Origin of the sequence: Paenibacillus sp. 1001270B_150601_E10 (genome assembly GCF_015558675.1) — a bacterium.
Lineage (GTDB): Bacteria > Bacillota > Bacilli > Paenibacillales > Paenibacillaceae > Paenibacillus_B.
Genome location: NZ_JADMOL010000012.1, coordinates 70,051 through 114,221, shown reverse-complemented (window position 1 = coordinate 114,221; position 44,171 = coordinate 70,051). Strand labels below are relative to the sequence as shown.

At 46.6% G+C, this 44,171-nt stretch carries 39 protein-coding genes and 2 pseudogenes; 32 read left to right on the top strand and 9 right to left on the bottom strand.

Annotated features, from left to right (window positions below; translation table 11 throughout):
- Window positions 1–830 precede the first annotated feature (830 nt).
- The 3 genes and pseudogenes from I2H74_RS20715 to I2H74_RS20710 all read left to right on the top strand — a co-directional run bounded on the left by I2H74_RS20715 (window position 831) and on the right by I2H74_RS20710 (window position 3,799).
- Window positions 831–2,141 (top strand): hypothetical protein, encoded by a 1,311-nt coding sequence (locus I2H74_RS20715; RefSeq protein WP_195576143.1) that lies wholly within the window; start codon window positions 831–833, stop codon window positions 2,139–2,141.
- A gap of 145 nt (window positions 2,142–2,286) precedes the next feature.
- Window positions 2,287–2,451, top strand: a pseudogene (locus tag I2H74_RS24840) (IS30 family transposase); the annotation flags it as partial.
- Window positions 2,452–3,322: 871 nt separating this feature from the next.
- Window positions 3,323–3,799, top strand: coding sequence for a hypothetical protein (locus tag I2H74_RS20710; protein ID WP_195576142.1), 477 nt, complete (start codon window positions 3,323–3,325; stop codon window positions 3,797–3,799).
- A gap of 180 nt (window positions 3,800–3,979) precedes the next feature.
- On the opposite strand, the gene I2H74_RS20705 is transcribed toward I2H74_RS20710, so the two are convergent.
- From I2H74_RS20705 to I2H74_RS20695, 3 genes and pseudogenes are all read right to left on the bottom strand, one after another.
- The gene (locus I2H74_RS20705; RefSeq protein ID WP_195576155.1) at window positions 3,980–4,414 is read right to left on the bottom strand and encodes a GNAT family N-acetyltransferase; all 435 of its coding nucleotides are present in this window, start codon (window positions 4,412–4,414) and stop codon (window positions 3,980–3,982) included.
- A 154-nt stretch (window positions 4,415–4,568) separates the two neighbouring features.
- A pseudogene (locus tag I2H74_RS20700) lies at window positions 4,569–6,230 on the bottom strand (FAD-dependent oxidoreductase); the annotation flags it as partial.
- Window positions 6,231–6,234: 4 nt separating this feature from the next.
- Window positions 6,235–6,519, bottom strand: a complete 285-nt coding sequence (locus I2H74_RS20695; protein WP_195576140.1) for an ArsR/SmtB family transcription factor — start codon at window positions 6,517–6,519, stop codon at window positions 6,235–6,237.
- Between the two features lie 105 nt (window positions 6,520–6,624).
- Between I2H74_RS20695 and trxA the strand changes: the two genes are divergently transcribed.
- The 8 genes from trxA to I2H74_RS20655 all read left to right on the top strand — a co-directional run bounded on the left by trxA (window position 6,625) and on the right by I2H74_RS20655 (window position 13,342).
- The gene (gene trxA, locus I2H74_RS20690; RefSeq protein ID WP_195576139.1) at window positions 6,625–6,945 is read left to right on the top strand and encodes a thioredoxin; all 321 of its coding nucleotides are present in this window, start codon (window positions 6,625–6,627) and stop codon (window positions 6,943–6,945) included.
- A 227-nt stretch (window positions 6,946–7,172) separates the two neighbouring features.
- Window positions 7,173–7,493 carry a rhodanese-like domain-containing protein gene (locus tag I2H74_RS20685; protein ID WP_195576138.1) on the top strand — a complete coding sequence of 107 codons (321 nt, stop codon included), beginning with the start codon at window positions 7,173–7,175 and terminating at the stop codon, window positions 7,491–7,493.
- A gap of 74 nt (window positions 7,494–7,567) precedes the next feature.
- A complete protein-coding gene (locus I2H74_RS20680) occupies window positions 7,568–7,954 on the top strand; it encodes a rhodanese-like domain-containing protein (protein WP_195576137.1) in 387 nt (128 codons plus the stop codon).
- Between the two features lie 284 nt (window positions 7,955–8,238).
- Window positions 8,239–8,760, top strand: coding sequence for a DUF6773 family protein (locus I2H74_RS20675; protein ID WP_195576136.1), 522 nt, complete (start codon window positions 8,239–8,241; stop codon window positions 8,758–8,760).
- A 21-nt stretch (window positions 8,761–8,781) separates the two neighbouring features.
- Window positions 8,782–8,976: a helix-turn-helix transcriptional regulator gene (locus I2H74_RS20670; RefSeq protein ID WP_195576135.1), complete on the top strand. Its 195-nt coding sequence runs from the start codon at window positions 8,782–8,784 to the stop codon at window positions 8,974–8,976.
- A 100-nt stretch (window positions 8,977–9,076) separates the two neighbouring features.
- Window positions 9,077–10,504: an erythromycin esterase family protein gene (locus I2H74_RS20665; protein ID WP_195576134.1), complete on the top strand. Its 1,428-nt coding sequence runs from the start codon at window positions 9,077–9,079 to the stop codon at window positions 10,502–10,504.
- A 217-nt stretch (window positions 10,505–10,721) separates the two neighbouring features.
- Window positions 10,722–12,434, top strand: coding sequence for an ABC transporter ATP-binding protein (locus I2H74_RS20660; protein ID WP_195576133.1), 1,713 nt, complete (start codon window positions 10,722–10,724; stop codon window positions 12,432–12,434).
- Between the two features lie 170 nt (window positions 12,435–12,604).
- Window positions 12,605–13,342 carry a Bax inhibitor-1/YccA family membrane protein gene (locus tag I2H74_RS20655; RefSeq protein ID WP_195576132.1) on the top strand — a complete coding sequence of 246 codons (738 nt, stop codon included), beginning with the start codon at window positions 12,605–12,607 and terminating at the stop codon, window positions 13,340–13,342.
- A gap of 156 nt (window positions 13,343–13,498) precedes the next feature.
- On the opposite strand, the gene I2H74_RS20650 is transcribed toward I2H74_RS20655, so the two are convergent.
- Both I2H74_RS20650 and I2H74_RS20645 read right to left on the bottom strand, forming a co-directional pair.
- Window positions 13,499–14,083 carry a hypothetical protein gene (locus I2H74_RS20650; protein WP_195576131.1) on the bottom strand — a complete coding sequence of 195 codons (585 nt, stop codon included), beginning with the start codon at window positions 14,081–14,083 and terminating at the stop codon, window positions 13,499–13,501.
- A gap of 119 nt (window positions 14,084–14,202) precedes the next feature.
- On the bottom strand, window positions 14,203–14,733 hold the full coding sequence (locus tag I2H74_RS20645) for an NUDIX domain-containing protein (RefSeq protein WP_195576130.1): 531 nt from the start codon (window positions 14,731–14,733) through the stop codon (window positions 14,203–14,205).
- Between the two features lie 302 nt (window positions 14,734–15,035).
- Between I2H74_RS20645 and I2H74_RS20640 the strand changes: the two genes are divergently transcribed.
- Window positions 15,036–15,485 carry a carboxypeptidase-like regulatory domain-containing protein gene (locus I2H74_RS20640; protein ID WP_195576129.1) on the top strand — a complete coding sequence of 150 codons (450 nt, stop codon included), beginning with the start codon at window positions 15,036–15,038 and terminating at the stop codon, window positions 15,483–15,485.
- 255 nt (window positions 15,486–15,740) lie between these two features.
- Here the strand turns inward: I2H74_RS20640 and I2H74_RS20635 are convergent, their stop codons facing one another.
- Window positions 15,741–16,712, bottom strand: a complete 972-nt coding sequence (locus tag I2H74_RS20635; RefSeq protein ID WP_195576128.1) for a hypothetical protein — start codon at window positions 16,710–16,712, stop codon at window positions 15,741–15,743.
- A 622-nt stretch (window positions 16,713–17,334) separates the two neighbouring features.
- Here I2H74_RS20635 and I2H74_RS20630 point away from each other — a divergent pair.
- The 10 genes from I2H74_RS20630 to I2H74_RS20580 all read left to right on the top strand — a co-directional run bounded on the left by I2H74_RS20630 (window position 17,335) and on the right by I2H74_RS20580 (window position 29,443).
- On the top strand, window positions 17,335–18,507 hold the full coding sequence (locus tag I2H74_RS20630) for an alanyl-tRNA editing protein (RefSeq protein ID WP_195576127.1): 1,173 nt from the start codon (window positions 17,335–17,337) through the stop codon (window positions 18,505–18,507).
- 189 nt (window positions 18,508–18,696) lie between these two features.
- On the top strand, window positions 18,697–19,509 hold the full coding sequence (proC, locus tag I2H74_RS20625; RefSeq protein WP_195576126.1) for a pyrroline-5-carboxylate reductase: 813 nt from the start codon (window positions 18,697–18,699) through the stop codon (window positions 19,507–19,509).
- A gap of 486 nt (window positions 19,510–19,995) precedes the next feature.
- Complete coding sequence (locus I2H74_RS20615) at window positions 19,996–23,250, top strand: polysaccharide lyase family 8 super-sandwich domain-containing protein (protein WP_195576124.1); 3,255 nt, start codon at window positions 19,996–19,998, stop codon at window positions 23,248–23,250.
- A 274-nt stretch (window positions 23,251–23,524) separates the two neighbouring features.
- A complete protein-coding gene (locus I2H74_RS20610; RefSeq protein ID WP_195576154.1) occupies window positions 23,525–23,869 on the top strand; it encodes a YojF family protein in 345 nt (114 codons plus the stop codon).
- Between the two features lie 33 nt (window positions 23,870–23,902).
- Complete coding sequence (bshB2, locus tag I2H74_RS20605; protein WP_195576123.1) at window positions 23,903–24,556, top strand: bacillithiol biosynthesis deacetylase BshB2; 654 nt, start codon at window positions 23,903–23,905, stop codon at window positions 24,554–24,556.
- A gap of 272 nt (window positions 24,557–24,828) precedes the next feature.
- Window positions 24,829–25,785 carry an ABC transporter permease gene (locus I2H74_RS20600; protein WP_195576122.1) on the top strand — a complete coding sequence of 319 codons (957 nt, stop codon included), beginning with the start codon at window positions 24,829–24,831 and terminating at the stop codon, window positions 25,783–25,785.
- A complete protein-coding gene (locus I2H74_RS20595; protein WP_195576121.1) occupies window positions 25,775–26,725 on the top strand; it encodes an iron chelate uptake ABC transporter family permease subunit in 951 nt (316 codons plus the stop codon). The genes I2H74_RS20600 and I2H74_RS20595 overlap by 11 nt, the downstream gene beginning before the upstream one ends.
- On the top strand, window positions 26,719–27,477 hold the full coding sequence (locus I2H74_RS20590; RefSeq protein ID WP_195576120.1) for an ABC transporter ATP-binding protein: 759 nt from the start codon (window positions 26,719–26,721) through the stop codon (window positions 27,475–27,477). The genes I2H74_RS20595 and I2H74_RS20590 overlap by 7 nt, the downstream gene beginning before the upstream one ends.
- Window positions 27,478–27,585: 108 nt before the next feature.
- Entirely contained in the window at window positions 27,586–28,551 is a 966-nt protein-coding gene (locus tag I2H74_RS20585) for a siderophore ABC transporter substrate-binding protein (RefSeq protein ID WP_195576119.1), read from the top strand.
- Window positions 28,552–28,822: 271 nt separating this feature from the next.
- Window positions 28,823–29,443: a hypothetical protein gene (locus I2H74_RS20580; protein ID WP_195576118.1), complete on the top strand. Its 621-nt coding sequence runs from the start codon at window positions 28,823–28,825 to the stop codon at window positions 29,441–29,443.
- Window positions 29,444–29,672: 229 nt separating this feature from the next.
- Here the strand turns inward: I2H74_RS20580 and I2H74_RS20575 are convergent, their stop codons facing one another.
- Window positions 29,673–30,023: a DUF1360 domain-containing protein gene (locus I2H74_RS20575; RefSeq protein ID WP_195576117.1), complete on the bottom strand. Its 351-nt coding sequence runs from the start codon at window positions 30,021–30,023 to the stop codon at window positions 29,673–29,675.
- A gap of 145 nt (window positions 30,024–30,168) precedes the next feature.
- Here I2H74_RS20575 and I2H74_RS20570 point away from each other — a divergent pair, with 145 nt between their 5' ends.
- The 5 genes from I2H74_RS20570 (at window position 30,169) to I2H74_RS20550 (ending at window position 35,371) form a co-directional block, all read left to right on the top strand.
- Entirely contained in the window at window positions 30,169–30,333 is a 165-nt protein-coding gene (locus I2H74_RS20570) for a hypothetical protein (protein WP_195576116.1), read from the top strand.
- 344 nt (window positions 30,334–30,677) lie between these two features.
- Window positions 30,678–31,352, top strand: a complete 675-nt coding sequence (locus I2H74_RS20565) for an SOS response-associated peptidase (RefSeq protein WP_195576115.1) — start codon at window positions 30,678–30,680, stop codon at window positions 31,350–31,352.
- A 184-nt stretch (window positions 31,353–31,536) separates the two neighbouring features.
- A complete protein-coding gene (locus tag I2H74_RS20560; protein WP_229106897.1) occupies window positions 31,537–32,493 on the top strand; it encodes a PD-(D/E)XK nuclease family protein in 957 nt (318 codons plus the stop codon).
- 225 nt (window positions 32,494–32,718) lie between these two features.
- Window positions 32,719–33,156, top strand: a complete 438-nt coding sequence (locus I2H74_RS20555) for an ArsR/SmtB family transcription factor (RefSeq protein WP_195576114.1) — start codon at window positions 32,719–32,721, stop codon at window positions 33,154–33,156.
- Window positions 33,134–35,371, top strand: a complete 2,238-nt coding sequence (locus tag I2H74_RS20550) for a heavy metal translocating P-type ATPase (protein WP_195576113.1) — start codon at window positions 33,134–33,136, stop codon at window positions 35,369–35,371. The genes I2H74_RS20555 and I2H74_RS20550 overlap by 23 nt, the downstream gene beginning before the upstream one ends.
- 142 nt (window positions 35,372–35,513) lie before the next feature.
- On the opposite strand, the gene I2H74_RS20545 is transcribed toward I2H74_RS20550, so the two are convergent.
- Entirely contained in the window at window positions 35,514–36,290 is a 777-nt protein-coding gene (locus I2H74_RS20545; protein WP_195576112.1) for a class I SAM-dependent methyltransferase, read from the bottom strand.
- A 286-nt stretch (window positions 36,291–36,576) separates the two neighbouring features.
- Between I2H74_RS20545 and I2H74_RS20540 the strand changes: the two genes are divergently transcribed.
- From I2H74_RS20540 to I2H74_RS20525, 4 genes are all read left to right on the top strand, one after another.
- Window positions 36,577–37,293: a DsbA family protein gene (locus I2H74_RS20540; protein WP_324254120.1), complete on the top strand. Its 717-nt coding sequence runs from the start codon at window positions 36,577–36,579 to the stop codon at window positions 37,291–37,293.
- Between the two features lie 20 nt (window positions 37,294–37,313).
- Window positions 37,314–37,763 carry a disulfide oxidoreductase gene (locus I2H74_RS20535; protein WP_195576151.1) on the top strand — a complete coding sequence of 150 codons (450 nt, stop codon included), beginning with the start codon at window positions 37,314–37,316 and terminating at the stop codon, window positions 37,761–37,763.
- 263 nt (window positions 37,764–38,026) lie between these two features.
- Window positions 38,027–39,769 (top strand): glycoside hydrolase family 35 protein, encoded by a 1,743-nt coding sequence (locus I2H74_RS20530; protein ID WP_195576111.1) that lies wholly within the window; start codon window positions 38,027–38,029, stop codon window positions 39,767–39,769.
- Window positions 39,770–39,840: 71 nt separating this feature from the next.
- Window positions 39,841–40,698, top strand: coding sequence for a DMT family transporter (locus I2H74_RS20525; protein ID WP_195576110.1), 858 nt, complete (start codon window positions 39,841–39,843; stop codon window positions 40,696–40,698).
- Between the two features lie 131 nt (window positions 40,699–40,829).
- Here the strand turns inward: I2H74_RS20525 and I2H74_RS20520 are convergent, their stop codons facing one another.
- Window positions 40,830–41,780 carry an alpha/beta hydrolase gene (locus I2H74_RS20520; RefSeq protein ID WP_195576109.1) on the bottom strand — a complete coding sequence of 317 codons (951 nt, stop codon included), beginning with the start codon at window positions 41,778–41,780 and terminating at the stop codon, window positions 40,830–40,832.
- A gap of 238 nt (window positions 41,781–42,018) precedes the next feature.
- Here I2H74_RS20520 and asnB point away from each other — a divergent pair, with 238 nt between their 5' ends.
- On the top strand, window positions 42,019–43,869 hold the full coding sequence (asnB, locus tag I2H74_RS20515; RefSeq protein WP_195576150.1) for an asparagine synthase (glutamine-hydrolyzing): 1,851 nt from the start codon (window positions 42,019–42,021) through the stop codon (window positions 43,867–43,869).
- Window positions 43,870–44,171 lie beyond the last annotated feature (302 nt).

Sequence of the window (44,171 nt, the reverse complement as noted above, 5' to 3'; positions counted from 1 at the left end):
TCTGCTCACGAAGCTTTCATGGATGAACTGTCGCACTTAGCTTGACAATCCGTCATATATTAAAAAAATCAGGGTCTTTTGGTTTTGAATCAAACAAATTAACTTATATTAAACATCTGCAAGAACATGCGCAGAAAGTGTGTAAGACCATTTAAGATGCTACGATAATCGCCGTACTACTGAGGACATTTCATTCTACGGCAAGGTCAAGAGTCTTGTCAATAAGCACATCCAGTAGGTTGATATCTTTTAAGTACGATGATGTCATATAGAGTTGCGTTTCGCTATACGCGAAAGGAGACACAGTCTCCTTCAGAGTGTCGAGAAAGTCCAGAGGACTTTTCGGCACTCTTATTTTTATGTGGAGGACTCTGGTCTCCGAGAAGAAAAATCGATTTAAAACGATCTGAGAGCCACTTTTTCTGGCAAGAATCGAGTAAGTTTTTCTCGATTACAAAAAGAAGGGGTTTCACAACAGCCTGAAGGAGTCACAGTCTCCTTAACTTTCTTAAAAGATCGCACCTCTTATGAATGGACTTATTCAGCGGCCTCAATTTGGAGAAGTTCCTTTCATACTTGAAAATCTTTACGTATCAAGTGAATTTTGATTAATGTAAATGATTAATAATGAAAACAGGAGTTTATATAGATATTTTTTGTATGAATTGCCTAGGATTGCGATATAAGAAAAATGTGTTATGAAAGGATTGAATAATATTGAATAAAATGGCATTTTTGTATTGTTAATAAATGGTATTACCTCGGAAATGAGGGTAAATCATTATTGTTATTTGTCAAATTAATTTAATGTTATTTTAGGAGGAGTAATTATGAGCACTTTACGTAGAATCATTTATTTTACTTTAGTATTTTCAATGTTTTTCTCATTTACTCTAGATTCAAATGTGGAGGCTAATGGTTCAAATACTGATTACCAAGATCCAATGGCTGCTGCTTACAAAATTAGAAATTATGAATATGAAGGGAAAATTTACAAGGCGATACCTATGGACTCTAAACAATCTGTAGAAACTGTACAACAATCTATTGAGAGTACAGTAAAAGATATTGAGTCTATTAAATTAAACGATGCTCGATTAGAAGATCGTCAAGCGATAAAGGAATACTTAGAATCAGAATATGGCGATATCTTTGGGGGCACTTATTCTGAAAAAGATGGGACTAACGTATATTTATTGACTAAGAAAGTTGATAACCTTGAGAAGAGAATTAAAGAAAAAAGCAAATACCCTGATAAAACAAAATTTAAGTATGTAAAGTATAGTAAAAAAGAGTTGAAGAACAGTAAAAAAGTAATATATGATTCAGCTAATGCATTAGGCTTATCAGGTGTAGGTATGAATAGTAAGACAAATAAAGTTAATATATATCTTTCTGAAGAGTCGTTCTCGTTACATAAAGATGATATTTTAAAGAAAATTAATGAGGATATGGTGAATTGGATAGTTGGTGACATGTCTACTGAAGAATTGGCATATGATTTATATCCTGGTGAAAGAATAAATATGGGACCGAATGAAATACTTTTCTCATGGTGTAGTCTGGGATTTAACGCATTCAACTCGAGTGGAGCATATGTTGGTGTAACTGCGGGGCATTGTGGAAATAGTGTATACTTCGATTTGAGCGACGGATCTTCTAGTATAGGGTCGATGAATAATGCTGTTAATTCACCTACTTCTAGGATTGATGCTGGATATATCAATTATGTAAGTAGTGTTGATCCAAGCGTAAACTTAAATTTAAACTCCCTAACAATTGGGACCTTTGATTATAATGGAAGTAGGCATGAAGTCGGTGACGCAGTAACTCTACATGCTCAATCATTTGGTGGTAATGGCACTCATGCTCTTACAGTTCTGGATGAATCATTTGATGACCCTAATGGAAACTTAGACATGGTATTGACTGAAAATGCAGCTGCAGTGGCAGGAGATAGTGGAGGGTTGTTCTATTCACATATCTCGAATGGTAAGAAAACCTATGCTTGCATTGAAGGTATTTTAAAAGGTAGAGTTAACAATAACTCAACAGGTACTAAATATCTTGTTTTTTCAAAATTTAAAAATGTATATGATGGTTTGAAGTTAGGAGGTGTATTGGTCGACAGTTCATACTAATATCTTATTTTATTCTTAGCATTATTATTAAATATTTGTTCTTTGTAGCTATTAAAGTATGACGGATTGTAATATGAAGTGCGACACCTAAAATACAAAAAGGCCCATGTTAGTTTCGTGTAAAATGGAAGTCACCACAACTAACCATGGTCTTCTTCGAGAATTCTTCCCAAAGGGTCATGATTTTGCTTTGGTCACCGATAAAGATTTGGCCAAGGCTATCTTTCTCATTAATAATCGTCCTCGTAAATGTCTAGGCTGGATGTCTGCTCACGAAGCTTTCATGGATGAACTGTCGTACTTAGCTTGACAATCCGTCGTATATATTTTATGAAAGAGAGATGTTTTGGTTAGAGAAAGTGACCAGAGCATCTCTTTTTAAAAAATGTTGTAGAACACATGGCTCCGATGCTATTCGGAATTGGATTACGGCGAAACGGGAATTCTATACAATTCCACCTAAATCGAATAGTCGAAATTCAGGGAAAGTGGATTGGTATTTATACAAAGAACCCCACTTAGTTAAGTGCTTTTTCAATAAAATCAAACATTTTCGCCTCGTGGCTACTATTTTTAAATTGACTCAGTAATGAGTTTTCAGATACATGTCTTAGTAGTCTACTGTAATTTATAGAGGTGTAAAGTTGGCTTCTTTTTGTGAAGATAAAGGTCTACTCGCTTCCCTTGTCATAATTAACTCCTTTGAGCAAAGCTAGAGTAAGGAGTCGATTCGTGTAATGAATGTAATCCTACTTTGAACTTTTTTAGAAGTGCATTCTTGTATACACATAATATCCCTAAAAGGGAGGCTATATGTGCTATCAAACAGAAGGTGGGCAAGATGTCTTAGCGGAGATTCCAAGAAGGTTGAGTTTGCAAGACGTTTGAAAAGTGAGCAGGATATAAAAAGACGCATGAATATACTGTCAAATGTTTGCGTGTCCTCCTAGAAATTGTATTTCCTTTCTAGACGTGAGCTGCCTTCCCCAGCTTTACATGCGGATCAAAGCGGGATACGATAAGCACATCCATATGTCATACTTCTCGGAGTATTACTTTATTAGAGCCACGTCGAATGCGATGGAGAAGGTGGTTCAGGGGCTAAACCATTTCTCCTGTATGGCAGGAGCCTTCCTCATGTGATGCCGCTAAGTTCATAAGTCAGGAGGTGGATGAGGGCGATGTTTCCTATTTTCTTTTTTGTCGGCGTGATCTCGGTGCTGGTTTCTCTCCTGCTGTCTTTTTTCATTGGTGTATATGGGCTATACGATCATTTCATCGGTAGTCCTTATGACGGGGCCATCATTTACTATCCTTATATTTCGATACCTGTATTAGTCGTGTTCGTATTAGGTATGGCTAAGCGGATCAGGGCGTTGCCTATGCGAGCCTTAGTCATCTGCTCGATAACAACGGGATTCGGATACTTGTTGTTTTCCCTTGTAGTGAATATCCTGTACAGAGATCTTGTTAGCTTCATTCCGCTTGATATGAGCAAGTTTCCGCTTCGACATGGACTATTATTATTGCTCGGGCCTTATGGTGTACGGGCAGGGGAGATCCTACTCGTCAGTCTAATGCTCATGCTGTTCATCTTTTTTCTTGGAAGGATACGCCGCAAGAGACATGTCTCAGGAACTGCTTCGGAAAAAAGATAGAGTCTGTGGACGATTCGTATATATGGCTACGGTTAATGATACTGTCTCCGATTGACTTAGACGTCTCGGAGACTTTTTTCTCTTGTGGGGCCATTCCTGCGAATGTGCCTAAACGATCGTGTAGATGAACAAGAAGCAAGAGCCATCCGAAGAGATGCTTTCCGTGCCTCTTCCTATCCACTAGGTTAACGCAAGCAATAGAACGTTCTTGTCGTAGTTGTCCAAGCACCATTGATGCTTTTTGGCAATGGCAGGATGAATGGAGTTAGGGTTGTTGCTGGCTAGCTTAAACCCGAACTTTTCATAAAAAGGCAGCAGCTCTTCAAAAGGAAGACAGTACACTTGCCGCAGCTGTCGATCTCTCGCTTTTTGAACCAAATCATTGACAAGCTGATGTGCAAGAGCAAGGCCTCTGAATTCCTCAGTGATGTAGATGCCGCCGATTTCGGCCTCATCCTCGCTCACAAAAACCAATCGGCCAACCCCTGCATGTTGATCGTTATAGGTGACAATGGCGATATGCTCATGGTCATATTGACTGGGTACGAATCTTGCTTTCTCGTACTGCTCGTTTACCCATGGCATGTCCTGTTTCGTGGCGATCTGAATGCCCATGACGTTTCGCTCCTTATTCCAAGCGGTCCATTTCAACATATCCGCTGATTCAAAATAATAAAAAGAGGAGTCTAGCTCCATTGGAACCAATCCTCCTCCTATGATCATAGCATGGCTTTATTCGAATAAAAAAGTTACATTACTTTGCTGCAACAGGCGCAGCTGTATTGGCGAGCGGTTGTGACATCTGATAGGTTTTGTAGCCGCCAGTCAGGTTCTTCACCTTGAAGCCATGCTGCTTCAGAATACGGGATGCCGTGTACCCGCGAAGCCCCACTTGGCAATACACCCATACTTCTTGTTCTGGCGAGAGCTCCTGCATACGATCGCGAAGCTCATCAACCGGAAGGTTGACAGAACCCTCGATATGGCCTCTGCTGTGCTCAAGCGGCGTACGAACATCCACAAGCTGAATGTCTTGCAAGGACACGCCATCCAAATCAGCAGGAACGAATACCTCTGTTAATCCCGTTAACATGTTCTCCGCTGCATAACCTGCCATATTCACCGGGTCTTTGGCGGAGGAGTATGGGGGTGCATAGGACAGCTCCAGCTCCGTAAGATCCGTAACTGTACCACGAAGACGGATAACGGTGGCGATGTCATCGATTCGCTTATCGACGCCATCTACACCGACAGCCTGTGCGCCAAGCACGGTGCCTTCGTTATTGAATAACAGCTTCAATGACATCGGATTCGCGCCCGGATAGTAGGTTGCGTGGGAACTTGGATGTATATTGACCACATGATAAGGAAGGCCAAGGCGCTTCAGCGTCTTCTCGTTGTTGCCTGTTGCAGCACCCGTCAGGCCGAATACTTTAATGATCGATGTGCCCTGCGAGCCTTTGTACGTCGTTCCAAGACCAGATACGTTATCCGCAGCGATACGGCCTTGCTTATTGGCAGGACCAGCGAGCGGAATCGCCGTCTTCTGGCCATTAACATAATCAACGACCTCAACGGCATCTCCAACCGCATACACATCCTCCAGGTTTGTTTTCATATGCTCGTCAACTAAGATGTGGCCCCGTGGACCGAAGCTCAAGCCGCTCTCCTTTAGGAAGGAGACATCCGGAGTGACGCCAATCGCCATCAGCACCATATCGGCCTCGAGCGCATGGCCACTTGCCAATTGCACCTTCACTTGATTGCCGTTCTGCTCAAAGCCCTGCACCATATCGGACAAAATGACGTTCGCGCCGTGGTGTTGCAGTTCTTTGGTCAATACAGAGGACATCTCCGCATCGAATGGAGCCAGAATCTGCGATCCAGCTTCCACCAAGGTCACTTCAAGTCCAAGCTCCTTTAGATTCTCCGCCATTTCCACGCCAATGAATCCACCGCCGATGACAACTGCGGAGCGAGTTCCTTCCTCGGATACTTTGGCTTTGACCTTATCTGTGTCATTGACGTTACGAAGCGTATGAATACTAGGGCTGTCGATGCCTGGCAGCGATGGGCGAATCGGCTTCGCCCCTGGGGATAGAATAAGCGCATCGTAGCTTTCCTCGTACGTGCCTTTATCTTTGCTGTGTACGGTAACGACCTTCTGTGTCGGGTCAATCGACACCACTTCGCTGTGCACGCGCACGTCAATATTGAAGCGGCTCTTCATGGCTTCAGGGGTCTGCACGAGCAGCTTGCCGCGCTCTTGTATGGAGCCGCCAATGTAGTATGGCAGGCCGCAGTTCGCGAAGGAGATGTATTCATCCCGCTCGAACATGACAATCTCCGCCTGCTCATCCAAACGGCGAAGTCTAGCTGCCGCTGAAGCTCCTCCTGCTACGCCGCCTACGATCAATACCTTTTTACCCATGAACTTACGCCTCCTCTAAAAATAAGTTAATGATCTTCTTGATTCGTTCATCCTTAACGGAATAAAAAATCTCAAGGCCCTGCCGATCCGTCTCCACGATGCCCATCGTCCGCAGCTTCTGTAAATGCTGAGACACCGTAGACTGCGGCAGTTCGAGGCAATCCTGCATGTAGCTGACATTGCACTTGCCCTTCTGTACTAATCCCCTTACGATGCATAATCGCACGGGATGAGCGAGTGCCTTCAGAATCTCGGCTGTCTCGTTGTAGGCTTTAAAATTATTGTCCATCCGTGAGTCCGCCTCTCTTTACAACAACGTTATATCGTAATATTATGATATTATAATAAAAAATGCAAGCCTTGTTCCAAGGCGATAACAAAAGGAGGAGTAGGGATGTCACCTATTCAAGTTACCGATTCAACCTTTGATAAAGAAGTATTACAATCTAATCTGCCTGTACTGGTGGACTTCTGGGCGCCATGGTGCGGACCTTGTCGAATGCTTGCGCCAGAGCTGGAGAAAATAGCAGGAGAACTGGGTGGCAGTGTCGTAGTAGCGAAGATGAATGTCGATCAGTATAAAGCTGCCGCAGCGAAGTACCAAGTAAGAGGGATCCCAACCTTGCTGCTGTTCAAGCAAGGAGAAGTAGTAGCTTCATCCGTGGGAGCTAAGCCAGCATCTGAGCTGAAGCGCTGGGTGGAGTCGCATTTGTAATCGATTGGCTGCAATTGATGCCGCTGCATTCGCAATAGGAATGCAATGAGCAAGGGAGTTGGAGCTTAGAGGTGATCACTAGATGTGATGTAGAGATTATATCTATAATCAAAAAATCTTAATATTATGATATATCAATATATCTGAATGAACGAAACAATGGTAGACGTAACGTAGAACGTAGAGGATCGATGATCCATGAAGAATCACCAAAGGAGAAGATGATCATGAATACACAAGCATGGCCTGAATGGTCGCCAGAAGAAATCGCTCAGAAGCTAAAGCAGGGAGAGGCGCTTACGATTGTAGATGTGCGCGAACCAAACGAATGGTTCCTCGGACACATCCCGCAGGCGAAGCATGTTCCACTGCAGCAGATTCCGGATCGTATATCGGAATTCGATCCAAACGTACAAACCATTCTGGTTTGCCAAAGCGGCGGTAGAAGCCAAATGGCATGCGAGTATCTACACCGCTCGGGCTATAACGTGATTAACATGCCCGGTGGGATGTCGGAATGGCCGGGAGAGAAAGCATACGGGGAATAAATCGACATAAATAAGTGAACTTAGCTGTTTCTTTAACTATCAAGATATGGAGTCGGAAAGGAGCAACCTACAGCATGGATGCCACAAATGGATTTATTGTTCTGTTCTTGCTAGTGATCGCGTGGTTCTTCTATAAAAAATTTGCAAAAGTAAAAGGCTTAACCGAGCTTAACCATACAGTCTTCGCTGAGAAGCTGAAGGAAACGAAGCCTCATATGCTCATTGACGTTCGCGAGCCTCAGGAGTTTAAGAGCGGGCATATTGCAGGTGCCAAAAATATTCCGCTATCCCAGTTGGACCAGAGGCTATCTGAGATTCCAAAGGACAAAGCGTTATTTTTGTACTGCCAAAGTGGAATGAGAAGCAAGCAAGCTGCAGCAAAGCTAATGCGGAGCGGCTACGGAAGCCTTCATCATTTGCAGGGCGGATTCATGGCTTGGAACGGAAAGCGCATGAGCTAATAAGCGTGTAAGCCACTAAATCGCATATGCAGCCGTTGAATAGAAGTCCTTCTTTATCTTCATCGAGATAAGGAAGGGCTTCTTTTATTTTAATAGGGATAAGCTGCCCTTTCATGGTGAAATACGCAGCAGAAGCGACTTCCAGGGAATATGCGCAGGGCAATTTCTATGCGTCATAAAGTATAATATATAAAACTAAATGACATATATATATTGCAAAATGCGCGATATATCGTTATAATCAAAATCACTTAGAAGAAATAACCATGAGGGTGGCATGTGATATGAAATGGTTTAAACGAAACGCTGTTCAAGACGAACGCATCATGAATCTGAAAAATCAAATTGCGAAGGAAGCCTGGGTTCTGGTAATGATCATCTGCTGTATATCGGTCATTGTGAAGACGTTCTTTTTCACAGAGGGGCAGCCGGTATATACAGAACTCATTATCCTTATTGTGAATGGGGTATATTATGCGATTCGAAGTGTCAGCACAGGAGTATACGCTGACGAGGTTGAGGTGCACGATCAGACGCATCGCTTCTCCATGACGAAGAAGCAAATCTTGATCGGTCTTGCATCAGGCTTATTTCTTGCCTTGTTCTTTGGATTCCGCAGCGCATATCTTTATGGTGATGGAAGCGGGACACTTGAAGTAGAGTATTTCTTTATCGTTTTTTTCGCAAGTCTAATGATGTACATTCCTTTCTTTGTTGTGTTGACAGCCGTTAGTCACCTCGCGATGAATAGATTGAGCAAACGTCGTTCAGACAGCGATCTTGAAGATAGCGACCTCATTGAATAGGGATGAGAAAGGTACAGCACAATGAAAAATTTGAAGATGAAAATGGCGCGTGTGGAGAAGGATCTTTCTCAGGATGAGCTAGCGCGAATCGTTGGAGTATCCCGACAGACGATAGGTCTGATTGAGCTTGGTAAGTACAATCCCTCTCTCAGTCTATGTGTCGCGATATGTAAGGCATTAGGACGAACACTGGACGATCTGTTCTGGGAAGAGTAGTTCTTTTAAAAGTATGCAGGATGATGTGAGATCGCTGAGGAGTAATGGAGAGAGAAACAGCAGGACAGAAGAGATCAATACTTAAGGGGATGAATGATCGATGGCGAAGATGAACAGACGTAAGCTTACAGGGATCGTTGCAGCGGCTGTACTAGGTGTACAATTGTTTGCAAGTACAGCTCCGGTGTATGCGGCTGAGCTGAATCAGATGGGCGAGGCCGTGTCGCAGGTAGCGCGAACAACCAAGGAGGCGCTGGCCGATTGGGAGGCATGGACAAGGGATCATGCGTATCGTTTGGATACGATTATGCCTGTCGAAGGCAAGATCGAGAAAGAAAGCTTCAAGGATCTTGAGGTGCTTAAGCCGCTGCTGCATGATAAGCGCATCGTATTTCTCGGGGAGAGCTCTCATGGTGTTGCCGAGTTTAACCAGGCCAAGACGAGACTGATTCAATATCTTCATGAGGAAATGGGCTATAATGTGCTTGCCTTTGAAAGCGGGCTAAGCAATGCTTCGGTTGCTTACGGACAGGCAGCCAGCCAGAGTGCCGAACAGACGATGAAGGACTCGATCTTCGGCGTATGGTGGAGCAAGGAGATTCTCCCCTTGTTCGACTACTTGAAGGAGACCCAGGCCAGCGAGAAGCCGCTTATGTTGACCGGCTTTGATATGCAGCTCCAATTTCCACTTATGGATGGCAAATGGCTTAAGGATGAGAAGCTCGCCGAGCGCTTGAAACAAGCAGAAGAGAAGCTTGCTGACTATTCTGGAGGAACCGAGCTTGAGGCGTATCAAAATGAGAAAAACCGCCTGATTGGCGTCTACAAGGAAGCGCTGCGCGCACTCAAGGCGAAGGGAAGCGAGGAGCACATCCAAGCCTTGTATCCTTCTAATCCTAAGCTTGTGAAGCAGTTGGAGCGTAGTCTTCAGGATCGCATTCGTGTAGCAGACGAGTATGTCGAGCTCTCTATTAAGGCTAATCGCAGCTATGCAGAAGAAGATTACACGGCCTACGCCGAGACGTTCCTAGAGTCAATGGAATGGCGGGACCAAGCGATGCTTGATAACTTGATCTGGCTTGCGACTGAAGTGTACCCGAATGAGAAATTTATCGTATGGGCGCATAATGACCATATTCGCAAAGCACACAGTGAAGTAATGGGCTCTCCTTATCCAGTTAAGCTGATGGGAGAACGCCTTCCGGAAGAGTGGAAAAAGTACAGCTATGTGCTGGGATTGTATCCGGTAAGCGGCAAAACGTCCGATAACTCCGGGGCCGTGCACGATGTTCTTCCATTAGAAGAGGGATCGATAGAGTCCATTGTGTCCAAAGCAAGCAACTCGCCGTATACTTTTATTGACCTTAAATACCGTAGTAATGAGCGCGGCAATTCGTGGATGTTTGAGCCGCAGTATGCATACAGCTGGGGCATGATTCCTGAGAGTCTTGTTGCCCGTGATCAATATGATGGCCTGCTGTTGATTAAAGATGTGCACTCGCCGCAATATATTCGTGGAAACAAATAAGCAGTTAAGCCAGCAACAATCAAAGCAGATCGTTCACCTTATCAACAGGGAGCGGTCTGCTTTTTTGTTCGGGTTTTTATATAGGACATATGTAAATTTTGAATATCAATGATTCTGTCATATCATCCTGTGATATAATAACATTTCTGTATAGGAAGATTCATACAAATGGTAGATTCCTAAGTTCAAACAGAAGAAAGAGTGGTCAGCCTTGCAAGTGTTAAAGAGGTTTTTCTCGTATTACAAGCCTTACAAAGGTCTCTTTATTCTCGACTTTACCTGTGCCGTCATTGCAGGACTGCTAGAGCTTGCGTTCCCGGTCGCGATCAGCCGATTCATCGATGAATTGCTTCCGACGGGCAATTGGAAGTGGATCGTCCTTGCTTGTATCGGACTGTTAGCCATTTATGCGCTGAATACAGTTCTGAATTATATTGTTACGTATTGGGGACATATGCTTGGCATTAATATTGAAACGGATATGCGCAGAAAGCTGTTCTCGCATCTCCAGAAGCTGTCCTTCCGATTCTTCGACAATCAGAAGACGGGCCATCTGATCGGCAGAATCACGAACGATCTGAACAATATTGGCGAGATGGCGCACCATGGCCCAGAGGATATTTTTATCGCGGTCATGACGCTTGTAGGCTCCTTTGCGTTAATGGCGTCAATTAATCTGGAGCTTGCGCTGATTACCTTTATCATTGTTCCGCTGATGGCTGCTGTAGTCATCTTCTTTGGCGGTCGAATGACGAAGGCCTATAGACGCTTGTTCGGCGAAGTGGGCAATTTTAATGCTCGCATTGAGGACAACATCGGCGGTATTCGTGTTGTTCAATCGTTTGCGAACGAGAAGCATGAAGAGAAGCTGTTTGCGGTTGATAATCAAAATTACCGGAAGACAATGCTGTTAGCGTACAAGACGATGGCGAAGAGCATCTCGATCAGCTATATGATGATGCGCCTGATTACGATCTTCGTAATGGTTTGCGGCGCTTGGTTCTATATTGATGGAAGATTGGAGCTTGGGGAGTTCATGGCGTTCATTCTGCTGTCGAACATCTTCTTCCGTCCGATTGAAAAGATCAATGCGGTCATTGAAAGCTATCCAAAAGGTATTGCTGGCTTTAATCGATACATTGAAGTGATGGATACTGATCCAGAGATTCAGGATGTACCGGATGCCATCGAGGTTGATCATGTAAAAGGCAACATTCACTTTGATCACATCTCGTTTGGTTATGAGGAAGGACGCTCGATTTTAAGGGATATAAACCTGAATATTCGTGCCGGAGAAACGATCGCCTTTGTCGGCCCATCCGGGGCAGGGAAGACGACCATCTGCAGCTTGCTGCCTCGCTTCTACGATGTGAATGAAGGACGCATCACCGTTGATGGCATCGATATACGGGATATGAAGCTGGAGTCGCTTCGCAAGCATATCGGGATTGTACAGCAGGATGTGTTCCTTTTCTCTGGTACGATTCGGGAGAATATTGCATATGGCGATCTTGATGCGACTGATGAGCAGATCTGGGAAGCGGCAAGAAGAGCCTCACTCGCTGAGCATATTGAGAAGCTGCCAGAAGGCATGGACACGGTCATTGGCGAGCGCGGCGTGAAGCTGTCTGGAGGACAGAAGCAGCGGATGTCGATCGCCCGCATGTTCTTGAAGAATCCGCCGATCTTGATTCTAGATGAGGCGACTTCTGCACTGGATACGGAGACAGAGGCGGCGATCCAGGAATCCCTTGCCGAATTGTCTGTCGGCCGTACAACACTTGTCATTGCCCATCGTTTGTCTACGATTCGGAATGCAGACCGCATTATCGTTATGAACGAGCAAGGGATCGCGGAGCAGGGCAAGCATGACGAGCTTGTGGCGAAAGGCGGCGTATACAGCCGTTTGAATGCTATGCAGCCGGTGTAAAGACCTGCTTATTGTATCCTTGGGATCGAAAAGTGAGCTTTCAGACGATCAATCCCTATCGATTCCTGAAATTCCAGCACGTGAATATCAAAAAGGTCACCTTAATAAATATGAACATATGTTAATATAATGGTATTCTACCAAATGCTGAATGAAGGAGAGGATTACGTTTGATCGGAAGAAGTGGTAACCCTACACTAAGCGATAAAGTTTTTGAGCAGAATCAATCTCATTCTGAAGAACGGATGACCATTGGCGGAACGGTCAACAAATCATTTATGACCCTTGCGCTGCTTCTGGCAGGCGCTTCTGTCTCATGGTCCATGTACTTTCAGGGCTATGACGTCTTGATGTATGCGATTGGCGGAGCTGTTGCAGCGTTTGTCTTAGCGCTTATCGTCAGCTTTAAGCCAACAACGGCGCCTTATCTGGTACCGGTGTATGCTGTGCTGGAGGGGGTATTCTTAGGCTCGCTGTCCGCAACCTACGAGACCTTCCAAGGCGGCATTACACTGCAGGCAGCTTTGATTACCATCAGCATATTCTTAGGCCTGCTGCTCGCTTACAAGTCAGGTATGATCAAGGCGACAGAGAACTTCAAGCTCGGTGTCTTTGCCGCGACGGCGGGAATTGCCCTCGTGTATCTCATAAGCTTTGTCTTAAGCTTCTTTGGCATCACCGTTCCTTATCTGCATGAGAGTAGTCTCATTGGAATTGGGATCTCTGTCTTTATCGTCATTATCGCGGCTCTCAATCTGGTGCTCGACTTTGACTTTATTGAGAACGGCGCACAGCACGGGGCTCCTAAATATATGGAGTGGTACGGTGCATTTGGGTTGACTGTAACCTTGGTATGGCTGTATATCGAGGTGCTGCGTCTGCTTGCCAAGCTGGCTAGCCGGGACTAACTCGCATCATGGTGGAACAACAAAAGGACATCCTTATAGGGGATGTCCTTTTTATCATGGATTTCGTCTTTGATGACCAGACCAGCATCTGTTTGGTGATATATCTGGTTTTTAAACACGGTCGTTCATTATTAAAGGGTCTATAAAAAGACAGTATTACTTTTTCTTAGACGTGAAGTGCAAGTATAACGTGGCTCCAATTGCTCCCACTGTGCCGCAAATGATGTCCAGCATGGTATCATTCAGGCTGCCGTTCTGAGATCGGAGGCCGAATAGATGATCCACGGTGAACTCATAGATCTCCCATACGCCCGCCATCGCGATGGCAAACCAGAGCGAGAACCATGCTGCCAGCTGTGGCGGAATGCTCTCAGGGTCGCCATGACGCTTTGCTAGCCTTTCGAATAGGAACAAGCCGACAAAGGCAAGGATAACGCCAGAAAGTAGATGCTCAATCTTATCCAAATACGGGATCATGCCGTACATGCTGAACATGTTGGCGAACATCATGGTAAGTGCGATAAAGAGCAGCACCGAAAAGCGAAGGGCTGGAGGAAGCTCGCTTTTTGTTAATTTGATTAATCCGCGCAGCAGCAACAGTACAGCAATGATAAGCACTGCTTGAAAGCATTTCGGATTGTTTCCTTTAATCGCAAAATAGACAAGGGACACGCCGCAAATGACATAGAGTAGAAGCTCAATCAGATCGTTCCAGCGTTGTTTGTTGTTTGCTTGTGCCATATCTTCTCCTTTGTCCCAACAATAGCAGCATAAGCAAGAAGAGACGCTTGATGCCGCTTAACGTTGAACCCAATCTTTTTCAATCTATGCTTGTAGTATTAACACTTTCCATATGAATGTTACCCAGTCTCGTGAAGTAATTCCTTCGCCACAAGCTCCAATACATAAGTCTCCCGTTCAATGGACAGTCCCATGGACGCTTCCTTGTCTTTCATAACCTTTCGATTATGCGCAATCGCGTCATAGAGATTGATCCACACCGCAGACATGCCATTTAATGCCTCGTAATCTTCCATCTTAGCCTCTCCGAGCTCACGATCAATCTGGCATATATAGAAATAGGAGAGCATGTGAATGACATTGTGTTCGGGGTTATAATGGGGGCGGTACTCATCAATATAGCCGTACTCGCTTAGAATTTTAATATTTTTGGCCCCCGTCTCTTCTATAAGCTCCCGCTTTAATCCTGTAATCAGGTCTTCTTCAGGATCAACGCCGCCTCCTGGGAAGCTGTAGTCATTGTAGCGCGCTGTATATAAAAGCAGGATTTGACGGCCATCCAGCACAATGGCTCGTGCAGCCTTGCGCTCATAGATACGAATCTGTCCGCTGGGCGTATCGGGATGAACCATCTTGCGCAGCAATCTCATCCTGGCTTCACCTTCTTTCGTAGTAAAACGAACAAGTCTCTTCATCATATGTCTGTTTTCACAGGCTGTGCGCCTCGTTTCTATAGGAGCAGATAAAAGAAGTTGAAGCATTAGAACTCTAGTTAAGACGCATCTGTTGCACATATATACCGTTAGGTATTTGGCTAGTATGATCAAGTCGTGCCTTTTATGATAGCATAGGATCGATTTATTTACGAAAAGTACACATGTTACATGCTTCATATTCAAATGCGCGACGATCCCTTATACTTCCTCCAATGGAATGATTATGGGGTGATCAGGTGTCGAAGCGAGTAAAGCTCACTGGAAGAGTAGAGGATTTCAACGGCAATCCATTGGAAGGGGCGACGGTTAGACTTGATAATCATCGATTTACGCCCGTCGTTGAGGTTCTTACGGATGAGAAAGGCTGCTATGAGATCGAAGTAGAGCCAGGGCTGTATCATGATATTTTCATTTGCAAGGATTACGGTGTTCACAATCTGGAGTATTGGGCGTGGGACGTTCCTTTATTTGCTGATATGGTTGTCAATGCTAGAATCAATGGATTGGAGATCTATTCCTTCAGAGCGTTCCGCGTAAGGTGCGAATCGATGGTGTTCCTTCAACCATTTACGCCGTTAATAAAGTTCTGGAAAGTGCCGGCGAGGGTCGGCATATCTATGCATATCTCGTTCATGTCAGCCATGAACCGGGCTTGGATTATAACCAGTTTCATCGTATCGATATGACGCTGCATGATCACGTCACCAAGGAGTATGGCGAAGGCACAGTATTTTGGAAGGAGACGGAAGTGATTTAACCCTCTCGACCGAGAACATGTATTTTAATAGATGAGGCCGCATAGAGGAGAGCTTCCTCATAATGCGGCCTCATTGTTTAGGGATAAGTTCATTTCATTGCTTCCTAGTTTATACTACAGCTTAATCAAGCTGCCACTAGCACCGAGATAGGAGCTTAGACATCCTTGGAATAGGCTTTATTCACTAAATATGCCCCATCCAGATATAGACTGCCATGAGGCCAAATACCATAATGCCGAAGTTTACCGTGACGAATAAACATCGCAGTACCATGGAACGATGGAAGCGTGTTGGCAGGCTTGGTTCCTCGCGCCCCATGATGATGAAGATCAGGAGCAGGGTATGAACAATCGTATGGCCAACGACTTCGGTGAAGCCAAAGACAGAGGTCGTTAAAATAAATACACTCGTAAGCAATAAAGCGGAGAAGCGATTCATCAAGCCTACCATAAAGGCCCATGCCAGCCCCATTTCAATAAAAGCGCTAATGAGGACAAAGTCCTCCACGGTGAAGCCCAGCGTAGGGATTCCATATTCATGCATGAGGGAACAGGCAAGCTTCGCAATTGTCAGCTTCTCCATGGCAACCCAGGCGAGAGAGACGCCCATCCATACATACAGCACTGGCAAAGCCGTACGATTCCAAGGCCGATCGGATACGAACAGCACATAGATGATGCCAGGATAAAAGGCGTAGTCTAAGCTCAGAAATAATCCATAAGATAAAATCGCTTTAATATAAAGGACGGCAAGAGCTGCTCCACTCACAGGAAGAAGACGCTTATGAAACAGGCCTGCAATCGCGATTCCAAGAACAATATAGACCCACCATTCATTGGAGACCATCTTAGGAGCAAGGTAGGTGCCTGTAACAAGCTGCAGGGTCAACCCAATTCCAATCCCGATTCGAAACACTAATAGCTTATATCGCTTAAACTTATTAAGCGTGCTATGCACCTTTTGGACAACCGTGAACCTCTCCATCCAGTGTTGACCAATTGTAACGAGAAACAAAGCAAACATCGTAAAAAACAGCCAAAACCAAAAGGTAGGTGTAACAACTTTGCTAAATGGTTGGGGGCTCCAGTCATAATCTTCGGTAAACCATTTGACGTGCAGCATCCATTCCGTCCACTTATAGTGGATTCCATACATTAATCATCGCCTCCCAAGAGTTTGTTCATAGAGCGTATGTGTATTGAATAACTTGCCTGTTCCTTTCTCCATAACTGGACATGATAAAGAGTATAGGTGCTGCTGAGATGGTAGAATGTAAGCGGTTAAACTTGATTGGTAGAGATAGCGGTCAAACATAAGGTACAGGACCATGTGACGGTACGGCGGCCATACGAAAGTGTTTGATAGTCAAAGGATGATGGGTTTGTTAAGAGCTTGCAAACGCTTAGGGTGAAGGAGTCATGCATAAGTTGATAACATTGGGATAGGTGTGAAGGTCGCTGCCGATTCAAAGTCTATAGAGGTGAAAGGAGGAGGATAAACTAGACCTTGTGAGCATTGGGCCGAAATTCGGCAAAAAACGGGTATTTTCTTGCTGTGTGCTTATATTTATACCATATTCGAGCATATTTGTCATCAAAAGGTTTCAGGTGCGTTATGCTTGTCATGACCTGCACTGCTTAATATATGATGGGGAATCCTTTTCGATTACGGCTAATGAATAGAATCGGTCTTTGAATCTTGGAAAAAAGATTTCGTTTGTGCGTCCATGGTGCCTTTTTGTTACAATGGGGGGACTATGGCATAGCGAGGGGAAAACATGACGGAGAAGCTATATTATGAATCAGCTTACGCCAACGCGTGGACAAGCAAGGTTATGCGAGCTTATGAGCAGGATGGATCGCACTATGTGGTGCTGGATAGAACAGCATTTTATCCTCATGGCGGCGGACAGCCCTGTGATCAAGGCACCATCGAAGGCATTTCAGTTGTAGATGTGGTGCTAGACGGCGATGAAGTGATACATCAGGTGGAGTCTGTGCCAACTCAAGAAGAGGTTCACTGTGTGCTTGATTGGGAGCGCCGCTTCGACCATATGCAGCAGCATAGCGGCCAGCATCTGCTGTCAGCAGTGGCCTTACAGCTGCTTGGGGCAGAGACGTTGAGCTTTCATCTCGGAGAAGAGTATGCCACCATTGATCTTCAGCTCCCAACCTTATCTGGTGAGGAGATGTTGAAGCTTGAGCAGGAAGTGAATCAACAGATCATGGGCAACCTTGAGATCGTCAGCTACTTTGTGACAGAAGAACAGCTTCGTACGCTCCCGGTTGTAAAAATGCCGAAGGTGACCGAGTCCATTCGAATCGTGGAGATGAAAGGCGTGGAGTACAATCCTTGTGGAGGGACCCACGTTAGCCGTACTGGTGAGCTTGGACTGATGAAGCTACTGCGTGCAGAGAAGCAGAAGGGACATGTCCGGATTACGTTCAAGTGCGGGACCCGCGCGCTGCGAGATTATCAGGACAGCGTACATATCTTGGATGCCCTGGCTCAGCGCTTCAATACAGGTCATGGAGATATATGGGATCGTGTGGAAAAATGGGATCAGGAGACTCGGGCACAGAAGATGAAGCTGGACGCTGCCATGGAACGACTTGCAGCCTATGAAGCAGATGAGCTGGTGAAGAGCGGTGAAGGCGGTCTCCTCTATCAGCTGTATGAGGATAAGTCGATGCAGGAGCTTCAGCAGCTTGCGCTTAAAGTGACGGGTCTAGTGGATGACGTGGTGCTCTTAGGAAGTATGGAAGAACAGAAGGTTGTGCTTGCCCATAGCGGCGTGAACGAGTTATCCTGCGGAGGCTTCTTCAAAGAGCATCTGCAAAGCTACCAGGGCAGAGGCGGCGGACAGCCGAAGCTCGCTCAAGCTGGCTTCTCGACGAAGGAAGATCTTGTTTCGTTTTGCGAATTTGCGAAGCAGGCCATCCGTTCTTAAGGGGAAGAATACCCTCATTGAGTTTGAGTATATGAGGGGTTGAAGCGAACAGCCGCCGGATGGAAGATGCTAAGAACGACAGCCTCACGTTGGAGAACGTACCAGCGTGGGGCTTTATGTATTGTGCCTGACAGCAGGAGATTAACCCCTCCTGCAATGGGGTATGATTGAAGAGAAGGAGATGACAGCATGAGAGTAGGATTTATCGGGGCTGGCAACATGGCCAGTGCAATTATTCGAGGCGTAATCGCACAATCATTTATTGACGCGAAGCAGGTCTATGTAACCGATCACTCGCCTGATAAATTAAAGGCATTTACAGAGGAGACGGGCACCATCGCGTGTTGTTCGAGCGAAGAGCTGCTTGAACGAGTGGATGTGGTTGTCCTAGCGGTCAAACCACATCAATTCGAGGCACTGCTTCAGCCGCTTAAAGGTCTGATCCAATCCCGTCAGCCGCTGATTGTATCCATTGCAGCGGGGTTGACGCTTGAGCGTATACAGCAAATGATCGGGGAAGATGCACCTGTCGCAATCGTACGGGCGATGCCGAATGTCAATGCTTTAGTCGGCGCCAGCATGAGTGCTATAGCAGGGAATGCTGTGGCTACAAGAGAGCAGGTTCAATACCTCCTGGATATGTTTAATGCGATTGGGATGGCAATGGAGCTGGATGAGGATTCATTTAGCATATTCATTGGAATTGCAGGAAGCTCACCAGCGTATGCTTACCTCTTTATTGATGCGCTGGCTAGAGGGGCTTTGAAGGCAGGTATGTCAAAGGAAAAAGCGACACGCATCGCTGCGCAGGCGGTGCTGGGCAGTGCCAAAATGGTGCTGGAGAGCGAGGATGCGCCATGGGTGCTCATTGATAAAGTGTGCTCTCCAGGCGGAACGACGATCGCTGGGCTGTGCGCCTTAGAGGACGCAGGCTTTAGCTCAACGGTAATCAAGTGCGTGGATGCTACCATCGCAAAGGATCAGGAGATGCTTCATAACTAAAGGAATCCCGGAAGTGGGAATGCAATAAGGCAAAACCCCCATTCCTTTTGCAAAGGCGGAGTACGGTGTAACGATGGTTGCACCTACCTGCCTTTTTTGCGATAACGAGCAGGCTTTCGGCATAAGAGGCATCGCAGGTTCCCAAGCCCGCTGATCACGCGCACTTAAGGTCGTTCTGGCGTGGGGGATGTCGAACGGCTTCGAGCGAAAAAAAAGATAAGAAAATGTTGAGAACTTTTGTGGAATATATTGAGAAATTTCTCCGCTCATCATACACTAGACTTGTCTTCTAATCACTGCAACTAAACAGTGGCAGAGCCTGCTGACAAGGAGCATGCAGCGGGGAATCTCGATCCTTCGCATCCATCGCCTGTCATGTGGGGAAACAGCATAGAGGAGGTGACCGATAACAGGATCATCCAGGCTTCGAACGGCAATAAAGGGACGACTTTTTTGACCATTTGAATTGTCATAATGAGGAGGAATATGATGCGTGACGCAACGCTCTATCCAGAATCGAAAGCGCTTCCATTATCCAATAAACTAGCCGTGCGCTTTATGGCTACGCTGCTTGCCTTTTCTTTAATGCTGTCTTTGATGCCGAGCGCCGAAGCATCTTCGGGCATGACGGAATATGATGTGCTGCGAGCAAAGTGGCACACCTATCTGACTGGAGGAGATGCCTATGATCCGCTTGATCCGGACATTGCAGCCAACCTTGCGGCAAAGAGTCGTTCGGTCAGCAATCCCGAGTCTACCGGCATCTGGGATACGATGAACAAGCAGCCAGGACGCACGTACCTCTGGAGCGATCTTCAAAGCACTACCGCTTCGGACCAAGTTTCCACTCATTTTTCCCGCCTGAAGCAGATGGCCCTCGTCTATGCGACGCGTGGCTCAGCCTTATATCACAACGAACAATTAAAACAAGATATCATCAGCGCGTTGGATTGGGCGTATGCGAACCGATACAACGAGAACAAGACGGAGACAGGCAACTGGTGGGATTGGGAAATCGGGACGCCTCAGCTTGTGAATGATACGCTTGTGTTGATGTACGATCATTTAACTCCAAGTCAAATTGATCAATATATGAGAGCCATTGACCGCTTTGTGCCGAATCCAAGCAAGCGGACGATCAATGGCGTAACCGAGACGGGAGCCAATCTCCTCGACAAGTCGTTCGTTGTTGCCTTGAGAGGGATAATCGGACAGTCAAGTACCAAGATTACGCAAGGCCGAGATGCGATGGGACCGGCATTTTTATATGTCAAAACAGGGGATGGCTTCTATGAGGATGGCTCCTTCATCCAGCATACCAACATCGCTTATACAGGCGGCTACGGAGCTGTTCTCATTGGGCGAATTGCGGATATGTTCTATTTGCTGAAGGATTCCTCCTGGAATATTACGGACCCGAACGCCATGAATGTGTTCCGCTGGGTGCGTGAAGGCTTTGAGCCTTTGATTTACAAAGGAGCGATCATGGATAATTTGCGCGGCCGCGGCATTTCGCGTCAGAATACGAATGACCATACGTCAGGACGCGGCATTGTGCTTGCCATCCTGCGCCTGTCTGAAGGCGCGCCGGCTGCGGAGGCGCTGCATATCAAGCGGATGGTGAAAGAATGGATTGGCACGGATACGACATTCGTGAACTATTTTACCGGAGCAGGCATGTTTGAGATGATCTTGGGCAAGAACCTCATGAATGACGCCTCCATCATACCGCGTGGAGACCTTATCGGTCATTATGCTTTCCCTAGCATGGATCGGGTCGCCCATTATGGAGATCAGTTTGGATTCGGCATCAGCATGTTCTCCCCGCGCATCTCTTCCTTTGAATACGGCAACGGGGAAAATATTAAGGGCTGGCATACAGGCGTCGGCATGACCACGCTTTATAACAGCGATCTTCAGCAGTTTAGCGGTAACTACTGGGCAACAGCAGATATGTACCGTTTGCCTGGAACAACGACGGATGGCTCGGGAAGCGGTACGCCGGTTGCATGGAAGAGCTATATGAACCCAATGAGCTGGGTTGGCGGCTCTGCAATCGATCAGCTTTACGGTTCTGTCGGCATGCAATTCTCGAATGCTCAGAATACAGGCAGCACCCTGCAAGGGAAGAAGTCCTGGTTCCTGTTTGGCAACCGCGTCACAGCGCTTGGCACAGGAATCAAGAGCACGGACAATCGCCAGGTGGAGACGATTGTAGAGAACCGCAAGCTTAATGAAGCGGGAAACAATGTGCTTACTGTAAACGGCGCTGTGCAGCCTGCAAGCCTTGGCTGGTCACAGAAGCTTGATGGCGTGAGCTGGGCGCACCTTGCAGGTGCTGTGCCAGGCGCTGACATCGGTTATTATTTCCCGAACGCACCTAGCCTTAACATGAAGCGCGAAGCTCGTGCAGGAAGCTGGCAGCAGGTGAACACGGGCGGGGCGTCTGCTTCTGTTACGGATCCATACTTGAGCCTTGCCTTCGATCATGGCAAGTCGCCTACAGACGGTTCTTATGCTTATGTCCTGCTTCCAAATCAAAGCGCAGCTTCGACTGCCGGCTATGCAGCCAATCCTACCGTACAGGTCCTCGCTCAGAACGATGACGTGCATGCGATATTCGACACCGAGCATGCAGTGCTGGGAGCGAACTTCTGGAAGGATGAACAGAAGGCAGTATCGATGAATGGTGCTCCTATCCTGTCAAGCGACAAGAAGGCTTCCGTTACGATGAAGGAAAGCAATGGGGAGCTTCATATTGGCGTGTCAGACCCTACGCAGCTGAATAACGGCGAGATCCACCTCGAGATACATAAGCCTGCTGGCAGTGTGCTCGCCTTGGACCCGTCCATTACAGTAACGCAGCTTGCACCAACCATTAAGCTGACCGTAAGAACAAGCGCCACTTATGGTGTCGCCCAGACGGTGAAGCTGTCTATGGGGAATCCAACCGTCCCAGAGGCGCCGGTTCTTACTCAAGCCGAGCCTTCCGGCTCTAATATTGCGCTGACATGGACCCACAGCGCAGGGGCCTCCGGCTATCGCGTAAGCTACGGCACGGCATCAGGCAGCTATACAGAGATGATCGAGGCTTCAGCCGTCTCGCAGGAGAATAAACTGACGGTGACAGGACTTGCGCCTGGTCAAGTCTATTACTTCACCGTGAAGGCGTATAACGCCGCGGGAGAAAGTGCGGCGTCGAATGAGCGCTCGGCAACGCCTGCGCTTGCAGCGGTGCTCGACCCGACCCATGATGCCTATGTCCGCGACGGCACTTATGCAGCCCAGAACTTCGGCACCCAAACGAGCCTCGTGGTCAAAAATGACGGATCGGGCTATGCGCGCCAATCCTATCTCAAGTTCGACCTGTCTCAACTGTTGGGCACCGTGCAAAGCGCCAAGCTAAGGCTGACCTCGGTTGGAACGGGGACAACCGGCATCAACCATCAGGTGCTGCTCGTGGAAAGCGATACGTGGACCGAGTCAACCTTAACGTGGAATAATAAGCCTGCTGGCAGCACGGTGCTGGGCACCTTTGTCGCCCCTGCATCGGGCACCTCGGTTGAAGTGGACCTTACGAGCCAGGTCATCGCTTCCTTGACGGGTGACAAGCAGCTGTCATTGGTTGTCATATCGCCTGTAAACGCAGGCTCCAAGGGAGATGTCAGCTATGCTTCGAAGGAGCATGCGACGGCGGCCAGCAGACCTGCGCTTGAGATCCAGTTTCAAGCAGCGCCTTAAATAGGGGCATAAAGCTGCAACGGCCAATGCCTAAGGATTAGAATCTCTATAAGATATCAAAAAGTTAAAGCTTTGAGTTCAAGTCGTACTCCCAAAAGCCTGATCGTGTCCGAAAGACACGCTTAGGCTTTTTTTTCTTCCATATAAGAGTGAAAATGAATGGGCACGAATGGATAAACAATCGGAGTTTGCTTTATTGCGTCATTCCTTCAATGAGCCTACAATGGGATATAATAAGTCAACACAGACATACAGGAGAGGGGTGGATGAGATGATGCAGCCCATTATACCTGAAGTGCTTCAGGGGATGTTGGATGCAATGAAGGGCGAAGCCGTCTACCTGCACCTTGAGATGACGACAGGCGCATACGCCAATAAGCGGAATCAGTCGATGCTGACTGCCTCAGCCTTTATTACCAATGCCGCAATTCGTTACAGCCAAGGCTCTATTGCAGGCCAAGGACCGTATCGCATCGGTCTTAAGACAGAGACAGGCTGGGTATATGCCCAAGGGCTTACCCATTGGGAAGAGCAGGAGAAGGATCGGATCATTGCAGCAGGACATGATGATGAAGGCAAGCTTGTTGTCGCTTTTCAATTGTCCAAGGAACCATTCTAAGCAGGAACAGCCTGCACAGTAGAGGAGAACAACATGGAACACGAACGCATTCTAGTCGTGCTGCCTCATCCTGACGACGAAGGGATCATCGCAGGGACACTCATTCAGCATGTAGAAGAGGGAGCACAGATCACGTATATATGTTTAACCTTAGGGGAAATGGGACGCAATCTTGGCATGCCTCCATTCGCCAATCGAGTGACGCTGCCAGAGATCCGCAGACAAGAGCTCCACGAATGCTGCAACGTTATCGGTATCCAGCATGTAGAAAGCTGGGGGCTGATGGATAAGACGGTAGAGTTTGAGGATCAAGAGCTGTGGATCAGCCGAATCGTGGATAAGATCAAGCAATGTCGTCCATCGCTGATTTTCACTTTTTATCCAGGCCACGGCGTGCATCCTGATCATGACGCAGCCGGTCGCATGACGATCGAAGCAGTGAAGCGCCTGACTCAGAGCGAGCGTCCAATTGTGCAGTGCATTGCTATGACGAAGCATAGTGTGGATATGCTTGGCGCTCCAGATATCGTGCATGATGTTAGCGATGTTGTAGAGCGCAAAATTCGTGCGATTCAGTCTCATAAAAGCCAGTTTCAGCTGCTGATAGGCAATGGCTCGTTTGACGATCCGAAGCGGCTTGCTCATTACCGTACCGAGCGATTGTGGACATATCGCTTTGAAGGTTAGTCCTTATAGGACTCTAGGCTTGAATATGCCTCGTATTTTATATATGAAAAGTCACAGAAGGTCTGCTTCGATGGAAGCAGACCTTCTTTTGTTCACAAAATGTCCATTGTGTGGGTATCGAACTGATAACCATTATCACTTTTTTGGCGAAAATCCATTGACAGGGTTCCAACACACGGTATAATCATAGTAGTCATTATAAATGATAATCAATCTCAATACCGACATCCGGAAGCATCAGGATGGGGTTATCCTAACAGCGGGAGTTTGTCATGAAGAAACGGTACTTGGTCATAGCGCTCATCTTGCTATCTTTTATCTCCGTCTTTGTCGGAGTGAAGGATATCAGCCCGCTAGACGTATTTCGACTAACAGAAGATCAACTGGATATTCTGATCATTAGCCGTGTGCCGAGGCTCGTGAGCCTGCTAATTGCAGGAGTGAGCATGAGCATATGCGGATTGATCATGCAGCAGCTGAGCCACAACAAGTTCGTATCGCCAACAACGGCGGGCACGATGGATTCAGCTAGATTCGGAATCCTTATCTCAATGCTTCTTTTTGCGAATGCATCCCCGATTCAGAAGATGCTGGTCGCTTTTGCGTTTGCATTGTTAGGCACCCTGATCTTTATGAAAATTTTGGATAAGATCAAGTTCAAGGATGCGATCTTTATACCGCTAGTCGGACTTATGTTTGGTAACATCATTAGTTCCATATCTACCTTTTTTGCTTATAAATATGATTTGATTCAGAATATGTCCGCATGGCTGCAGGGCGATTTCTCTTCGATTATGAAGGGGCGCTACGAGCTGATGTACATCAGCATTCCGCTGATTATTATCGCGTATCTGTATGCCAACAAGTTTACCATCGCGGGCATGGGTGAGGACTTCGCTAAGAATCTAGGCTTGAATTATAAGCTTGTCGTTAACATCGGGCTTGTCATTGTAGCTTTGATCACCGCATCGGTTATCCTGACCGTCGGCACGATTCCGTTTCTTGGCTTGATCATCCCTAACATCGTAAGTCTCTATCAGGGCGATCATTTGAAGAACACCCTATCTCACACGGCCTTGTTAGGTGCAGTGTTTGTGCTATTTTGCGATATTCTTGGGCGCGTCGTCATCTACCCGTATGAGATATCGATCAGCTTGACCGTCGGTGTCATCGGCAGCGCAATTTTCTTGTACTTACTATTGAGGAGAAGAAAGGCATATGACTTATAAGTCCAAGACAGCAATTCTCGCGGCGCTAGCCTTGATCCTGATTGGTATCTTTATGTTTATTAACGTAGGCAGCAACTGGGAATACGTCCTCGAGAAGAGAGGGATAAAGGTATTTGCCATCGTTCTGACAGGCAGCGCGATCGCATTTTCGACCATTATCTTCCAAACGATCACCAACAACCGCATATTAACCCCAAGTATTCTTGGCTTGGATTCCTTATATATGTTGATTCAGACCTTCGTCATCTTTGTCTTTGGATCAACTTCGGTAGGAGCGCTTGATCGCAACTTGAACTTCTTGATCTCTGTAGGCGGAATGCTCATTTTTTCTGCGATATTATACAAGATCATGTTCAAGCAGCAGGGGCAGAGCATCTATTTCTTGCTCTTAATCGGTCTTATCTTTGGAACGATGTTCGGAACAATGTCCACCTTCTTGCAGGTGCTTATTGATCCAAACGAGTTTCAGATCGTATCCGATCGCATGTTTGCGAGCTTCAACAATATCAATACAGATGTGTTGACGCTATCCGTTATTGGGTTTGCAGCCGTCACGATTTACTTCCTGCGATTTGCGAAGTATCTTGATGTATTGGCGCTCGGTCGTGACCAGGCGGTCAATCTAGGCGTTCCCTATGATGCAGTTGTGAAGCGGCTGCTCATCATTGTTACGATTCTTATTTCCATCGCTACGGCTCTTGCCGGACCGATTACGTTCCTTGGACTTCTCGTAGCGAACGTCGCGTATCAGTATATGAATACCTATCGTCATAAGTTCTTGATTCTAGGTTCCATGTTAATCAGTATTATCGCCTTAATAGGCGGGCAATTGCTCGTAGAGCGAGTGTTCACCTTTTCGACGACTCTAAGCGTGATCGTCAACTTTATCGGAGGCGTGTACTTTATCTATCTACTGTTAAAGGAGAATAAGTCATGGTAGAAGTGGTTAAAGTATCGAAGCGTTATGGACAAAAGAATGTTGTAGATAAAGTGTCGGTTAAGATTGCAAAGGGAAAGATTACGTCTTTCATTGGGCCAAACGGCGCTGGAAAGAGTACGCTTCTCTCGATGATCAGTCGTCTCATTTCGAAGGATACAGGGGAAGTGTTGATCGATGGCTTGGAGATTGGGGCAAGCAAGAGCAATGAGCTTGCAAAGAAAATATCCATCCTGAAGCAGTCGAACCATATCAATCTTCGTCTTACGGTTCGAGAACTCGTATCTTTTGGACGATTCCCTTACTCTCAAGGTCGCCTTACAGCGGAAGATTGGGCGTTTGTGGATGAAGCTATCAAGTATATGAACCTTGAAGAGATGCAGGACAAATACTTAAGCCAGCTGAGCGGCGGCCAGAAGCAGCGTGCTTACATTGCTATGGTTATCGCGCAGAATACCGAATACATTTTGCTTGATGAACCGCTTAATAACCTGGACATGAAGCATTCCGTTCAAATCATGAAGACGCTTCGCCGTCTCGTGGATGAGCTGGGTAAGACGGTTATTATCGTCATTCACGACATTAACTTTGCTTCCGTATATTCCGACTACATCGTGGCTCTGAAAGATGGAGCGGTGGTGAAGGAAGGAACGAAGGACGAGATCATCAATAGCGATGTTCTTAAAGAGATCTACGACATGGATATCGGCATTCAGGATATTAACTGCAACCGCATTTGTGTGTATTTCTCTTAATCCATTTCATTTTGTTAGCACATTTCATAAGCAGGATGTGTGCGCAGCATCCGGCCTTATGAGCTAAAATATATTTTTCTTTTTAAGTATTTTATAGGGGTGAAGGTAATGAAGAAATCCTTTCTTTTTGTCATAATGGCGGTTCTCGTGTTCAGCCTAGCGGCTTGCGGCCAGAAGGATGCTGCAACTAGCGGATCTGCTTCTAATGCATCTCAGCCTGCTGAGAACAGTGCTGCAGAAGAGCTCACCATCAAGCATCAGCTTGGTGAAACAAAAGTGAAGAAGAACCCTGAGAAGGTTGTTGTATTCGACTTCGGTACACTTGATACTTTGGATAAGCTTGGCGTTGAAGTTACTGCAGTGCCACAAGCAAGCGTTCCTGAATATTTGTCCAAATACAAAGATTCCAAATACCAAAATGCAGGCGGCATCAAAGAGCCTGACTTCGAGAAAATTGCTGAGATCGATCCAGACCTCATCATCATCTCCGGTCGTCAATCCGATGCATACGAAGAGCTGTCTAAGCTGGGTCCTACGATCTATCTTGGTGTAGATACGAAGAGATACATGGAATCCTTTAAGGAAAATGCAACAACAATCGGTCAAATCTTCGGCAAGGAAAAAGAAGTAGAAGCTGAGCTTACTGCTATTGATACAGAGATCAAAGGCATTAACGAAAAGGCTACAGCTAACGGCAAAAAGGCTTTGATTATCTTGGCTAACGAAGGCAAGATCAGTGCATATGGCGCTGGTTCCCGCTTCGGTATCATCCATGACGTATTTGGCTTCGGTCAGTCCGATGAAAATATTGAAGTATCCACTCACGGCGCGAGCGTAACGTTCGAGTATGTGTTGGAGAAAAATCCTGACATCCTGTTCGTTGTAGACCGCAACGCTGTTGTAGGCGGCGAAGCTTCTGCAAAAGAGTCGATTGAAAACGACCTTGTGAAGAAGACAAAAGCATTCCAAGACGGCAAGATCATCTACTTGGATCCTAACTACTGGTACCTTTCCGGCGGCGGCTTGCTGTCTGTCTCTGAAATGGTGAAAGAAGCAGGAACTGCTTTGAACTAAGCATCGCCACTAATTATTGTTCTATACTCCATATGACTTACGAAGCTTTCCTTTGGATAGACGGGTTTAACACCTGCTGCCGAAGGAGAGCTTTTCTTTTTTCGGGTTGTTATGGATAAGATGGGGAACGATCTTCTACAAGATAAAAGTACAAGAACATGGATATTTTTGATAGCAAATCATAATTAAATCAGTTACGCTTATCCTGTTTAGATCTCTTTTTTAGCATCAAGATAATTAGGAATAAGACTATTCTAGAAAGGAATACAACATGTCATATATAGAAGAAAAATGTGATACTCCTATGGAGTCAAATGAGGAATGTGAGCAAGATGTTGAACTTACGACATCCGATATTTTAGATAATCTATATTGGACCTTGGGGTTAGTCAAACAAATTCGGGATATTGAACATTTAGAAGCGCACGCAAAAAGAAAACCGATAGATTTTCATTTTATTATTCACTTTATCTCAGGATTGTTTAGTTGGTTATTCCTTATGAGTGTTTACTATATATTAGAGGTTTCCTATCATATTCAGTTCCCTGACTACCTAGATCCGGATGGTGAAATTAGCGCTTATTATTATGTTTTTGCTTACCCTGTAATTGTTTTTCTATATAATAGATTCACTCTTCTGTACAAATGGATGAAATACTCTTCGAGGGTTAAGCAGAACAATCAATTATTACCTAGTATTAAAGAAAATCTATTTCACGAATCAATTGTACCCTCGGAATATTGGAGTCCTGCTAATGTCAGTACTCTTATTAAGTATTTCGAACAGGATAGAGTTTCCCACATGGGCGAGGCTCTAAATATGTTGGATGAAGAGATTAGACATCAAGAAAAGATGGAAGAGTTAGAGAACATCAGGAGATTTACTAATTAGTATTAAATAAGATTAAAATGCATGTACATAAGGTTCAATAGCTACCACGATATGTCAATCGTCTTTTTATGTTGGGGAATGTCGATTTATGTGTAACAATGTCACACGTGGAACAAGATAATATTGGTAATAAAAACGAGGCCATTCCTTGCATGGATATAAACTGAGGTGCAAAGAAGGCCTCTTTTTTGTACGGTCAGCTCTACACGAATCCCATTCTACAAGCAATTTATAACCTCAGCACGATCGTTTCGATAATAGCTGCTGCACCTGCCACAGCGAGAATGACCAAGAGCCATATCGCGTAAGGAACAAACAGCCACAGCAGGATAAGAATAAGACTTGACCAGATGCCCATGCACCAATGACAGGTAAAGAGAAGGCCCAGCCAACGTTTGATGCCCTTAGGGGCGACCTCGTGCTGTACGACCTGCTGTCCATTTTCTAAGGTAATGATAGAGGTGGTTACAAATAGGCTGCGAAGCGGAGCGGCAATGTCGTCATAGATGATGAGATGCGTAAGCCGAAAGCTTGCGAGGATGAGGATGATAAAGAACAAAGCCGAGAAGGATTCTATCATAATAGGTTACACCTCCTATGCCAGAATAAACGTTAGGATAAGGGCGAATCTTGCAGATAGAACGAGCAGACAACCATCAAGTTCGTCCAATCCTATGGACGGAACATGCATATACTAGATGGTAAGAAAGAGGAGGTGAGGGAGGATGTGTTTTTGCCGTTCCGTCAATCAAGCCCAGCAGTTCCAGCGTAACCAAACCTTGTGGACGAAAGGGAATCAAACACTTCCTGTTCAAATTATCAGCAGAGGCCCTGAGGTCCCGAACGTTGCACCGATCATCATTCAAGCGGTTGCTCCTAATCGTACGTAAGGAAGACCCTATCCTAATATATTCTTGCAGATTAGGAGGGTGAGCCTATTCTATCTCGCATGAGGAGATAGAAGGCATCATAACTGGTCACGTAGTAGGCGTATCATCGTATCGCTGGTTATCAAGCTGCGTTGGAATCGACAGCTTCTATTACCGCTAAGCTTCTAATGAATAGGGGCTTAGCGGCTTTTTATTTCTATGGATACTTTAATACGTATATAGTATCGCTCCCCCGCTTTCAGAGAGAGTATTCGAAATAAATTAAGACCATAAATATTTAATCTGATTTAAAATGTATAAATATACCTCCTGTGCACAAAATAACCGCACAGGAGGTGGGGCCCATGTGCCGCCAGTATTCAATCAGCTCGGACTTTCAAGAGGTTCATGCTTACTTTGCTGTTGATCATAATCAAATGAATTATCGTCCCCGATATAATATCATCCCGACGCAATCTGTTCCTGCTGTCTATATGAAGGATGGCAAGCGTACCATGCTGGATTTCCGTTGGGGGCTTGTCCCGTTCTGGGCACCGGATGCGGTGAATGCCGATTTGCTCAGTGTGTATGAAAATGAGGCCTATCGCAAGGTGATCGAGAAGCAGCGCTGTGTGATCCCTTGCAACGGCTTCTATTATTGGCGCAAAGAAGAGAAGCGCATGCACCCTGTTCGTGTGGTGCTTCGCACACAAGGAATATTCGCCTTGGCAGGCTTATATGAATGCTGGCGCAGCGCAAAGGGCGAGGTTCATCGCACCTGTACGATTCTGATGACGCGCGCTAATGATCTGATTGGGGAATTCGATCGCCGTATGCCGGCGGTGCTTGAATCCAATGAGATCGCAAAGTGGCTTGAACCGGATATGCTGGAGGTTGAATACCTTAACCGGATGCTTAAGCCGCTGCCAGCGGACCGATTCCGTGCTTATCCTGTATCTCCGCAGATCCAGCACGCCCATATGGACGAGCTGTCATGTATTCAGGAGATGGATTTGAAGCAGGCTTGGGTTAAAAGCTAGTTTAGATTCTACAACGATATGATTGTGGTTGTTGGTGAATCCAATAGATAAAAAAGATCAAGGTCACAGTGGATAGATGCTGCGGCCTTTTTGGTCCCCTTTTTTCATATGCTATAATGAGGCATTAGAAGACGAACGTGAGCGGCTTGCTCGTGATCGCAAGCCTATGAAGGAGGGGACCAAGTTGCCGCCAAGACCTTATCCCGATTGGTCATGGTCGCCATCACGCCACCATTTGTTCCAGGAGTGCAGACGTAAATACTACTATCATTATTATGCAGCGCATAACGGCTGGTACTTGGATGCCCCGCCTGCGGCGAGGCAAGCCTACCGCTTGAAGCAGATGACAAGTCTGTATCTAGTCTTTGGGGAAGTTGTGCATAAGATGGCGGAAGAGACGGTTCAACTGTACCATCAATATGGGCGCCCAATGGAACGAGAAGAGATGGTCAGACGAATCCGCTTCCTGTTGAATCAAGCTTATAAGGATTCCTTGAGCATCGAGGAGTGGAAGCAGCAGCCGAAGCAGCGAACGATGCTTCAGGAGATGTATTATTTAGGGGCTCTGCCTGAGAAGGCGCAAGACGCAATTAAGCACCGCATTCCGATCCTTGCGGACCGATTGCTGGACAGCGAGAGCTTGCAGCATTATATGCATGTGGACAATTGCCACTTGGTAGAGCTGGAGAAGCTGAACACAATGGATATGGGAGATACGTGTGTTTATGTGAAGCTTGACTGGATGTACCGCCAGGCAGGCCAGTATATCATTGTGGATTGGAAGACCGGCCAGGAGGATGAGCGCAACGACGTTCAGCTTCGCCTATATGGCTGGTACGTTCATGAGAACTATGGAATTCCTTATGACCGGATTGAGATTCGAACCGAGTATTTGCTTAGCGGCAAGTGCAAGGTGGATCAGGTAACGGAGCGGGAGATGGAGGAGCTTGTCTCCTATGCTGAGGCGAGCATGGCGAAGATGAGAAGCTATCTTGCGGATCCCGCGGCGAATCAGCCGAAGCCAATGGAGGCATTCGAGGTGACGCAGGACGAGAGAAAGTGCAGACAGTGTGCATTTCGCGAGATGTGTGAAGGAGCCTCCTCGAATCTCTTTATCGATGAGGAGACGGACGTTGGGTAGTCCTGCTAACAATGGAATATTGCTGCTGGAATAAACAATACTAAGGCGATGAGATCTTCTCCGTTCGGAGGGACTTATCGCCTATTTTGTGCACCATTTTCACAAATCGTCCTTATAATAATAAAAAATTCGTTTGAATGTTTGAGGGAGTGGTGATATATTGAGTATAACAATCAAACAATCATTTGAATATATAGATGATATAACCGTGGAGGTGCTGTAATTATGGCTGCAAAGCCCTTGAAGGACAAGAATAAGCAATTGGAGCAAGGGGTAGAGGTTGGGAAAGACGATGTATGCGAGATTGTCTGCTATGACGCGGAGAAGGTTCAATCCCTGAAGGGATTGGTGCAGGACGATGAAGTTTCGCGCATGGCGCAAATGTTCAAGGCGCTGTCTGATCCGACTCGAATGAAGATGGCAGCCTATATGGACAAAGGCGAGGAGCTCTGTGTATGCGATATGGCGCTCCTAACGGGACAATCGATTGCAACGACCTCGCATCATTTGAGACTGATGAAGAATCTTGGCATTGCCAAGTCGCGCAAGGAAGGCAAGAACGTCTTTTACACCCTAACAGACCATCATATTCGAACTTTAGTGCGCATGACTGAGGAGCACATGAGGGAGGAACATTGTCATGACAGTGAAAACGATCACTAGCGGAGAGGCAAAACGGACCTATCAGGTTCAAGGACTATCCTGCGCCAACTGTGCGCGGGAATGCGAGACTGATATTCGAAAGCTGGAGCATGGCGAAGATGCACAGCTTATGTACAACAGCGGAACGCTGAAGATAAACAGTGAGGTAGATTTGCGTCAGGTTGAGCGAATTTTGAAGCGGGATGGCGCTTATATTGTAGACGGAGGCCCAAGTGCTGCCACATCAAGCGCGGCTGATGCTCACAGTCATGGTCACACTCACGATCAAGGACACTCCCACGATCATGACCACGGTCACAATCATGCTCATGGTGAAGGTCACGGCCACAGTCACGCACATGGCTCCGATAATCGAATGAAGTGGATGCTCGGTATATCTGCTGTTTTGTACGCGGGGACCTTCTTCTTGGACGGTGCAATCCCACAATGGTCGCTCATCGGCGTTTACCTTATCGCGATTCTGCTGAGCGGTCATACAACTTTTATGCAGGGACTTAAAAATTTGCTGCGTCTGCGGTTTAACATGGATACACTCATGACAGTGGCTTTGACAGGTGCTGTCGTGATGGGAGAATGGAAGGAAGCAACGCTAGTCGCTATCCTGTTCGGCCTTAATGAGATTCTAGAAGGCTACGGAATGGAAAGAGCGCGTGAATCCATGTCTGCTCTTCTCTCTGTCGCACCTAAGCAGGCTAATGTCATTCGTGGTGAAGAGACGGTGACGATTCCAATCGAGCAGCTTCGTGTGAACGATCTTGTAATTGTTCGTCCAGGTGAGAAGATTCCTTCCGATGGTACGGTAGTCGATGGAGAAAGTGCTGTGAACGAAGCGGCGATAACAGGGGAATCCCTTCCGGTTTCGAAAAGTGCAGGCTCGCATGTATTTGGCGGCAGCCTGAATACGTCTTCCGTGCTTCGTGTGAAGATCGAAAAGGCCTATGAGGATTCCTCCTTGGCGAAAATTCTGCATCTTGTTCGTGAGGCGCAGGATACGAAGACACCAACGGAGCTGTTTATTGATCGGTTTGCTCAGTACTACACGCCGATTATTATGATTATTGCCGCATTGGTCATGGTCGTTCCGCCTCTGTTCATGGGCGGCGATTGGTCCAAATGGCTGTACCAAGGCTTTGCTGTTCTTATTGTAGGTTGTCCTTGTGCACTTATTCTTGCTTCTCCTATTGCTATCGTAAGTGGTATTACTCGCACGGCCAGAATGGGTATTCTCGTGAAGGGCGGTGTCCATCTTGAGCAGCTTGGCAAGATCAATGCGCTAGCCTTCGACAAGACCGGTACATTAACCAAAGGAGAGCCGGCTGTTGTCGATGAAGCGATCTATGATAAAGAACGTGTATATCGCATCATGGGTGCGATTGAGAAGGACTCCCTGCATCCGCTAGCGAAGGCAATGATGAAGCATGTGGCCAATCATGGGGATGGGGCATGGCCTGATCCAACAAGCACGGAGACAATTGCAGGCCAAGGCATCAAGGCCGTTGTTGAAGGCCAAGAATATCTTGTCGGCAGTGAGCAGATCTTTGCTCGTGACGGGGAAGACTTCCAGCAGGCTCTGCAGGATGCGAAGCGTATGATGGCTCAAGGCTACACCATAGTGGCGATTGCTGACGAACATGCGCCAATTGGCGTCTTCGGCTTAGCCGATCAGATTCGCGAAGAAAGCAAGGCTACGATTCAAGCGCTGCATGATTTGCATGTGACACACACCGTGATGCTAACGGGTGACCATGCTCAATCGGCTGAGCGTGTAGCGAAGGCAGTAGGCGTGTCTGAATGGCATGCGAAGCTGCTGCCAGAGCAGAAGGTAGAGAAGGTGAAGGAACTCGCTGGAAAGTATAAGGTTGCTATGGTCGGCGACGGCATCAATGATGCGCCAGCGCTCGCATCCGCGCAGCTGGGCATTGCGATGGGAGCAGGTACGGATAGTGCCGTAGAAACAGCAGACATCGTGCTGATGCAGGATCATCTTGGCAAGCTGCCAGCTGCTGTTCGAGTTGCAAGGCTTGTCAACCGCGTCATCGGGTTGAACATTGGCTTGGCGCTTGGACTCAAGATTATCGCTCTGCTGCTGACTATCCCAGGCTGGCTGACGCTGTGGATCGCCATTCTGTCCGATATGGGCGCGACCATTATCGTCACCCTACTAGGACTTACGATTCTGCTTGGCAGAGATAAAGCGGCGACGCTGTCCAAGTAAGGGTGCAAGCAGCTTCACCATATAGGAAAGGCTCGGGCAGTGCGATATTGCCCGGGCCTTTTTTTGGTAGAGGAACAACGGAGAACGTAAACTGCGCCATTCAGGACAGGTTCAATCGTGCAGGCATCGTATGTGCCAATCCTTATGATTGCACTTTGACGGCCATCACTCGAATGCGCCGATAGTGCGCGACCCATTGACCGCCTCCTTTGTACATGCTTGGCCGGAGATGCTCTTTAATCTCCGCATACAGCTTCTGAATCTCTTCAGCAGACAGTCCCTGAAAGCAGCTCGAAGCAAACATGTTCAGCCAGATCTCGACTGCTTGATCACCGCCGGACAAAAGGGTGGGACGATCGATAAGCTGCGCCTGCCTTACCTCTAATCCTTGTGCCTCTAAGAGACTGCTGTACTCGCTAATGGATGGGAAATACCAGGGTGTGTAGCTTGCGGCTTCATGATGTCCATGTGCTTGAAGCGCTTGTTTGATCGACTCTGCAATCGGCCCAATGTTGCCCTTTCCTCCGAATTCAGCAACGAAGCGCCCTCCAGTGCGCAGCGCTTGACTGATAGAGGCAATCACTTGCTCCGGCTTCGTCATCCAATGCAGGGCAGCATTGGAGAAGATGGCGTCAACTTGCTGCGCTACCTTGAAGACATGCCCATCCTGATGGGAGAAATGAGCCTTTGGAGCCTTTGCTCGTGCAAGCTCGAGCATATCTTCGGATGCGTCAATCCCGATTACATCAGCGCCCTTTTCTACCAGTTGTAGTGTAAGATCGCCAGAGCCGCATCCTAGATCGATGATCACTTCACCGGTCTTTGGATCCAGCCAGTCGAGCATCGTGGCTCCGAATTGGGATACAAAGGCGAAGCTTTGGTCGTACTGTTCCGCATTCCACGTCATGGATTTGGTCATTTCGTACACCTCTCTTTTCATTGGTAACCCGAGCATACAGGAGAATTGTTTATAGATGAAATATATAAAACAAGTATATTATAGTTTAAAATAATCAGTTAGCCGCTTTCTTTTTCTTATTTAAGGATATTTTGTTACTAAAGAGTGACATTTATCACAGGATGGACACAAATCTGCTAAAACAAATGGAAAAAAAGCTCATTTTCGATTAAATTAGAATTAAAACGAAAATCGTTCTCGTTCTAGGGAGCAGGATATACTATACCAATTGATTGAGGTGGATGCCGTGGCCAACAAATCCAAAACGTCTTACAAAGGTAAAAGCGCTAAAAAGAAAAATTTGATGCTCATTTTGTTCCCGATCATTCTCGTTGTGCTGCTTGGACTTATTTTTGTGTTGAACAATACGAATGAGAAGGTTGCGCAGAAGGAAGCTGAGAATCGAGTAGTGGAATTCGATCTTGAAGGACAGCCAGTGCTTGGCTCGCAGGAAGCAAAGGTAACACTTGTAGAGTTTGGCGATTACAAATGTCCAGCATGTAAGCAGTGGGAAGATGAGGTGTTTCCTAAGCTGAAGGCCGATTATATTGATACGAATCAAGTCAAGTTCGTATTCTTGAACTATCCATTCCTTGGACCTGACTCGAATACCGCAGCATATGCAGGCGAAGCGATCCATGCCAGTCATCCAGATGCGTTCTTCAGCTTCCATGAACAGCTCTATGCTGCTCAGCAGGATGAGCGTACACAGTGGGCAACACCCGAGTATCTTCTTGATGTAGCGAAGAAGGCTGTGCCGGATCTGAATGAGGAGGAGTTCTTGAAGCAGATTCAAGACGATACCTACAAGGAGAAGGTGCAGGGCGATTATCAAGCTGGTGAAAAGGCGAAGATTGGCGGGACACCATCGATGTTCGTCAACGGCAAGGAATTTACCGGACATTATCTCGACTATGAAAGCTTGAAGACGTTAATCGATAAAGAGCTGTCAAACGCGAAGTAATTTAACGGGAGGGCATAATGATGACCTTTATTCGCCGCTACGCCATTTACTTTGCTTGGATCGTGTCCCTGGTTGCTACAAGCGGCAGCCTGTACATGAGCGAGATCCTGTTGTGGGAGCCATGCCGATTGTGCTGGTACCAGCGTATCTTTATGTATCCGCTGGTGTTGATCTTGGGCATCGCAGCCTATCGCAATGATCGTTCCGTTCTTCGGTACGGATTGCCGATGGCGATAATCGGAGGAAGCATCTCGATCTATCACTATATGGTGCAAAAGGTGCCAGGCATGGCTGAAGCCTCGCCTTGCCGTGTAGGCATTCCATGCGATTCAGATTATTTGGATCTCTATGGATGGATTACGATCCCATTCCTTGCACTAATCGCGTTCATCTTGATTACGGTCTTCCTGTGGACTTCCCGTAAAGCAGTGGATGAGGTTGTTGAGGAAGAAGTATCCTTTGGTGCGTAAACTCTTTATCCCAAATAGAAAGTTACAAGAAGCTCCCATCTATAATAAACAGATGGGAGCTTTTGATTGTATCGCTGTAGCGGTCGTAATAGCGGTCTGACACTTACCACTGCTGTCAGATGACAGATATCCAAAATGCTTAACATTACTACATGTTCAAGCGAAATTATGCCATGTATCTTTTCAGTAAAAACGGTAAGATGAGAAGTGAGCTTTACGCAAAAATGAAAAGGGATACAATCAATGAACCAGGAGGAGTGCAGATGACTCAGCTTAGTTGGGAAGGGCAGCAGATGCTATTGAACGGTGAACCATTCCGCATCATATCCGGTGCTATGCATTATTGGCGTGTGGTTCCTGAATATTGGGAGGATCGTCTCCGCAAGATTAAGGCCATGGGCTGTAATACGGTTGAAACGTATATTGCTTGGAACGTGCATGAGCCGAAGGAAGGGCAATTCAACTTCAAGGGAATGGCTGACGTCTCCCGGTTTGTAGCTTTAGCGAAAAAGGTTGGACTGTACGTCATTGTGCGTCCGGCATCCTATATTTGTGCAGAATGGGAGTTTGGCGGTTTCCCAGCATGGCTTCTAAATGAAGAAATGGATCTTCGCTGCAACGACCCTCGTTATTTGAAGAAGGTAGCTGCATACTACGATCATCTTATTCCGGAGCTTAAGCCGCATCTCCTATCAAATGGCGGACCGATTATTGCCATGCAGATTGAAAACGAGTATGGTAGTTATGGTAACGATAAAGCCTATCTTCAGGCTTCGAAAAAAATGCTTGAAGAGCGCGGAGTCGATGTGCTTCTCTTTACATCTGACGGACCTCAGGACGATATGCTGCAAGGCGGGATGACTGAAGGCGTATGGGCGACGGTGAACTTTGGATCTCGTGCGAACGAAGCCTTCGATAAGCTGCTTGAGTATCAGCCGGATGCCCCGCTTATGTGCATGGAGTTCTGGAACGGCTGGTTTGACCACTGGCATGAAGAGCATCATACGCGCTCAGCGGAATCCGCTGCAGAAAGTCTTGACGAGATACTCGCTAGAGGGGCTTCCGTTAACTTCTATATGGTGCATGGCGGTACGAACTTTGGCTTTATGAACGGTGCGAATCACGGCGAACGCTTTGAGCCGACCGTAACCAGCTATGATTACGATGCAGCGATTAGCGAATGCGGAGACATCACGCCCAAGTACCATGTCTTCCGCGATGTTATCGGTAAATATATGACGCTTAGCGATGAGCCGATTCCAGCCAACCTGCCAAAAGCTGCTTATGGGAAAGCTGAGATCAAGCGCAGCGTGAAGATGTTCGATACGCTGTCTGCGATTTCGGAGGCACATGAAAGCGTAACACCGAAGCCGATGGAGTATTACGGCCAAGCCTATGGCTTTACGATGTACTCGACGACGATCACAGGACCACGTCCGGAGAGCCACCTCACGATTCAGGATGTGCGTGACCGTGCGCTTGTATTTTTGGATAAAAAGCTGATTGGCGTTGTGGAGCGTTGGAACCCGACTTCCATTCCTGTCGTTATTCCTGAAGGAGGAGCCACACTTGATATTCTCGTTGAGAACATGGGACGGGTGAACTACGGACCTCAGCTTATTGATCGAAAAGGGATAACACATGGCGTACGTCTCAATGGACAATTCCAATTCCACTGGACGGTGCGCACGATGCCGCTTGAGGATATCTCGCAGGTTGCCTATGATCAAGCCTCTACCGAGCTTGAAGGCTCGCAGCCGGCGTTCTATGAAGCTGAGCTGAATATCGAAGGTGAACCGAAGGATACATTCTTGTACCTGGATGGATGGAAAAAAGGAGTCGTCTTCATTAATGGCTTTAATCTTGGACGGTACTGGGAGGTTGGTCCGCAGAAATCGTTATATGTTCCTGCGCCAATCTTAAAGCAAGGCCAAAATAGCATTGTTGTGTTTGAGCTTCATGAGCAGGGCGAAGCGCTTCGCTTTGAAGACGTTCCACAGCTGTAAGAACAAACGAATGATAAAAACAAACGGATTAGAGAGATACTGTACTTGAAAGTGAAAGGTGTCCTGCAATAATGGAAGTTTACATTGGTGTTGCACTTGTGCTTTGTTCCGCTTTTACTCACTCTGTATGGAATCTTTTTACGAAGAAGAGTTTGCATAAGGCCACATTTCTGTGGTCTTTGCATCTGATCGCAAGCATCATCTTTATGCCGTTCTTTGTGAAGGATCTGATTCATCTGAACGCAGGCCTGAAAGAATGGGGATTTTTACTGCTGTCCTTTATGTTTCAGGGCGTGTACTTCCTGATGTTGAGCAAGGCTTATCAGGTAGGGGAATTGTCCCGCATCTATCCGATGATGAGAGGGATGGCCGCGCTGCTTGTCCCGTTATTCAGTCTTGCGCTGTATGGTGAACAGCTAACGGGGCTAGGTTGGCTAGGGCTTGCTTGTATCGTCGGAGGCTTGTTCGCGATTGGGGGCCTCATGAACCCGAGTTGGCGTGAGCAAAGCCAATTGATGAAAATTGCCTTGGTCGTTGGGTTGTGTACGACGGGATATACCCTTACGGATAAGTTCGTTGTTACTTTCATGACGCCGCTAGGCTTGCTTCAGCTAGGGAATCTCGCGGCATTCTTTATTCTCATTCCTGATGTCATAAAGGCGAAGCAGGTCAAGGCAGAGTGGCGCCTAAACTGGCGCACGATACTTATTGGAGCGGTGCTTACACCGGGTTCCTACTTGATCTTCCTCTTTGCGATGCAGCTTGCTCCGCTTGCTCAGATCGCACCGATGCGGGAGTTCAGCATCGTGTTCGGAACCGTTCTTGGCATGATTGTGCTTAAGGAGAAGCAGGGCATTTCACGCATTGCAATGGCACTGCTGATCACTTGCGGGATGATGCTCGTAGGCATCTTTGGGACTCCCGTATAATGGATAGGAGAGTCATGTTTTCATTCATCTTAATAGATTCGTCGCAGGCAGAAGAATTCGGCCATGAGCGTTTAACAGCTAGAGAAATCTGGCGCTCATGAGCCTGTCTTCTGCTTTTTTTGTTGCATCATTTAGAGCTGACCAAGCTGAGCGACAGATGACGGTTGTTGGGTTCCTAAATATTTATCGATAAATTGATGCACGGCTGCCTCATATTTCTTTGGATTTTTGCAATAGGAAACCGCATGAGCCGCTCGATCGATGAGCAGAAGCTCGGACGGAGCGGGCTTCGCTGCATGCAGCTCCTCGCTCATCCAGGTAGGAACGAAGACGTCATCCTTTCCGTGAATGAATAGAATCGGCAGCTTGCAGGTTTTGATCACCTCAATCGGACTTACATCTTCCATACAGAACCCTGCTTGCTGCTTAAGCAATCGGTTCATAAGCTTCATGGTTGGCCATGCTGGCAAATAGTACTTGGCGATCTGATGACGCATCAGCTTCGTTAAGTCGGAATACGGACAGTCAGCGACGATGAATCGAACCTGCGGTCTATGAATAGCACTATATTCAAGCACTGTGCCGCCGCCTAAAGACTGGCCGTGAAGACCAATTATGCAGTCCTCTCCTTTACGTTGAACGATCCAGTCCACCCATGCTTGAATGTCGTATTTCTCATGGAAGCCAAAGGTCGTATGCTGGCCATCGCTTCTTCCATGCCTGCGCTGGTCAATAAGTAGTATATTGAAGCCCTGCTGTTTAAACATAGATACAAACTGGCATGACCAAGGCAAGGCGGCCGTGTATCCATGCACGATAAGGGCGACTCGATTCGAAGCAGGATCATGCTCAATATAGCGACCATGCAGGTTCAGTCGATCGTGGCTGCTGAGAAGGATCTCTTCATGCTCCATCTGCTCAAATGTCTCTCGGGTGTATATCCCATACTCTTCCAGAATATCGAGGCAGCGGTCATAAGTCGATTGCTTCATACGGGTCATCTCATGTACGGCAATCCGTGGAATGACCCACAGATAAAAGAATAAGATCAATACAATGCCAAGAAGGATCCAGATTACCATAAGCCACTCTCCTTGCAGCTTGCCAATTTGTTCACTACATTGTAGAATGTGCAACAATGTTAATAATTACACGATTTCTGCGTAGAAATGTAGGAATCCCTGTCAGGCGGAGAAGAGAAATGACGAATTGTCTGTAAGCGCCTGTGTAACTTTTTGAAAAAGTAGTTTATAATGAAGCGAAGGTTTTTCGTGAATATACTAGACACCGCTATGTGTATTGAAGGGATTGGAAGAAGTAATGTGTGGAATTGCTGGACTGCTTCAGTTTAACGGACAACAGCCGGATGAGCATATCATTCAAAATATGATGGATGTGATTTACCATAGAGGGCCGAATGACGGCAGAATGTGGGTTGGAGATCGTGTAGGGTTGGGCTTCCGCCGACTGTCCATCATTGATGTGGCAGAAGGGGCACAGCCGCTCAGCAATGAAGACGATTCCGTCTGGATTATCTTTAATGGTGAGATCTATAACTATATGCAGCTACGGGAAGACCTGATCTCTCGCGGACACCAATTCAAGACACATACGGATACAGAGGTCATTGTCCATCTCTATGAAGAGCATGGAGAAGATTGTGTCCAATATCTTCGCGGGATGTTTGGGTTTGCGATATGGGATCGGAACAAGCAGCAGATGTTCCTTGCACGCGACCATTTCGGTATTAAGCCTGTTTATTATTTTTACAATCGTGAGATTTTTGCGTTCGGTTCAGAGATCAAAAGCTTGCTGACCATTCCTGGAATGCCGCGCCTTTTGAATATGAATAGCTTTTATAATTATCTAACCTTCCAATACGTACCGGATCCAGATACGATGTATCAGGGTATTCAGAAGCTCCCTCCGGGTCATTCCATCACGATTCCGTTTGAGGAAGAGCCTCGTATTCGCAAATATTGGGACCCTATGTTTGATCCTGTCGATCGTCCACTTGCAGAGATTATTGAAGAGATTCGCGATGTCATGTCAGATTCTGTTCGCCATCACCTGCATAGTGAAGTGGACCGCGGCTGTTTCTTGTCGAGCGGAATCGACTCTACGATTACCTCGACGCTTATGCGCTCGATGGAGCCGATCAAGACGTTCAGTGTCGGCTTTGAAGGACCTAATAATGAAACGACAATAGCAAGAGATACAGCTAGTCAGATCAATACCGATCATTATGATCGTATGATTACGCAGGAAATGTACTTTGACGCGGTGCCTCGCGCGATCTGGCATTTGGACGAACCGGTTGCCGACCCATCCGCAATTGCTTTGTATGAAGTTGCACGCTTGGCAAGAGAGCATGTAACGGTTGTGCTTTCTGGCGAAGGTGCGGATGAGCTCTTTGGCGGATATCGCATCTATAGAGAGCCGCATTCTCTGCGTTATTTGTCCTGGCTTCCTGATGGCCTTAAAAAATCCATTCATGCGATGGTGAATAAGCTTCCGAATTTCTATGGGAAGAACTATCTGATGCGCGCAACGACGCCGCTTGAGAAGCGATTCCTCGGGAATGCGAATATTTTTAGCGACGATGCGAAGCCTGAGATTCTTCGTGTAACCGAAGCGCAGCTCGAAAGCTTTACAAAGCCATTCGACAAAGCGATGCAGTACTATGAGCAAACGAAGCATTTGGACCCGGTTGCCCGCATGCAGTATATTGATATGAATCTGTGGATGCCAGGGGATATTCTAACGAAGGCGGACAAGCTGACGATGGCTCACTCCATGGAGCTTCGGGTCCCATTCTTGGACCGTAAAGTGTTCGAAGTGGCTAGACGCATTCCGATGAAGTACAAGATTGCAGACGGCACGACAAAGTATGCGCTCCGCAAATCCATGGAAGGGATTATTCCGGATTCGGTCTTGAATCGACCGAAGCTTGGCTTCCCTGTACCGATGCGCGATTGGCTCCGTACGAGCCGCGCGGACATTATGTGGGAAGAGATTACAAGCAGCGGCATCGACCATATCGTGAACCTGAGCGCGGTAGAGAATATGTTCCGCATGCATAAGGCAGAGCAAGGGGATTACTCCCGTAAGATTTGGGTGCTTTATGTGTTTGCATTGTGGCATGGAACTTATATGAGAAACTCCCTATAAATGAAGACGACATTTTAACAGTTGCGTCATGATCCTTATCAGTGATAAGGATCATGGGCTAATAGACGTCTATGTTCATGGTGGATACAGATATCAATGCAGCCTCTAAACGAAGCCATTTCACATGTATGGATTCGTTTAGAGGTTTATTATTTTTTATGGGATGTAGAATTACAAAGGTAGGTGCACGGTGGCTCTTAACCGACGGGGAAGATCATTCACTAAGGGGATAAATGCCCGTTAGCATTTAACAATAAGATCCAGTATTGTGAATAAGAAATAGGGCCTTCTTCTGCAATTAC

What these genes read in the sequence shown, in the direction of transcription:
- I2H74_RS20650 (WP_195576131.1), bottom strand. Translation starts at nt 14,083, where the DNA reads ATGGCACAAGCAAACAACAAACAACGCTGGAACGATCTGATTGAGCTT.
- I2H74_RS20525 (WP_195576110.1), top strand. Translation starts at nt 39,841, where the DNA reads ATGGAAGTTTACATTGGTGTTGCACTTGTGCTTTGTTCCGCTTTTACT.
- trxA (WP_195576139.1), top strand. Translation starts at nt 6,625, where the DNA reads ATGTCACCTATTCAAGTTACCGATTCAACCTTTGATAAAGAAGTATTA.
- I2H74_RS20695 (WP_195576140.1), bottom strand. Translation starts at nt 6,519, where the DNA reads ATGGACAATAATTTTAAAGCCTACAACGAGACAGCCGAGATTCTGAAG.
- I2H74_RS20550 (WP_195576113.1), top strand. Translation starts at nt 33,134, where the DNA reads ATGACAGTGAAAACGATCACTAGCGGAGAGGCAAAACGGACCTATCAG.
- I2H74_RS20645 (WP_195576130.1), bottom strand. Translation starts at nt 14,733, where the DNA reads ATGAGATTGCTGCGCAAGATGGTTCATCCCGATACGCCCAGCGGACAG.
- I2H74_RS20615 (WP_195576124.1), top strand. Translation starts at nt 19,996, where the DNA reads ATGATGCGTGACGCAACGCTCTATCCAGAATCGAAAGCGCTTCCATTA.
- I2H74_RS20585 (WP_195576119.1), top strand. Translation starts at nt 27,586, where the DNA reads ATGAAGAAATCCTTTCTTTTTGTCATAATGGCGGTTCTCGTGTTCAGC.
- I2H74_RS20520 (WP_195576109.1), bottom strand. Translation starts at nt 41,780, where the DNA reads ATGGTAATCTGGATCCTTCTTGGCATTGTATTGATCTTATTCTTTTAT.
- I2H74_RS20675 (WP_195576136.1), top strand. Translation starts at nt 8,239, where the DNA reads ATGAAATGGTTTAAACGAAACGCTGTTCAAGACGAACGCATCATGAAT.
- I2H74_RS20595 (WP_195576121.1), top strand. Translation starts at nt 25,775, where the DNA reads ATGACTTATAAGTCCAAGACAGCAATTCTCGCGGCGCTAGCCTTGATC.
- I2H74_RS20575 (WP_195576117.1), bottom strand. Translation starts at nt 30,023, where the DNA reads ATGATAGAATCCTTCTCGGCTTTGTTCTTTATCATCCTCATCCTCGCA.
- asnB (WP_195576150.1), top strand. Translation starts at nt 42,019, where the DNA reads ATGTGTGGAATTGCTGGACTGCTTCAGTTTAACGGACAACAGCCGGAT.
- I2H74_RS20590 (WP_195576120.1), top strand. Translation starts at nt 26,719, where the DNA reads ATGGTAGAAGTGGTTAAAGTATCGAAGCGTTATGGACAAAAGAATGTT.
- I2H74_RS20680 (WP_195576137.1), top strand. Translation starts at nt 7,568, where the DNA reads ATGGATGCCACAAATGGATTTATTGTTCTGTTCTTGCTAGTGATCGCG.
- I2H74_RS20565 (WP_195576115.1), top strand. Translation starts at nt 30,678, where the DNA reads ATGTGCCGCCAGTATTCAATCAGCTCGGACTTTCAAGAGGTTCATGCT.
- I2H74_RS20600 (WP_195576122.1), top strand. Translation starts at nt 24,829, where the DNA reads ATGAAGAAACGGTACTTGGTCATAGCGCTCATCTTGCTATCTTTTATC.
- I2H74_RS20530 (WP_195576111.1), top strand. Translation starts at nt 38,027, where the DNA reads ATGACTCAGCTTAGTTGGGAAGGGCAGCAGATGCTATTGAACGGTGAA.
- proC (WP_195576126.1), top strand. Translation starts at nt 18,697, where the DNA reads ATGAGAGTAGGATTTATCGGGGCTGGCAACATGGCCAGTGCAATTATT.
- bshB2 (WP_195576123.1), top strand. Translation starts at nt 23,903, where the DNA reads ATGGAACACGAACGCATTCTAGTCGTGCTGCCTCATCCTGACGACGAA.
- I2H74_RS20665 (WP_195576134.1), top strand. Translation starts at nt 9,077, where the DNA reads ATGGCGAAGATGAACAGACGTAAGCTTACAGGGATCGTTGCAGCGGCT.
- I2H74_RS20715 (WP_195576143.1), top strand. Translation starts at nt 831, where the DNA reads ATGAGCACTTTACGTAGAATCATTTATTTTACTTTAGTATTTTCAATG.
- I2H74_RS20635 (WP_195576128.1), bottom strand. Translation starts at nt 16,712, where the DNA reads ATGTATGGAATCCACTATAAGTGGACGGAATGGATGCTGCACGTCAAA.
- I2H74_RS20545 (WP_195576112.1), bottom strand. Translation starts at nt 36,290, where the DNA reads ATGACCAAATCCATGACGTGGAATGCGGAACAGTACGACCAAAGCTTC.
- I2H74_RS20580 (WP_195576118.1), top strand. Translation starts at nt 28,823, where the DNA reads ATGTCATATATAGAAGAAAAATGTGATACTCCTATGGAGTCAAATGAG.
- I2H74_RS20630 (WP_195576127.1), top strand. Translation starts at nt 17,335, where the DNA reads ATGACGGAGAAGCTATATTATGAATCAGCTTACGCCAACGCGTGGACA.
- I2H74_RS20685 (WP_195576138.1), top strand. Translation starts at nt 7,173, where the DNA reads ATGAATACACAAGCATGGCCTGAATGGTCGCCAGAAGAAATCGCTCAG.
- I2H74_RS20710 (WP_195576142.1), top strand. Translation starts at nt 3,323, where the DNA reads ATGTTTCCTATTTTCTTTTTTGTCGGCGTGATCTCGGTGCTGGTTTCT.
- I2H74_RS20555 (WP_195576114.1), top strand. Translation starts at nt 32,719, where the DNA reads ATGGCTGCAAAGCCCTTGAAGGACAAGAATAAGCAATTGGAGCAAGGG.
- I2H74_RS20535 (WP_195576151.1), top strand. Translation starts at nt 37,314, where the DNA reads ATGACCTTTATTCGCCGCTACGCCATTTACTTTGCTTGGATCGTGTCC.
- I2H74_RS20570 (WP_195576116.1), top strand. Translation starts at nt 30,169, where the DNA reads ATGTGTTTTTGCCGTTCCGTCAATCAAGCCCAGCAGTTCCAGCGTAAC.
- I2H74_RS20705 (WP_195576155.1), bottom strand. Translation starts at nt 4,414, where the DNA reads ATGGGCATTCAGATCGCCACGAAACAGGACATGCCATGGGTAAACGAG.
- I2H74_RS20610 (WP_195576154.1), top strand. Translation starts at nt 23,525, where the DNA reads ATGCAGCCCATTATACCTGAAGTGCTTCAGGGGATGTTGGATGCAATG.
- I2H74_RS20670 (WP_195576135.1), top strand. Translation starts at nt 8,782, where the DNA reads ATGAAAAATTTGAAGATGAAAATGGCGCGTGTGGAGAAGGATCTTTCT.